The organism is Primorskyibacter sp. S87 (genome assembly GCF_049801055.1).
Taxonomy (GTDB): Bacteria; Pseudomonadota; Alphaproteobacteria; order Rhodobacterales; family Rhodobacteraceae; genus JBNAGF01.
In genome coordinates this window covers 225,801-283,053 of record NZ_JBNAGF010000005.1, presented here as the reverse complement: position 1 = coordinate 283,053, position 57,253 = coordinate 225,801, and the positions used below count along the sequence as shown (strand labels likewise).

At 58.3% G+C, this 57,253-nt stretch carries 51 protein-coding genes, 2 tRNA genes and 3 pseudogenes (2 of these 56 only partly in view); 15 read left to right on the top strand and 41 right to left on the bottom strand.

Features of this window, described 5'->3' with window-relative positions; genetic code table 11:
- The 26 genes and pseudogenes from pseG to ACP15U_RS11245 form a co-directional block, all read right to left on the bottom strand.
- Positions 1–1,034: the 5' portion of a UDP-2,4-diacetamido-2,4,6-trideoxy-beta-L-altropyranose hydrolase gene (pseG, locus tag ACP15U_RS11370; protein WP_425045264.1), read on the bottom strand. Its footprint begins 85 nt before the window's first position; the window shows 1,034 of its 1,119 coding nt (coding positions 1–1,034); it begins with the start codon at positions 1,032–1,034; its stop codon lies off the left edge, out of view.
- A gap of 30 nt (positions 1,035–1,064) precedes the next feature.
- Entirely contained in the window at positions 1,065–3,122 is a 2,058-nt protein-coding gene (locus ACP15U_RS11365; RefSeq protein WP_425045263.1) for an aminotransferase class III-fold pyridoxal phosphate-dependent enzyme, read from the bottom strand.
- Positions 3,119–4,441 carry a hypothetical protein gene (locus ACP15U_RS11360; RefSeq protein ID WP_425045262.1) on the bottom strand — a complete coding sequence of 441 codons (1,323 nt, stop codon included), beginning with the start codon at positions 4,439–4,441 and terminating at the stop codon, positions 3,119–3,121. The genes ACP15U_RS11365 and ACP15U_RS11360 overlap by 4 nt, the downstream gene beginning before the upstream one ends.
- Before the next feature lie 4 nt (positions 4,442–4,445).
- Positions 4,446–5,024, bottom strand: a complete 579-nt coding sequence (locus ACP15U_RS11355; protein WP_425045261.1) for a GNAT family N-acetyltransferase — start codon at positions 5,022–5,024, stop codon at positions 4,446–4,448.
- Entirely contained in the window at positions 5,021–5,878 is an 858-nt protein-coding gene (locus ACP15U_RS11350; protein ID WP_425045260.1) for an aldo/keto reductase, read from the bottom strand. The genes ACP15U_RS11355 and ACP15U_RS11350 overlap by 4 nt, the downstream gene beginning before the upstream one ends.
- 1 nt (position 5,879) lies before the next feature.
- Positions 5,880–7,058 (bottom strand): UDP-4-amino-4,6-dideoxy-N-acetyl-beta-L-altrosamine transaminase, encoded by a 1,179-nt coding sequence (pseC, locus tag ACP15U_RS11345; protein ID WP_425045259.1) that lies wholly within the window; start codon positions 7,056–7,058, stop codon positions 5,880–5,882.
- The gene (gene pseB, locus ACP15U_RS11340) at positions 7,058–8,056 is read right to left on the bottom strand and encodes a UDP-N-acetylglucosamine 4,6-dehydratase (inverting) (protein WP_425045258.1); all 999 of its coding nucleotides are present in this window, start codon (positions 8,054–8,056) and stop codon (positions 7,058–7,060) included. Before pseB ends, pseC begins: the two co-directional genes overlap by 1 nt.
- Before the next feature lie 58 nt (positions 8,057–8,114).
- Positions 8,115–8,321: pseudogene (locus tag ACP15U_RS11335) on the bottom strand (transposase); the annotation flags it as partial.
- 839 nt (positions 8,322–9,160) lie between these two features.
- Positions 9,161–10,204: a tyrosine-type recombinase/integrase gene (locus ACP15U_RS11330; protein ID WP_425045257.1), complete on the bottom strand. Its 1,044-nt coding sequence runs from the start codon at positions 10,202–10,204 to the stop codon at positions 9,161–9,163.
- Positions 10,201–11,883 (bottom strand): tyrosine-type recombinase/integrase, encoded by a 1,683-nt coding sequence (locus tag ACP15U_RS11325; protein WP_425045256.1) that lies wholly within the window; start codon positions 11,881–11,883, stop codon positions 10,201–10,203. Before ACP15U_RS11325 ends, ACP15U_RS11330 begins: the two co-directional genes overlap by 4 nt.
- Positions 11,884–12,044: 161 nt before the next feature.
- Positions 12,045–12,257, bottom strand: a complete 213-nt coding sequence (locus ACP15U_RS11320; RefSeq protein WP_425045255.1) for a helix-turn-helix domain-containing protein — start codon at positions 12,255–12,257, stop codon at positions 12,045–12,047.
- 6 nt (positions 12,258–12,263) lie between these two features.
- Entirely contained in the window at positions 12,264–12,482 is a 219-nt protein-coding gene (locus ACP15U_RS11315) for a helix-turn-helix transcriptional regulator (RefSeq protein WP_425045254.1), read from the bottom strand.
- Positions 12,483–12,585: 103 nt separating this feature from the next.
- Positions 12,586–13,197 carry a hypothetical protein gene (locus ACP15U_RS11310; protein WP_425045253.1) on the bottom strand — a complete coding sequence of 204 codons (612 nt, stop codon included), beginning with the start codon at positions 13,195–13,197 and terminating at the stop codon, positions 12,586–12,588.
- Positions 13,194–14,135, bottom strand: a complete 942-nt coding sequence (locus ACP15U_RS11305) for a tyrosine-type recombinase/integrase (protein WP_425045252.1) — start codon at positions 14,133–14,135, stop codon at positions 13,194–13,196. Before ACP15U_RS11305 ends, ACP15U_RS11310 begins: the two co-directional genes overlap by 4 nt.
- A 210-nt stretch (positions 14,136–14,345) precedes the next feature.
- A tRNA-Phe gene (locus ACP15U_RS11300) sits at positions 14,346–14,420 on the bottom strand.
- Positions 14,421–14,499: 79 nt separating this feature from the next.
- The gene (locus ACP15U_RS11295) at positions 14,500–14,682 is read right to left on the bottom strand and encodes a DNA gyrase inhibitor YacG (RefSeq protein WP_425045251.1); all 183 of its coding nucleotides are present in this window, start codon (positions 14,680–14,682) and stop codon (positions 14,500–14,502) included.
- On the bottom strand, positions 14,679–15,701 hold the full coding sequence (locus tag ACP15U_RS11290) for a ribonuclease E/G (protein ID WP_425045250.1): 1,023 nt from the start codon (positions 15,699–15,701) through the stop codon (positions 14,679–14,681). Before ACP15U_RS11290 ends, ACP15U_RS11295 begins: the two co-directional genes overlap by 4 nt.
- Complete coding sequence (locus ACP15U_RS11285; RefSeq protein ID WP_425045249.1) at positions 15,698–16,276, bottom strand: Maf family protein; 579 nt, start codon at positions 16,274–16,276, stop codon at positions 15,698–15,700. The genes ACP15U_RS11290 and ACP15U_RS11285 overlap by 4 nt, the downstream gene beginning before the upstream one ends.
- Before the next feature lie 10 nt (positions 16,277–16,286).
- Positions 16,287–16,505 (bottom strand): translation initiation factor IF-1, encoded by a 219-nt coding sequence (infA, locus tag ACP15U_RS11280; RefSeq protein ID WP_005620785.1) that lies wholly within the window; start codon positions 16,503–16,505, stop codon positions 16,287–16,289.
- Between the two features lie 84 nt (positions 16,506–16,589).
- Complete coding sequence (locus ACP15U_RS11275; RefSeq protein WP_425045248.1) at positions 16,590–17,468, bottom strand: carbon-nitrogen hydrolase family protein; 879 nt, start codon at positions 17,466–17,468, stop codon at positions 16,590–16,592.
- A 147-nt stretch (positions 17,469–17,615) separates the two neighbouring features.
- Complete coding sequence (locus tag ACP15U_RS11270; RefSeq protein WP_425045247.1) at positions 17,616–18,074, bottom strand: low molecular weight phosphatase family protein; 459 nt, start codon at positions 18,072–18,074, stop codon at positions 17,616–17,618.
- A 3-nt stretch (positions 18,075–18,077) separates the two neighbouring features.
- Positions 18,078–18,557: a UPF0262 family protein gene (locus ACP15U_RS11265; RefSeq protein WP_425045246.1), complete on the bottom strand. Its 480-nt coding sequence runs from the start codon at positions 18,555–18,557 to the stop codon at positions 18,078–18,080.
- Between the two features lie 155 nt (positions 18,558–18,712).
- Positions 18,713–20,014: a histidinol dehydrogenase gene (hisD, locus tag ACP15U_RS11260; RefSeq protein ID WP_425045245.1), complete on the bottom strand. Its 1,302-nt coding sequence runs from the start codon at positions 20,012–20,014 to the stop codon at positions 18,713–18,715.
- A gap of 127 nt (positions 20,015–20,141) precedes the next feature.
- Entirely contained in the window at positions 20,142–20,618 is a 477-nt protein-coding gene (locus ACP15U_RS11255) for a DUF2948 family protein (RefSeq protein ID WP_425045244.1), read from the bottom strand.
- Positions 20,615–21,883, bottom strand: coding sequence for a UDP-N-acetylglucosamine 1-carboxyvinyltransferase (gene murA, locus ACP15U_RS11250; protein WP_425045243.1), 1,269 nt, complete (start codon positions 21,881–21,883; stop codon positions 20,615–20,617). Before murA ends, ACP15U_RS11255 begins: the two co-directional genes overlap by 4 nt.
- 2 nt (positions 21,884–21,885) lie before the next feature.
- On the bottom strand, positions 21,886–22,056 hold the full coding sequence (locus ACP15U_RS11245; protein WP_425045242.1) for a hypothetical protein: 171 nt from the start codon (positions 22,054–22,056) through the stop codon (positions 21,886–21,888).
- An 84-nt stretch (positions 22,057–22,140) separates the two neighbouring features.
- Here ACP15U_RS11245 and ACP15U_RS11240 point away from each other — a divergent pair.
- The 5 genes and pseudogenes from ACP15U_RS11240 to ACP15U_RS11220 all read left to right on the top strand — a co-directional run bounded on the left by ACP15U_RS11240 (position 22,141) and on the right by ACP15U_RS11220 (position 26,519).
- Positions 22,141–22,215 (top strand) — tRNA-Thr (locus tag ACP15U_RS11240).
- Between the two features lie 331 nt (positions 22,216–22,546).
- Positions 22,547–22,825 (top strand): helix-turn-helix domain-containing protein, encoded by a 279-nt coding sequence (locus ACP15U_RS11235; RefSeq protein WP_425045241.1) that lies wholly within the window; start codon positions 22,547–22,549, stop codon positions 22,823–22,825.
- A gap of 171 nt (positions 22,826–22,996) precedes the next feature.
- Positions 22,997–23,494, top strand: a pseudogene (locus tag ACP15U_RS11230) (MT-A70 family methyltransferase); the annotation flags it as partial.
- Entirely contained in the window at positions 23,491–24,426 is a 936-nt protein-coding gene (locus ACP15U_RS11225) for a bifunctional DNA primase/polymerase (RefSeq protein ID WP_425045240.1), read from the top strand. The pseudogene ACP15U_RS11230 and the gene ACP15U_RS11225, both read left to right, overlap by 4 nt.
- Positions 24,420–26,519, top strand: a complete 2,100-nt coding sequence (locus ACP15U_RS11220; RefSeq protein ID WP_425045239.1) for a DNA primase family protein — start codon at positions 24,420–24,422, stop codon at positions 26,517–26,519. The genes ACP15U_RS11225 and ACP15U_RS11220 overlap by 7 nt, the downstream gene beginning before the upstream one ends.
- Positions 26,520–27,602: 1,083 nt before the next feature.
- Here the strand turns inward: ACP15U_RS11220 and ACP15U_RS11215 are convergent.
- Positions 27,603–28,514: a LysR family transcriptional regulator gene (locus ACP15U_RS11215; RefSeq protein ID WP_425045238.1), complete on the bottom strand. Its 912-nt coding sequence runs from the start codon at positions 28,512–28,514 to the stop codon at positions 27,603–27,605.
- On the opposite strand from ACP15U_RS11215, the gene ACP15U_RS11210 reads away from it, so the two are divergent.
- Positions 28,479–30,227 (top strand): DUF1254 domain-containing protein, encoded by a 1,749-nt coding sequence (locus ACP15U_RS11210; RefSeq protein ID WP_425045237.1) that lies wholly within the window; start codon positions 28,479–28,481, stop codon positions 30,225–30,227. The two genes, ACP15U_RS11215 and ACP15U_RS11210, sit on opposite strands and share 36 nt — an antisense overlap.
- Before the next feature lie 305 nt (positions 30,228–30,532).
- On the opposite strand, the gene ACP15U_RS11205 is transcribed toward ACP15U_RS11210, so the two are convergent.
- From ACP15U_RS11205 to ACP15U_RS11195, 3 genes are all read right to left on the bottom strand, one after another.
- A complete protein-coding gene (locus ACP15U_RS11205; RefSeq protein ID WP_425045236.1) occupies positions 30,533–31,165 on the bottom strand; it encodes a tyrosine-type recombinase/integrase in 633 nt (210 codons plus the stop codon).
- A 660-nt stretch (positions 31,166–31,825) separates the two neighbouring features.
- Positions 31,826–33,121 (bottom strand): guanitoxin biosynthesis MBL fold metallo-hydrolase GntH, encoded by a 1,296-nt coding sequence (gene gntH, locus ACP15U_RS11200; RefSeq protein ID WP_425045235.1) that lies wholly within the window; start codon positions 33,119–33,121, stop codon positions 31,826–31,828.
- Positions 33,122–33,227: 106 nt separating this feature from the next.
- Entirely contained in the window at positions 33,228–33,806 is a 579-nt protein-coding gene (locus tag ACP15U_RS11195; RefSeq protein WP_425045234.1) for a TetR/AcrR family transcriptional regulator, read from the bottom strand.
- Positions 33,807–34,069: 263 nt separating this feature from the next.
- Here ACP15U_RS11195 and ACP15U_RS11190 point away from each other — a divergent pair, with 263 nt between their 5' ends.
- On the top strand, positions 34,070–34,870 hold the full coding sequence (locus tag ACP15U_RS11190; protein ID WP_425045233.1) for an outer membrane protein: 801 nt from the start codon (positions 34,070–34,072) through the stop codon (positions 34,868–34,870).
- 650 nt (positions 34,871–35,520) lie between these two features.
- Here the strand turns inward: ACP15U_RS11190 and ACP15U_RS11185 are convergent.
- A complete protein-coding gene (locus ACP15U_RS11185) occupies positions 35,521–36,570 on the bottom strand; it encodes a helix-turn-helix domain-containing protein (RefSeq protein WP_425045232.1) in 1,050 nt (349 codons plus the stop codon).
- 159 nt (positions 36,571–36,729) lie between these two features.
- On the opposite strand from ACP15U_RS11185, the gene ACP15U_RS11180 reads away from it, so the two are divergent.
- The 4 genes from ACP15U_RS11180 (at position 36,730) to ACP15U_RS11165 (ending at position 41,845) form a co-directional block, all read left to right on the top strand.
- Positions 36,730–39,231 carry an arylsulfatase gene (locus tag ACP15U_RS11180; RefSeq protein ID WP_425045231.1) on the top strand — a complete coding sequence of 834 codons (2,502 nt, stop codon included), beginning with the start codon at positions 36,730–36,732 and terminating at the stop codon, positions 39,229–39,231.
- Positions 39,232–39,298: 67 nt separating this feature from the next.
- Positions 39,299–39,421 (top strand): hypothetical protein, encoded by a 123-nt coding sequence (locus ACP15U_RS11175; protein WP_425045230.1) that lies wholly within the window; start codon positions 39,299–39,301, stop codon positions 39,419–39,421.
- Positions 39,422–39,435: 14 nt separating this feature from the next.
- Positions 39,436–40,422 (top strand): mechanosensitive ion channel family protein, encoded by a 987-nt coding sequence (locus ACP15U_RS11170; protein WP_425045229.1) that lies wholly within the window; start codon positions 39,436–39,438, stop codon positions 40,420–40,422.
- 238 nt (positions 40,423–40,660) lie between these two features.
- A complete protein-coding gene (locus tag ACP15U_RS11165; protein ID WP_425045228.1) occupies positions 40,661–41,845 on the top strand; it encodes a hypothetical protein in 1,185 nt (394 codons plus the stop codon).
- Between the two features lie 704 nt (positions 41,846–42,549).
- On the opposite strand, the gene ACP15U_RS11160 is transcribed toward ACP15U_RS11165, so the two are convergent.
- Positions 42,550–43,110, bottom strand: coding sequence for a hypothetical protein (locus ACP15U_RS11160; RefSeq protein WP_425045227.1), 561 nt, complete (start codon positions 43,108–43,110; stop codon positions 42,550–42,552).
- A gap of 336 nt (positions 43,111–43,446) precedes the next feature.
- Here ACP15U_RS11160 and ACP15U_RS11155 point away from each other — a divergent pair, with 336 nt between their 5' ends.
- Positions 43,447–44,256 (top strand): class I SAM-dependent methyltransferase, encoded by an 810-nt coding sequence (locus ACP15U_RS11155; protein WP_425045226.1) that lies wholly within the window; start codon positions 43,447–43,449, stop codon positions 44,254–44,256.
- Between the two features lie 501 nt (positions 44,257–44,757).
- Here the strand turns inward: ACP15U_RS11155 and ACP15U_RS11150 are convergent.
- The 6 genes from ACP15U_RS11150 to ACP15U_RS11125 all read right to left on the bottom strand — a co-directional run bounded on the left by ACP15U_RS11150 (position 44,758) and on the right by ACP15U_RS11125 (position 51,156).
- The gene (locus ACP15U_RS11150; protein WP_425045225.1) at positions 44,758–45,381 is read right to left on the bottom strand and encodes a hypothetical protein; all 624 of its coding nucleotides are present in this window, start codon (positions 45,379–45,381) and stop codon (positions 44,758–44,760) included.
- Positions 45,378–46,595, bottom strand: a complete 1,218-nt coding sequence (locus ACP15U_RS11145) for a tyrosine-type recombinase/integrase (protein WP_425045224.1) — start codon at positions 46,593–46,595, stop codon at positions 45,378–45,380. Before ACP15U_RS11145 ends, ACP15U_RS11150 begins: the two co-directional genes overlap by 4 nt.
- 338 nt (positions 46,596–46,933) lie before the next feature.
- Positions 46,934–47,128, bottom strand: coding sequence for a hypothetical protein (locus ACP15U_RS11140; RefSeq protein WP_425045223.1), 195 nt, complete (start codon positions 47,126–47,128; stop codon positions 46,934–46,936).
- 531 nt (positions 47,129–47,659) lie between these two features.
- Entirely contained in the window at positions 47,660–48,853 is a 1,194-nt protein-coding gene (locus tag ACP15U_RS11135) for a carbohydrate porin (RefSeq protein WP_425045222.1), read from the bottom strand.
- Positions 48,854–48,855: 2 nt separating this feature from the next.
- Positions 48,856–49,779, bottom strand: a complete 924-nt coding sequence (locus ACP15U_RS11130) for a hypothetical protein (RefSeq protein ID WP_425045221.1) — start codon at positions 49,777–49,779, stop codon at positions 48,856–48,858.
- A gap of 132 nt (positions 49,780–49,911) precedes the next feature.
- Positions 49,912–51,156 carry a membrane dipeptidase gene (locus ACP15U_RS11125; RefSeq protein WP_425045220.1) on the bottom strand — a complete coding sequence of 415 codons (1,245 nt, stop codon included), beginning with the start codon at positions 51,154–51,156 and terminating at the stop codon, positions 49,912–49,914.
- 153 nt (positions 51,157–51,309) lie between these two features.
- Between ACP15U_RS11125 and ACP15U_RS11120 the strand changes: the two genes are divergently transcribed.
- Positions 51,310–52,323 carry a helix-turn-helix domain-containing protein gene (locus ACP15U_RS11120; RefSeq protein ID WP_425045219.1) on the top strand — a complete coding sequence of 338 codons (1,014 nt, stop codon included), beginning with the start codon at positions 51,310–51,312 and terminating at the stop codon, positions 52,321–52,323.
- 197 nt (positions 52,324–52,520) lie between these two features.
- Here ACP15U_RS11120 and ACP15U_RS11115 read toward each other — a convergent pair whose 3' ends face one another.
- On the bottom strand, positions 52,521–53,990 hold the full coding sequence (locus ACP15U_RS11115) for an amidohydrolase family protein (RefSeq protein WP_425045218.1): 1,470 nt from the start codon (positions 53,988–53,990) through the stop codon (positions 52,521–52,523).
- 162 nt (positions 53,991–54,152) lie between these two features.
- Here ACP15U_RS11115 and ACP15U_RS11110 point away from each other — a divergent pair, with 162 nt between their 5' ends.
- Together ACP15U_RS11110 and ACP15U_RS11105 are read left to right on the top strand one after the other, a co-directional pair.
- A complete protein-coding gene (locus ACP15U_RS11110) occupies positions 54,153–55,157 on the top strand; it encodes a helix-turn-helix domain-containing protein (protein WP_425045217.1) in 1,005 nt (334 codons plus the stop codon).
- A gap of 260 nt (positions 55,158–55,417) precedes the next feature.
- Positions 55,418–55,641, top strand: a pseudogene (locus tag ACP15U_RS11105) (integrase core domain-containing protein); the annotation flags it as partial.
- Positions 55,642–55,812: 171 nt separating this feature from the next.
- On the opposite strand, the gene ACP15U_RS11100 reads toward ACP15U_RS11105, so the two are convergent.
- Both ACP15U_RS11100 and ACP15U_RS11095 read right to left on the bottom strand, forming a co-directional pair.
- On the bottom strand, positions 55,813–56,577 hold the full coding sequence (locus ACP15U_RS11100) for a hypothetical protein (RefSeq protein WP_425045216.1): 765 nt from the start codon (positions 56,575–56,577) through the stop codon (positions 55,813–55,815).
- Positions 56,574–57,253, bottom strand: partial view of a hypothetical protein gene (locus ACP15U_RS11095; protein ID WP_425045215.1) — the 3' portion only. It continues 187 nt past the right edge of the window; the window shows 680 of its 867 coding nt (coding positions 188–867); its start codon lies beyond the right edge, outside the window; it ends in the stop codon at positions 56,574–56,576. The genes ACP15U_RS11100 and ACP15U_RS11095 overlap by 4 nt, the downstream gene beginning before the upstream one ends.

Genomic DNA, 57,253 nt, shown 5'->3' with positions numbered 1-57,253 from the left:
CTGCGGTAAGAATCAGAAACGGCCAAATGCTCCAGCCCAGCACTGAGTGCGGAAGCGAAATCCGGCGCATCGGGAAAGGGAAGGGCTCGCGCCATGTCTTGTTTGTCCATGTGGGACGCGGCTGCCATCTGGTTGTCGGCAAGCACCACCTGCAGAGTGGGCAGGCCGAGCGCGCAGCGTTCCCAGGCGGTGGACCCGGCCGCGCCGACACACAGATCCGCCTGCATCATGCGCACCCCCATATCCGAAACGCCTGCGGCCACCTCGGTGGGCATGGGCATCTGCCGGGCCTGTGTCTGCACCGCCACCAGATGCGGCGCGCTGGCGCCCATGATCACGCTGATGTGCATCTGCCGGGCGGCGGGGGCCTGTGCCAGAACCTCAAGCACCCGCCCGGTGGCGTTGTCCCTGTCGATCCCTCCCAGCGTGACCAGCAGCTTCCGGGGCGTTTCAAGCGTGTCCCGGCGGGCCAGCGCCTCGGGCCGCAGCCGGGCAAATTCCGGGCGCAGCAGGGCATGGGCCGGGCCGATCAGCCGGGTGCAGCCCGCGGGCACCCGCCCGTCATAATCCGCCGCCTGCCGTCCGGTGTTCTGATCCAGCAGCACATCCGCCAGATGGGACCGGTCGGCGAGATCGTCCACCACCAGGAGCCGGATGCCCGCGGGCCGCGCGGCCTGCTGCCACGCCCGGTCCAGCGCGTAGTGATCCACCACCAGCCAGTCCGCGCCTTCGGCTTCGAGCACCGCGCTGGTGGCGGCGGCATCTGCGCGCCAATCCGCCTCAAGCCAGTCCGCGTGACCGGGGGCTTCGGGATGCGCCCCGTAGGGCACCCCGGTGTTGCCGGGCAGAATGTCCACCCGGTGGCCCCGCCCGGTGATGGCGGGGATCACATGGCCGCGGTGGTCGCGGGTGACAAAAACGGCCTCCGCCCCCTGATCGCGCAGCGCGTCCGCCAGGGTCAGGCAGCGCATGACATGCCCGGTTCCGATATCCAGACCGGCATCGGCTCGAAAGATGATGCGCGTTGCGTTCATGATGTCCCCCGCCCCTGCATGGTCCCTGCCCTAATTCAGCCGGTTGAACCCGGTATGACACAGGGGGCCCTCCAGAAGCGCCTCCAGATCTGCCTGCCCGGACTGGCATTGCGCCACAAGCGCCATCACCTCGTCGAGGGCGGCAAACGTGAGGTCAAGCACGTCAGGCGTATGTGCGAGCGAGGCGTAGAAGGCAGGCGGTGCGAGGAAGCCGCGCCTGAGCATCTCCTGGGTGATCAGGGTCTTGTAGCCCACCGGGTTGTCTCCCGGCACCGACCATGTGGTCAGGGACGGCAGCCCGCCGATGGCAATCCCGACGCCATGCGACGCGGCCAGATCCGTCAGCCGGGCGCGATAGGTATGGCCGGTTTCGGTGATCCGGGCCCAACTCTGTTCGCGCTCCATGACCTCCAGCGTCTTCAGCGCCGCCGCAGAGCCGATACGTTCGGTCCAGAAGGTCGAGCTGATGAAGGTGGATTGCGCGGCTTCCATCACCTCTCGGCGCCCCACGGCGGCGGTCACGGCATAGCCATTGCCCAGCGTTTTGCCAAAGACGGCCATGTCCGGCTCGACGCCGTATTTCTTGTGCAGCCCACCAAAGGTTTCGCGGAAGCCCGAGGTGCATTCGTCAAAGATCAGGACAATGCCATTGGCATCGGCAAGGGCGCGCACCTTGTGCAGGAACCCGTCTTTGGGTTCGACATTGCGCACCACTTCCATCTTGATCACGCCGATTTTGCCGGTGGCGACCAGCTTTTCGAGCGCCTCAAGGTCGTTGTACATGAAGGGGAAGGTGCTTGCGGCGAGGCTGCGGGGCACGCCGCGCGGGCTGAGGCCGGGCAACAGGTGCCCGTCAAGATTGGCGTCATCGGCAAGGTTGGCGGACAGATACCAGTCGTGCCAGCCGTGATAGCCACAGATCGCCACGCCATCGCGCCCGGAGGCGGCTCGCGCGATGCGCACGGCAATGGCATTGGCTTCGCCACCGGAGCGGGCAAAGCGCACCATCTCGGCCCAGGGGGCGTTGATGTCCACCAGACGCTCCGCCAGCAGAACCTCTTCGGGGGCGTTCAGGGTACACAGGTTGCCTTTGGTAACCACATCGCGCACGGCGGCGTCCACCTCGGGATGGTTGTAGCCCAGCGTATTGGTGCCAATCGCCATGAATCCGGCGTCAATGAGTTCGCGCCCGTCCATGTCCCAGACGCGGCACCCTTCGGTACGCTCGAAATAGGCGGGCCATTGCTCGGGCAGGTGCATCTCGGCGCGTTTCGACAACAGCATGTTGCCGCCGGGAATGACCTGCTTGGCGCGCTTCCACAATTTCTGTCCCTTGCCCGTGGTCGCTCCCTCGTTGCGTTTGATGGCGCTGTTTGCCTCGAAAAGCGCCGGCTGGCTGTCGTACAGGGCCACCAGCCGGTCCAGTCCGAAATCAAGATCGGGTTGCCCGTCCTTGCCGGACATGGCCCCGAGCACCGCCCCGACCACTTCCAGATCGGCGGGTTCGTCCACCGTCAGCCGCAGCGCCGACAGGTCGCGCGCGGCGCGGATCACATCGCGGCGGATGCCGTCCTCGCGGCGCAGGAACGGCGTGACATGTTCACGGTCATAGGCGTCACGGGCCTCGCGCCCCGCCCGCATCAGGCTCTCGGCGGTGAAAATCTCAAGGTCGAGACCGTCGGGGAAGGTGGGCGGGTCGGTGTTCGACATATAGTCGATCTCTCCGGCGCGGGCCTGAAAGGCCAGCACGGCGGCATCCACCAGCTCGGGCATGACAAAGGGGCAATCGCCGGTGATGCGGAGCACGGTTGTCGCGCCGCTTTCCCCGATTGCCTTGATATAGCGCGACAGCACGTCGTCTTCGCTGCCCCGCACCACCCGCGCGCCCTGTGCGGCGACATGGGTGGCCAGCGGATCGTCCACCGGTTTTTCGGTGGTGGCGAGAATGATTTCATCCACATGGCGGGCCTTTGCAAGGCGGCGCAGCAACAGGTCGATGACCCGCTGACCCGCAATGGTCTTCATGACCTTGCCCGGCAGGCGGCTGGAGCCCATGCGGGCCTGAATGATGGCAACTGTTTTTGTCATGCCTCTGCTTTCTGTGGCGTGGCGGCCAGAACCTGCGCAATGGCATCCGTCACCTTGCCGATGTTCTCAGGCGACAGGCAATTTGGGTCATAGGTCGGTTCATTGATCGTGCCTTCGAAGCTGTCGGCCACCAGTTGCGCCAGAAGATCGCCCCCCCGCGCGGCACTGCCCCGGCCCGCGTCAGCATCGGCCAGCAGCCGCGCCACCGCGTCTTCGGGGGTTTCGGCGTGGAATTCCGGCAGGTGGTGTTCCAGCACGGGATGGCGCAGCGCCAGGCAGCGCCCACGGCCAAACACCGCCTCGAACCCCACCGTCCCGGAAACCGTCACCGCCCCGATACAGGCGGCCTGTGCGTCGTTCATCGGGCAATCAAGCGGCAACAGGACAACCCGGCGCTCGGAACGGGCCAGCTCCAGCATCTCGGCCGAGGCTTCGTATTTCGATTTCGGATTGGCCTTGACCGCCACCGCGCCATCCGCAGGCAGGGCGGCGAGCAGCCGCTGCACCAGCGCCACCTGATCACTGTGGGGGCGGCCCCAGACATCAATATTGGCCTCGGGCTGCATCTGGAGCGGATAGAGCACCACCGGCCCCGTCGCATCGGGCATCCGCGCCAGCGCGGCCCAGCTCTCAAGGTTCTGTTTCAACAGGCGCTGCAGGGTCAGCTTGCGCGCCGGTGACGGCGTGTTGAACCGCTCGCCACGCAACCAGCCCAGCGTGGTTTGGGCCTGACCGGCAACGCGGCGCAGCTGGCGCATCCGGGCCGCCATGGGGCTTGGTCTGGCCATGTAGCTGGGCAGGCTGCGGCCCTCGGAAATCGCCCCGGCCAGTTCGGCCAGCCGCTCCGGTGCCCATGTCTCGTTGCTGCCCGACACCGGGATCTGGGTGTCGCCATCAAGCACATTGAACCGCCCGCCGGGATAGCGCGTCATGGTGGGATGCAGATAGGGGATCGCCCGGCGGCGGCATTCCGCGATGCTCAGAAGCTCGTGCATGAGGGTGGGTTCGCCGATCACCACATCGGGGCGCAGAGCATCGAGCGCGGCGGTGATGCGCCGGGCATAGAAATCGTAATGCCGCGCCCCTGCCCCGAAATACTGCCGCCCCCGGTCGGTCGAGACCGCGTCCGGCACCGGCATGTCCACCATGTCGGCGGCTTTGGGAAAGCCCAGATCAAAGCGCGTGCCGTCCCCGGTGGGCGGCGCATAGGCCGGGTTCTGGATGATCCAGCCGATCTCGTGCCCCGCCGCCGCCAGCCGCTCTGCGACCCCGGCCCAGAAGGCCGTCTTGCCCCGGTTCTCGACGAACGTCACGCGCATGGGATCAGCTCTCCTGCGGGAAAAACTTGGGATTGAAACAGCTCACCACCACCCGGTCCTGGGGTTCGCCATTGATCAGGTGATGGCCCTTCATGGTGGCCTCGATCACCCAGTCAGCCCCGGTATAGGCCTTGATCGAGCCGATATTGCCGCTGGCGATGCCGCCGGAGACCTTGCGCATCCCATGCACGTCAAAGGCCACGCGATTGCCCAGCCGGATCGCTTCCTTGGCCAGCCCCTTGCCCCAGAATTCGCGCGCGCCGATGACACAGACAAGATCGGACACGAGGTGGTTCCACTGGATCGGACCCACCTTGATATTGCCGACATGGCGCCCGCTTTCCTTGTCGAAAATGCCGTACATGTAGTGTTGCTTCGCGGCGGCCCCGGCTTCGATATAGTCGATCACGGAGGCGCGGGTCAGACGGCGGGAATCGAGGAACTCGGTGACGGTCTCGTCCTGAAACCAGTCCAGATAATCCTGGCTGACATCATCCGGGGTAAGACGGCGCAGAAAGATGCGGCCCCCGTCTTCGTATTGTGTGGACAGGTCCTGATCGGGGTCGTTGGTCTGGGTGGTCATGGTGTGGGCCTCCATTGCCTCGGGTCTGTCAGTGCCTTTGTGACCCCTTCAAAGGGGCCGAATGCCGGGGCGGGCCGGTTCTCCAGCGCCTGCACCGCCTGCAGAATATCGTCCAGCTGTGCCGGTGTGTCGGCCCCCACCGCCACGCGGGCGATGGCGGGGCTGGCCAGCAATGGCGCCAGCGCGCCCTGAACCGGGGTGAGCCCCTGCGCCGCGGCCTCGGCGCGGAACTGTTCCAGCGTGGCGCGCCACGGGGCAAGATGCGGCGGCAGCGCCGTGGGATTCCCCAAAAGAAACCCCTGAAGGAAGGCCGAACGCACATGCACCTCGACCCCTTCGGGCAGGGCTGTGGCGTGGTCATACCAGGGGTCCAGCACATTGGCGGGCAACTGCACCAGCGTCAGCGGGAAGCGGACACAGAGATCGGCCACCGCTTCGGCCTCGTAGCCCGACACGCCGATGCGCCCGACCCGGCCCTCATCGCGCAGCGCGCAAAGCGTTTGCCAGATGCCATCGCGCGACAGGTCTTCGGCATTGTGCAGCAGGTAGCCATAAAGCCGCGACACCCCAAGCGCCGCGCAGGAGGCATCAAAGGCGGCCTTCAGCGCGGCCACCGGATCGGTTTCGGCGCGCAGGTCCGGGCATTTGCTGACGATCTCGAACCGCGTGGGCGCCCCGGCACGGGCCAGAACCGCCTCGGACGTGCCATAGGCGCGCGCGGTGTCAAGCATGGTGATCCCCGCGCCCGCCGCCCGGTCAAGCATGTCGGAAACCTGCGTCAGAGGCACCTGCCCCGTGGCGTTGAATGCGCCGTAGGAGATGCCGAACTGGACAGTGCCTAGCATCAGTTTCATGTCAGCCCGGCGTCTGTCCTGCGGTCTGGTCCGCGCGCAGGGCATCATGCAGACGGGCCACAACCTCGTCCTGCTGTGCCTCTGTCATGGTTGCATAAAGCGGAATGCTGATGGCGCGGCTGTAATAGGCTTCGGCCTCGGGGAAATCCCCGTCGGTGAAGCCCAGGTCGCGATAGTAGGGCTGTAGGTGAACCGGGATGTAATGCAGGTTCACGCCGATGCCCTGCGCGCGGAGTGCCTCGAAGACCGATCGACGGCGCGCCGCATCATGCAACCGGATGACATAGAGGTGGAACGCGGAGCGCGCACCAAACAACCGTCCGGGCAAGTCCAGCGGCAGGTCCATCAGCAGCCGGTCATATCGATCGGCGAGCACGTTGCGAGCGTCGATGTATTCCGCCAACCGTTCCTGCTGGCTCAGCCCGAGGGCCGCCTGCATCTCAGTCATGCGGTAGTTCCAACCTAGTTCTACCTGCTGGTAGTACCAGGGCCCGTCAGATTCATGGGTCATTCGTTCCGGGTCACGTGTGATGCCGTGACTGCGCAATAGCTGCATACGGGCGGCCAACTCCGGGTCATTGGTTAGCGCCATGCCTCCTTCCGCGGTGGTGATGATTTTCACCGGGTGAAAGCTGAAGATGGTAATGTCGGAGTACTGGCAGCAACCCACAGGCTGATCGAGATAACTGCCTCCCACTGCGTGACTGGCGTCTTCAACTATACGGATGCCGTATGGGCGTACAAGTTCTGCGATATTGCGCATGGCCGAGGACTGGCCGCACATGTGGACTGGAACGATGACTTTGGGCAAGCGACCCACTTTATTTGCCTGTTCCAGCTTGGCCGCCAGCGCCTTCGGGCACATGTTGAAGGTCTCGGGGTCGATATCGACAAAATCAACGTCAGCGCCCACGTAGCGCCCGCAGTTGGCTGAGGCCACGAACGTGATTGGTGTAGTCCACAAAAGATCGCCCTGACCCAGCCCCAACGCGGCCACGGCCACGTGCAGCGCCGAGGTAGCCGAATTCACCGCCACCGCGTGGGCTGCACCAGACTTTTCCGTCAGCGCCGCCTCGAACTGCGGCACCACCGGGCCTTGCGTGATGAAGTCAGACTTCAGGACCTGGATGACCGCATCGAGATCCTCCTGCCGGATGTCCTGGCGACCATAGGGTATCATCAGATCTTACCGATTTTGCCCTGGTTGGCGTCAATCCAACCCCGCAGTTCATCGTCGGTCATCCACTCGGAGTTGTTACCGCTGGAATAGACGAAATCCTCATCCACGCGCTTGCCGTCCTTGATCCGCCTCGGGTCCACGTCCCAGCCGTTGATCTGCGGAAGAATCTTATAGTGCTCAGCATACTCATACGTGAAATAGGAATCCTCCGCTCCGACCATCTGCTCGTGGATCTTTTCGCCCGGGCGAATACCCACGACTTTCTGATCCGCTTCGGGAGCCAGCACCCGTGCCACGTCGGTGACCTTCATCGAGGGGATCTTCTTCACATAAATCTCGCCGCCTTCCATGTCGTTGAAGGCGTGCCAAACAAGTTCCACACCCTGCTCGAGCGAAATCATAAAGCGTGTCATGCGGGTGTCGGTGATCGGCAGTTCACCTTGATCGCGGATTGACATAAAAAATGGGATCACCGACCCGCGCGATCCCATGACGTTGCCATAGCGCACCACGGCAAACTGAGTACCATGTTCACCCGAGTAAGCGTTGCCCGACACGAAGAGCTTGTCCGAGGCCAGCTTGGTCGCACCATAAAGGTTAATCGGGCTCGAAGCCTTGTCTGTGGACAGAGCCACTACTCGCTTCACACCCTTATCAATGCAAGCGTCGATAAGGTTCATCGCGCCGTTGACGTTTGTCTTGACGCATTCAAATGGATTGTACTCGGCGGTAGGAACAATCTTTGTAGCCGCAGCATGGACGACGTAGTCCACACCGTCCAATGCTCGGTATAAACGCTCTCGGTCACGGATGTCGCCAATAAAGAATCTTACGCGATGATCACCCTCGAACTTCTTGGCCATGTCCCACTGCTTCATCTCGTCCCGAGAGAAAACAATGATTTTCTTCGGATTGAATTTTTCCAAAGTCATCGGAATAAAAGTGTTTCCAAACGAGCCAGTGCCGCCCGTTACAAGAATAGTGCTGTTCTCTAGCATATTTTCGCCTTCTGAGACTCTTTTCATTTTGTTTTGACAGTTTTAGAAAACTGAATGGCTACCGGCTGGCGCCGTTAGGATCGGCGATGTGATTTTCCAGATACTGAGGTACGACGTCTTTGGTGATGGCGCCATTTGTGGTTTGAAGTACCCTCTGTCCCAAAACGACAGCACCAAAAGCGCCCGCGGATCGCGGAAACTCGCGCTGCACCTTGTAAGACGAACGGCCCTTTATCTTGTGCACCAGATCCGGAGATAGGAGTTGATATCGAGATCAGTCACGAAGGTGATGGCCACGTCCCGGCCCCTGAAAGTCTCAGCGAAGGCAGATGGACCAGGAGCATTTTCGACCAGGACAGCGACCAGGAGTTTCAGGATACGACGGCGTGACCAGCCCATTTAGATTTTCTCGTCGCCACCAAACAATTGGCCCAACGCCCAATGCGTAATAGGACATTAGAGTTACGACGCATAGTTCGCTTGATGAACATGACGATAATCAACTTAAAATTGATCTCTCTCGCTTGGGGATATTCGATGCCTTGGCGATGTCCCCCTACCCCTTTCCGGCAGCATTTGACCCCATTTTCGCTGTAGGTTGCCGATCCCAAAAGGGCCGTTCCCAACGCATCTCAGGTTGTGCAACTCACGCGTAGATCCGACTCGAATGTCCGATAACGTATAAATCACCAATCTCGAAACCAAAGACATGACCGCAGCGATCCCCGATTAGAGCGCAGAAAGCGGAACCAGGCCCGAAACGCCACGCGATCCACGACACCCAGCATAGCTACCGCACAAGCACTGCCTCGCGCGGCGCCTTGCATGAATGGAAATCCGAACTGAGACTGAATCAGCAGCATCTTCTGAGCTTGGTCGATACCGCAATGCTGCGGAGGCGAAAAGCCCTCGAGTGCAGAAATCAACCCAAGTGACATACAGGGCACTAACCGCACGGACATGGTTCAGGCGTCAACGTTTGTTGCGAATGGCGATGACGTCCTTGAAACTACGGGCAAATGCATCTCCATCCACGCTTGCCTGCCGTCATTGACAGCCAAGACCGCCAGTCCTTTGGAGTGCGCACTGCCCCGAAAGCTAGCTTCACTTGCGATAACCCGCGACCACCTTCTGCAACGCGTTGCAGCTGGAGATGCTGCCTGCACGGTTGTAGTATTTCTCTGCGGTTTTCATCGTGGCGTGTCCCAAAAGGTCACGGATAATACCGACATGCTCGGGATCGAACTCGGCGATGGAGGTTGCTGCAATGTGCCTGAATGCATGAGGGCGCAGTTCGACCCCGAGGTGGGTTGCCGTGACCTTGGGCAACTCGCGAGACAGGCCATCGGGAGTGATCGCCTCACCGTACTGATTGACCCATAGCGCCTTCAACCGCCCATCACCGACCAAAACCGGCCGATATATGTCAAGGTACAGCAGGAACGGCTGAACCAACTCTTCTGGGAGACCAAAGCTGCGGCTCAATCCGTCCTTCATATCCTCCTTTCTGAAATGTACGATAACACTTTCGGCGGAGCGCTCGACATGGGTGGTCACCGTCATGGCCAGCAGTGCCCGGCGTCGGACAGGACGGCAGATCAGGAACCCGATCATCAGTGCCTGCCGAAAGTAAATCGCCCGTTTGAGCGGCCGCAGGTCGGCGTCTTCGACTTCCGCCATACGTTGCAGGCTCCATTTGAAAATCTCGCCAGCGGACAGGTTCAGGATCGGCTTCAAACGATAGGCATTGGCTTCGTTCTGCAATCGACGGCAGAGCGTGTTCAACCACCCCCAATCCCCGGGGTAGGTGTTGGTGACAACGAGGGTCAGTCCGGTGACCAGATTTGCGACCGACCTGGGCTGCAACCTGCTCTGGGCATCCAAAACGAACCTCTGGACAGTTTCTCGCGTCACTCGCTGGTCGGGGGCCTGCGGGACCAGATCTTTGTGGTTACGGTGAAGATAGGAGAGCCATTGCCCATAGGCCTGTTTGTGCATTTTCTGGGTGCCGTCGGACCAGTGGGCGCCCTTCCCACCATCGTCGAACAGCCCCGCCGGTGTGACCAACGCGCACCACGCGCGTTGGTCTGCCTCGGGCCAGTTGTCGTACTTGAGGACAATCGGCACGGATTTCTCAAAGGCGGTCATCGCGTCCCCCGCAACTTGGACAGGACGGTCTTGTCGTACTGATCCAGCGCCATGGCATTGGTCAGACGGGCATAGAACGCCATGGTCGTTTCGAGGCGGCGGTGACCGAGGAGACGACGCACCGTCTCGTAATCCCCCGGATGCGCGTCCAGATAGAGTTTGGCCGCGAAGTGGCGAAACAGGTGCGTGTGCACTTTGAGGCCCGTTTCGCGGTAAATGAGGTCGGAGATACCCCCAGAGAGCTGGCCAGCACTGCGAGCGCCGCCGGACTTCTTGGGAAACAGTGCGCCGCCAGGGTGTTCGGACAGTTTCGACCTGAACTCCCGCTGGTAGGTCGTCAGCATCCGGGCGGTGCCCTCGTTGAGTACCACGTCGATCGGTGTATTGTTCTTCACGTCGGCGCCTTCGATGTGAATGACATACTTCAAATTCTTGCCACGGCCTTGCTCGTCGAAGTTCTTATCAAGGTCGAGACCCGCCAGGTTGCGTGCACGCATCGGAGCACACAGAAGCAGGGAAATTACCACCGCGTACATCGCATCCAGCGCCGACCGCGCTTTGTCGGGATTGGACTTGGCTCGGTCCATCAAGATGTCTGGCAGGGCGACGAGACGGGCGATGTTCTCCCAGTTGTCAAACTGAGCCAGCCGGGTCACGTTCTTCTCAGACATGGCATAGCTACCGGCACCGGTTTTCAGAACCAGTTTCCGCTTGTAGGCGGAAATGGTGTCCACCGTCTCCTGTGGGGCGCCTGAGTAGTGGCGGGCAATACCAAGAAGTGTCGCGGAGATGTTAACGAGACCGACCGGCGGCTCGCCACCGTTGCGCTCAACAATGCGCGTGAAACCCTGTTTGACAAGTTCGGGTTTCAGCACCTGCCCGAGGCTGCCCCATGAGGCGGCTTGGTGTCCGCAGTCGACCAGGGCATCGAGGTACTGCCGGATATGGGCTTTGGTGTTGCGCAGACTGACAGGCCGCAGAGCGCGAGCCGGACCACTCTCATCGAACATGTCCGCGTGCGACAGGCGCTCGAGATAGGTTCGGATATCGTCCTGCAAAGCCTTGGGGTACTGCTCCAGGGGTCGCGTTTGGTAGCGGTCCAAGGTCGGGACCTGCAGCGGCTGGAAATCAAGACTGTTGTCACGCAGAATGCGGTTCCAGGAGAGGATCATCTCCTTGACGATCACGTTCGGATCTTTCGACAGAATGGTCTGGGTCAGCTCCGCACGAAACTCGTCCATGACCTCGTCGGTCACATCAGCGGGTTCGGTCCCACCGCGCATACAGAAACTGACGAACCGGGAGAGAGACCAGGCATGCTGCTTGACTTTAGCCTTGCCGAGGAAGTCCAGCCAACCCGGGCTGCGGTCACTGGTCTCCGTTTCGGGAATGACATTGGCCAGCACCAGCGCCCGTCGCAGGTCCGACTTGATGTTGGACCACGACTTGGACGTCAGGCCCGCCTGCACCGGGTGAACGGTCATGAGCTTGCCGCGCAGGACCGGCACATCCGTGGGCAGCGCGTCCGGACTGACGTTGAGAATATCGGCCACGCGATTGATCGCCGAAACCAAGTCGCGGCGACAGGTGGGGTCAAGATAGGCACTCCGCTTCAGGAGGTCGATCACGCCCTGCAAGGTGCGGGGCGCAGTGTTCGGTGTGATTGTATCGATGTACATTTCGGTTTCCTATGTTCGTTCAGATTGATGGGACTTGAGCGGACAAGGCGACCCAAGGCGGGTCACGCGCGGACATTCGGGAAAACCCAGTCGTGAATTTAAATCCGAAGTTTGCCAGCGTATTTTCCCGACGATGGGAAAATACGTGACATTTGAGGACATTAGAGGATATTGGCCATTACGCCGTTTCCACGGGCCTTCAGGAAGGCTTTCAGGTCGGCGCGAGCAATGAGCCATCCGCGACCGGCCCGGGTTGCGGTGAGTTCACCAGCCAAGATCCAGCGGCGGATCGTCTTGGGATCTTTGCGGCACACCTCGGCCGCCTCCTTGACCTTCAAGAAGACGGCGTTGTGCGGGAACGGAAGGTCAGCCATGCCGACTTACTCCGCCACAGCCGCGTTCATCAGGGCATCGATCAGAGCATCGATGTCCTCGCGCTTCCAGACAGCGATGCGCGGTCCGAGCTTGACGGGCTTCGGGAACCGTCCCTTGCGGACGCCCTCCCACCAGGTGGATTTGCCAACAGGGATCGGGCCATCGGGTGCGATAATCTCCGGCAGGCGGAGAAACGGTTTGGGGTTATCGGATGTGTTTGCCATGGGCTTTTCCTTTCGGGTTGGGTCCGGAAAAGTCCTAAATTGTCCGTGATAGCCGTTGGGCGAATTCGCTGAGCGAACAGCGATTTGACTATTGCCGCAATGACTACTTGCTCAGGCCGAGGTAGTCCTCAACACGAGCCTGCTCATCGGCTGTTAGTACATCAAAGGCTTCTCTAAGCCTGTTGCGCACGGTTTCGTCGTCCAACTTGATGCCCATGTCTTCGGCGTCTTCCACTATCTGTTTGATGGCGGATTGTCGGGTGGCTTTTGGTTGATACTGGTACTGGGCAATCGCCATGGCGAGCGTCGCTTTCAAAAGTTTGTTGTAGCTGCGACGTAGTCCACCATCTCCGGCTACCGGTTTCTTCCCCAACACACCATTCGACGGGGGAGTGTGAACGCCCAATTTTGCGACCTCGTCTGCCAAGTGTTCGGGCACTGCAATCCCTAGCCTCTTTGCGATCTCTAGCGCCTTCACAGGATCAATTTGGCGCGGGCCATCCTGCCCGCGATACTCGAATTCCAACGCATCCCGCACCTGCCGCCGCTGCAGGTCCTTGAGGTCCAGAGGCAAATCAACCGGCAAGTTTTTGACCTTCCAGTGATCAAGTCCAACGAGCAAATACTCTGCTTCCTCCCAAGTCCAATAGGGGACCGAAGCCCATCGTTTCGCATCAACCTCGGTGTCGGCTTCCACCTTGGGACTTTCCGTCATGCTCTACCTCTCTCCGTTGCAGCCCGCTGCACTTCGTCCAACTGATCGGCCCACCATTGGGACATCCTCACGCGTTCATCCCAGTATGCACCCCTTGCATAGGCGCGTCGCACGTCATTGCCTTCAATATGCGCCAAAGCCCGCTCAATGGCGTCGGGGTTCCAAAGGCCACTCTCGTTTGCGAACGTCGAGAACGTTGCCCGGAAACCGTGGGCTGTCATTTCCTCCTTGCCAAACCCCATCTTGCGAAGGGCCTGGTTGAAGGTGTTCTGGCTCAGTGGCTTGATCTTCAGGCTTTGAGACGGAAGCACAAGCGCATCCGGATGAGAGTATGCCTTGAGCTCTTCGAGGATCGTGATTGCCTGCGTGGGAAGCGGTGAGATATGTTCAGTTCCCATTTTCATCCGCTCGGCGGGAATGCTCCACCTGGCGGCATCCAAGTCGAACTCCTTCCAGGCAGCAAGCCTCAGTTCACCAGGACGAACATGAAGAATGGAAAGAAGTCTCAGGCCGAGTGCAACCACCCGGTACCCGCCATATCCATCTATGGCGACAAGGAGTTCTCCGAGCCGATCCCTGTCAGTGATTGCCGCACGAGATTTCACCCACTTTCGAGCCAAAGCACCCTTGAGCGGTTGGGTCGGATCGTCGGTGGCGATGCCGACCGCGATGGCGTACCTGAAGACCTCGCCGATAATAGACCGCAGCCTGTTGGCGGTATCGAGGTTACCCTGCTTTTCCTGCTTCTTCAGAACCGCCAGAATTTCAGGCGCCGAGATTTCCGTGATCGGTCGTTCCCCTAGCGCCTCCTTGGCCATACCAAGAAGCCACGCCTTCTTCTTGATCGTCTGTTCGGCACGTCCCTCAAGGCGTTTTTTTTTGGAGAAGTTCGTCTGCAATTGTGGCAAACCGACCGTGAACCTCGATCGAGGCCGCACGTTTCCGCTCCCGCTTCACCTCGGACGGGTCGATGCCCTCAGTAAGCAGCTTAGGGGCATCCCGTTTGATCGCATGTTGCGACCCCGATATCCACCCCCAATTTTCTCGGCTTGGGGTGAACAAATACGGAACATGATGGACAACCGTGGAATGAAATCATAACAATAACAAACACATGGGACTCTACTGGACTACCGTGGAGGTTGTAGTGGTGCCCGGGGGCGGAATCGAACCACCGACACGAGGATTTTCAATCCACTGCTCTACCCCTGAGCTACCCGGGCACCGGAGCGGCGTCTGCCGCTGGGTGCTGGCCTTCTATGCCGTGCCAACCCTAGTGTCCAGAGGGATTTTCAAGAAATTTTAGTGTGGACGATTGCGCTGGAATTCTTCGGGCGAAGCGGGTGCTTCAACCTCTTCGTGATCCTCCGAAGGCAGCGCATATGATCCGTTCAGCCATTTGGCCAGATCTAAATCCGCACAGCGCCTGCAACAAAAGGGACGGTAATTCGCGACCGTTTTCTGACCACATGTCGGACAGCTCACTTCAGAACCTCCCGCAATGGCACCCGACCGCGTTTGCGTTGAAGTTCGAAATGTCCCAATGGCGTCCAACCTGCGAGGATCGTTTCCTCGCTATCGGCCCGGAAAGCAGCGCGGAGCGATGTTTCGAAACCCCGGCGGTCTTTCTTGGGCATCGGGGCGAGATCAAGCGTAATCTGCCCGCCCAATCCACGAATGCGCAAGGCGCGGGGCAACGCTTTGGCACATGCGAAATTGGCCTTTTGCCCAGCAGCCAGCGACGTGTCGCTTCCGGTGTTCACGTCCACGGCAACCAAGGCTCGCGTTTGTTCTATGTAGAGCCTGCCGCCGCCCGGCAAGGGCTCCGCCGTCCCCTGCGCGACGTCAAGTGCATCCAGAACCCCATGCGTTTCAAAGCAGCCGGTTTCAGTCACCACATCAGCCGGATCGACCCAATCACGCCATGCCAGTGTATGAGGACTGTCTCCCTCACTCAGGAGAGCCGCCTCATTGCTCGTCTCTTCCATGACTTGGGCAGCTAGATCAGCCATTGCAGCGATATCTTCGGCAATTTCTTCAGCGTCGGCGCCGGAGCATCCAGAGCGCAGGATCAGCCCAAAAGGGCTGTCTCCCATTTCCGTGTGCGCGATTTCGAGCAGACGGTCCCGCTCGTCTTCATCCCTGATTGACCGCGAGATGTTGAGCCCCGGCGCGCCGGGCGTGACAATCGCGTATCGGCTTTTGAAAAGCAGCTTAGTCGTCACCGGAATAGCTTTGCCGGGCTCCGCATAACCGGTGACCTGAACCAGCAGACGTTCTCCCGGGGCGAGCCCCTTGACTTGTCTTAGGAACGCCGGGCCATCGGGGGTGGTCAGGAACATGCCCCCCTGCCCTTTAACCGGCCGCTCGGCCCGGGCGCGATAGATGGTTCCGGGCGCCGGCGCATCCCCTGCGATGAGGAAATCCTCCAACCGTCCATCCACCATCAACGCAGCGGCCTGGCGATCGTTCAAGTGATCAAGCAGGATCGTGCGCCCTTTCATTTTCCGTCTCCATGCAAGGGGTGCCCGGCGGCTTGCAGCAGGGCCGCTGTCTCGGCAAGTGGCAGCCCGACGATACCGGTAAAAGAACCACTTATCCAAGGGATGAAGGCACCGGCTGGCCCCTGAATGGCATAGGCTCCGGCCTTTCCCTGCCAATCATTGGTGGCGAGATAGGCATTGAGCTCAGGATCTGAAAGCCGCTTGAATCTGACATGACTGACCACGTCGCGTTGCCAGATCTGATCTCCCCGGCGCACCGCGACAGCGGTTATCACCCGGTGGCGGCGGCCTGACAGTGCCAGCAGAAACGCCGCGGCTTCGCCTGCGTCAGCGGGTTTTCCCATGATACGACGCCCGAGCGCCACGGTGGTGTCTGCGCATAGCACCACGTCGTCATCGGCCGCTTCGACGGCCTGCACCTTTTCCGCAGCAATGCGGACACAGTAAGGGCGTGGCAGCTCTCCCTTCCTGGGATCTTCGTCAATATCCGGAGGGCGTACGGCATCGGGCACCAAGCCGAGCTGGCCCAAAAGGTCCAGCCTGCGGGGGCTGCCCGATCCGAGGACAAACGCCATTTGGCTGGCGTTACTTGAAACGATAGTTGATCCGACCCTTAGTCAGATCATATGGGGTCATCTCGACCTGAACACGGTCGCCTGCCAGAACACGGATGCGATTTTTGCGCATCTTGCCCGCCGTATGTGCGATGATCTCATGGCCGTTTTCCAGCTCGACCCGAAACGTCGCATTCGGCAGGAGTTCCTTCACGACACCGGGAAATTCGAGCGTATCTTCCTTGGCCATGTTGTCTCCATCTTAAGTTGCTCCCGCTCGGTTGCGGGACGTGCGCCTAAATGGGGCTATTTCCCCTGTTTTTCAAGGGCTCAATCACAAAAGGCGCGATTTTGTGACTGATTGGACCCGCGGCCCCTGCTCTGCCCAATGGGTTCGATTCAAAACCCTGCCTTCGGCGCGAACATGGGCTATTGCAGACAGATCAACCTCTGCAAAGGTCCAGCCTGGTTGATTCAAATTGCCTTCGGCCATCATGCCGGTTTCCGGAAAGCCCACATCAGGTGGGCCGAATATCCCGCCCATTCCGGTATTGGCGTCCACCGAGGCTGACCAGTCATTGCCACCGACAATCGACGACATGACCGAAACGCACTGGTTTTCCAGCGCCCGCGCCATGGCACCGATTCGCACTCTCCAGTAACCCGACAGCGCCTCGGTGCAGGAGGGAACCAAGATCAGATCCGCCTCGCAAAGTGCCCGACCCAAAAGTGGAAACTCGCTATCGTAGCAGATCAATACCCCGATCTTTCCCAGCGCCGTATCAAAGAGCTTCAATGGACCGCCCGGCGCAATGTTCCAAGGATCCCGTTCGAAACGCGTCATGACCTGTTTGTCCTGATGATCCCGCTGGCCACCCGGTGTGTATAGCTCGGCCCGGTTTACCGGGCGGCCGCCACCCGCTACCACCGGAGCCGATGCGCCGAGGATATGCACGCCGTGTGCCGCCGCCAGCTTCAAATGAAGTTCTGCGACATCTTCCATCCGCTCAGAAACCGCATGGATCGATCGCTCCAGATCGCCTGCAACCTCTGCCCCGGCCAGCGACGACAATTCCATCGCACCATATTCCGGGAACACCAGCAGTTCGGCGCCCTGCTCCGCAGCTTCGGCGACCCAGGTCGAGACCTTGTCTTGGTACTGAGACCAAGTTTCGAGCCAATCAAGCGGATAGGCGGCAGTGGCAATCTTCATAGGGCTCTCCGATGATTTTGGGTCATTCTGACCGGCACTGCGGCGTCAGGCAAGCCGGGCCCGCATCCGAGGCACGGATCAAGAATACTGGTTCCGCCTGACCCGGGCCGGGAAATGCCTTATGGTTATTCAGATCCTTGAAAATCCTTACCGCGTTTCGACCGGCTCTCCCCAGCGGTCTTTCAGATGCCGGATTATCTGATCGCGGGTCTGTCGGTAATGCCCCAGCTTGTCCTCTCGTGATTCACCCAATCCGGTCGGATCCATGATCGGCCAGTATTCTACATCGAGATGAAAATACCGGGTAAGCTCCAGCGCCCGCCGCTGACTGGCCGGGGACAGGGCCACCACCAGATCAAATGAGCTGAGATCATCGCCCCACGCTTCCATCTCCCGAAAGGAACGGGAACGATGGCGGCTCAGTTCCACGTCGATCTCTTGGCAGACCGCGATACAAAACCCGTCGATCTCCATGTCGTTGCGCACTCCGACGGACTGGACGTAAGTATCGGACCCATAAAACTTTTTCATGATACCTTCGGCCATCGGTGACCGGACCGCGTTGTGATCGCAGCAGAACAAAACCGACTGCGGCAGCGGCAACACCTATCAGCCTCCGAAATGCAATACGCAAATCAGCGTAAACAGCCGTCGCGCCGTGTCAGTATCAATCTCGGCTTTACCTTCCAGCCGTTCCTGCAAGACCCGGCTGCCTTCGTCATGGATCCCGCGCCGGGCCATGTCGATGGTTTCAATCTGACTGGGCGGCAGGTTTTTCACCGCGTTGAAATAGCTTTCGCAGATCTGAAAATAATCCTTTACCACCTGACGGAACGGTCCAAGAGACAGGTGAAACTCTGCGGCCTGCTCCTCGGCCTCTGTGTGAATGTCAAAGACCAGCCGTTTGTCGCGGATCGCGAGGTTCAGGTGATAGGGGCCTTTGGGCAATGGCCGATCATCCCGTTCGGGCAGAGTAAAGGAATTGGCCTCGAGCAGATCGTACATGGCGACCTTGCGTTCCTGTTCGATTTCAGGGGTCGGCGGCGCAAGGTTGCTGTCGTCCAGTTCGATGTGACTGATATGGCTCATGGTCATGCCTGCTCGGGTCGGAATACGTTGAGTGACACCTACACCAGCTTCTCAACCTCGGCAACGCGACCGAAACACCGGGAATTGTTTTCCAGTGCTGAGGCACCTCGGGCTCAGCGCCAATGGAGACGCGAGCCCGCAATACCTTCTGCCCGTTACTCGTTCAGCCGGTTCAGACGTGCCGTGACCGACAAACCGTGCGCTTCGAGACTCTCCGACTTTGCGAGGCATTCGGCGGCAGGCCCGACTGCTCGCAACGCTTCTGGCGTCATCTTGCTGAGCGTAGTGCGCTTGAGGAAATCCATCACGCTGAGGCCAGACGAAAACCGCGCCGAACGGGCTGTAGGCAGCACATGGTTCGGGCCACCGACATAATCGCCAATGGCCTCCGGGGTATACTGACCAAGGAAGATGGCACCGGCATGGATGGTTTTCTGGCTCAGGGCCTCGGGATCGGCGACACATAGCTCCAGATGTTCAGGGGCAATCCTGTTCGACAGCAATGCAGCCTCATCCAGATCACGAACCGTGATAATAGCCCCGTAATCGCGCCACGACACCCCGGCGATAACCCGGCGTTCCAGTGTTTCGAGGCGCTTGTTGACAGCGTCGGCAACCCGGCGACCAAAACCGGCATCGTCGGTGATCAGAATGGACTGGGCGCTTTCGTCATGCTCGGCCTGACTCAGCAGGTCGAGCGCAATCCAGTCGGGATCGTTGTCCCGATCCGCGATCACGAGAATTTCCGAAGGACCGGCGATCATGTCGATTCCAACCTTGCCGAATACCCGTCGCTTTGCTGCGGCGACAAAGGCATTGCCCGGCCCCGTAATCTTGTCGACCGGCCGGATCGTTTCGGTGCCATAGGCAAGGGCGGCGATCGCCTGCGCACCACCAATGCGATAGATCTCATCGACCCCAGACAACCGCGCCGCCAAAAGAACCAGCGGGTTCGCCTGCCCGTCCGGGGTCGGCACAGCAATGGCAAGCCGCTCAACACCTGCCACCTTTGCCGGGATCGCGTTCATCAACACCGAAGACGGATACGAGGCCAGACCGCCCGGAACATAAAGCCCCGCCGCCGAAACCGCAGACCATCGCCATCCGAGTGTAGCACCGGCCGTGTCGGTCCACTGTGCATCTTCGGGCATCTGACGTTCGTGATAGGCGCGAATTCGGTCGGCGGCGAGCTCCAGTGCAGCGCTTTCCTCCGACGGAACGTCGACGGTAGCCGCATCAATTTCTGCTTTTGAAAAGGCCAGCCGGTCAGCGGTAAGATCGAGCCGGTCAAATCGCGAGGTCAGCTCGATAACCGCCGAGTCCCCCCGGCTCCGAACGTCCGCGATGATCTCCGCCACGACGGCATCCACATCTGGGCTGTCTTCGCGCTTGGCGCTCAGAAGCGCAGCGAATTCGTCTTCGAAACCGGGTGTCGTGCTGTCCAGAAATTGAGGCATTGGACCCTCCTTTTCCGGGGGTTTAGCCGCAGCAACAGCCGGCCTCAAGACATTGACCGCAAAGCGCGGCGAAGAGCCCGGCCAAGCCCTGTTGATCGAAGTCGTCGCCGGGGCGGGGCAGGCCGACTTATTCGGGGTGATGTGGCGCTTGTCTGGATGGCGCCACATAAGGGCGTGTGACATCCTTGAGCACAGCCTCGATTGCCTCGACTTGCAAGCGGATCGCACCATCGCCGGCCAGTGTGAGCAGGATCTGCCCGGCACCGTCTTCCGCTGGTTCGAAATCAACAGCCAGCAGAGACAAGATCACATCGTTGTCCGAACGTTCGATTCCCTGGCTCGCGACGCCCAGCACGTTATCAAACACCAACAGGGACTGTACCCGCTCATAGTCCCGCCCCCGCCGTTCTGCAGCGGTCTGGTCCTCCCAACGGAACCGGTTCAACAGCAGCGCAAACCGGTGTTCTCCGGGTCTCCACGCGAGTTCGGTCACGGGAAACACAGCGTCCTGGGTCAGGGTCGAAATCACCTTTAGATCCTCGGCATCCTGTGCGCCGAGATTCAGAGGGGTCTCCCGCCCGTCTTGGAAAGTTGCGTCTGTCATTGGCCCTTGATCCGTTCAATTTTTGCGCCCACGCCCGAGAGCTTGCTCACCACATGCTCATATCCGCGGTCAAGATGATACACGCGGCTGACAACTGTCTCTCCTCCAGCTGCCAACCCGGCAAGGATCAGCGAAACTGAGGCTCGCAGGTCCGTCGCCATGACCGGTGCGCCCTTGAGGCGCTCGACACCGGTTACCGTCGCGGTGCCACCATGCACATCAATCTGCGCCCCCATTCGTATCAGCTCGGGCGCATGCATGAACCTGTTTTCAAAGATCTTTTCCTCCAGTACGGAAACACCGTTGGCCGTACACATCAGCGCCATCATCTGCGCCTGAAGGTCTGTCGGGAAGCCGGGAAACGGCTCTGTTACCACGTCCACCGCATTCACTCGCCCATTGCGCTGCGCCACTTTCAGGCCGCGCGGGGTTTCCTGGACATGTACCCCCGCAGCATCAAGTTTTTCGATGAAGGCCTGCAACAGATCAATCCGCCCGCCAAGCAACTCCACTTCGCCGCCGCAAATCGCAGGTGCCAGCATATAGGTGCCCAATTCGATGCGATCGGTCACCACAGGATGCGTCGCGCCATGCAGACGGTCTACACCCTGTATGGTGATCTCCGAGGTGCCATCACCTTCGATCTGCGCGCCCATGGCGCGCAAACAATCCGCGAGATCGACAATTTCCGGTTCGCGCGCTGCTGTTCGGATCACGGTTGTGCCTTTGGCCAGCGTTGCCGCCATCAGCGCATTTTCCGTGGCTCCGACCGAAACAAATGGAAACTCGATTATGCCCCCCTTCAATCCACCGGGGGCCTTTGCGTGAACATAGCCGTCCTTCAGCTCCATCTCGGCGCCCAGCGCCTCCAGTGCCGTCAGATGAAGATCCACTGGCCGCGCACCGATTGCGCATCCTCCCGGAAGAGAAACAACCGCCTGCCCGTCTCGGGCAAGCATCGGACCCAGAACCAAAATCGATGCCCGCATCTTTCGAACGATATCGTAGTCGGCCTTGTGACTGGTCAGGTCATGGCTCGACATGGCCAGAACTTTTCCATCCTGCAGGCTTGAAACTTCCGCCCCGAGCGATTGCAGAAGCGTTGTCATCGTTCGGATGTCAGACAAACGTGGGGCATTTGTAAGGGTCAGCGGCTCTTCACTGAGCAGCGTTGCCGGCATCAGCGTCAGGCAGGCATTCTTGGCGCCCGCAATCGGGATTTCCCCATTTAGCGGGCCGTTGCCCGTCACTAAAATCGAATCCATGCTCAACCCTCGCTTTTATCCGGTGTTTCACCGAGCTTTTCATCGTCCGAAGCGGATCTTGCCCGCGCCTGAGCCTTGCGTCTGCCGAGATTGGCCTTGAGCGCGGCTTTCAGCCGTTCTTCGCGTTTGGACGGCGGTTTTGCCCCGCTTCCGGTCGTTTTCTTATCTGCCATGACCCCTCTCTATAGGAGAGTAAAAAAACCGTCCAGATTGCCCTTGCACACTGTCCCGTTTGAGTCTAATCACCCGCCCACGGCGCTGCTGTAGCTCAGAGGTAGAGCACTCCCTTGGTAAGGGAGAGGTCGAGAGTTCAATTCTCTCCAGCAGCACCATGAAATCAGTGTCTTAGGAAATCTGCATGATGCCCAAGTATTCTTCGGGCACCCACCAGGCACCCACATTTTCGTAGAATGCTCTGCATTGTGCCTGCCGTGTCGCCCATGCGGTGTTGGTTGCTTTTAATGCCGGAACAATGAGGCGAGTTCCGCGAAAGTGGTCGCGGCGTGCCACCCGCCTGGGCCTCACGCTCAAATCCCGAAAATCATGCTTCCCGCAGCGATTTCTTTCGCTGATGGGCTAATTTCCGTGCAAACCCTCCTGTTAACACGGACGGTCTGTTTGATCTTTGAAATTTCATCTGGAACCCAAACGGGAGAACGCAAGATGACCGAAAAGATCACGCTGCCTTTGAAGTCCGATCCGAACGCATCGCTTGCTGAAAGACTGGCCCATCCCCTCGCTTGCAGCGGCGGACGCATCGAACCCGACAAGCTCTATTCCCCAACCCAGGTCTCTGCAATCCTGGGTGTTGGCCTTTCGACGCTGCGGCGCTGGCGCGCGCAGGGCACAGGTCCGATGATCACGCGCTTGGTGCCCGGAGGGCCACCCCGTTACCGCGGGCAGCACGTCCTAGAAGCACTTGAAGAAGCGGCGGAGGGGTGAACTATGAAGACCGCGCTGCTCCGAAATTTCACTCCGCACGGATACGCACAGAAGGTCTTCGAGGAGAATGCTGGTCGTCCGGCCAACGCGATGGAGGCAACGGAATGACCGTTTCCTTCCCAACGACTCCCGGCGGGTGGGAGATCATTCTGGCCGACCCCCCCGTGGAGGTTTAAGACCCGCAGCGCAAAAGGGCGCGGGCGCTGCCCAGATGGAGCCGTCGGCAAGTTCCACTATGAGACGATGACGCTGCCCGAAATCATGGTGATGCCAGTCAACCAGATTGCCGCCAGGAACTCGGCGCTCTTCCTTTGGGTAACATCACCATTCCTTGAGCATGGCCATCAGGTCATGAAGCAGTGGGGTTACCGGTACAAGTCGTCGATTGCCTGGGCAAAGGAGCGGCAAGGTATCGGATACTGGGTGCGCAATCAGCATGAACTGGTTCTAATCGGGAGCCGCGGCGGCTTTCGTGTCGCTCCGCCGAAGCAGAGGTCCTCCAGCCTCATTGTGGGTGATCAACGCACCCACAGCCGCAAGCCGGATGCACTCCACGAGATCATTGAACGCGGGTGGCCCGATGCGCGCAAGCTGGAACTCTTCGCTCGCCAGTCACGTCGCGGGTGGGCCGTCTGGGGCGACGAGGCTCCGCAGGAGTGTGCGACATGAGCCAACGCTGGAACTCGGATTCGATCGGGTTGAAGGACGCTGTCACTTTTCCGGTGAAGGTTTTTCGGTCCGACGAACGGTGGCAAAAGATCCCCTTGGTCGGTGAATGGCAGAAACTGACTGCTTCGGTCCCGGACGGCGATCCGGCTTGGGCGCGCGCCAATGGCGTTGGTATCCTCATGGGGCGTGGCCTCTACGCTCTCGATCTTGACAGCTACAAATCCGGATCTGCGCCTGAGCAGTGGTTGAAAAGGCACGAATTGACCGGAGACACACGCGTTCACAGGACAGTCTCGGGTGGCTTGCACGCCATCTACCGTGTGCCTGCGAAGTTCGGTGACCTTCCCACCCGCTCCGGGATTGTTGCAGGTCTCGATGGGCGGGGAACAGTTGGGTTCATCGCCTTTGGCGAAGGTTACAGCGTTGTTCGGGCCAAGGCCCCGGCAACGATGACCGACAGCGCCTGCAGGGAGATCCTTGACCGGTACTCGGGTGGCTCCAGACGCAGGCGTCTCGACCTGCCTGAGCCAAATGAACTGACACCTGAGCATAAGGCTGATGTCATGGAGCGGCTTGAGGTCAAGATCCTGGTAGGCGCGAGGATCGCCTGTCGCTGGAAGGGAATGACCGGTAGTCTGAAAGAGCCGGCCAGAAGTCGCTCCGCTATGGACTATTCGATGGCACACATGCTCGCAAGGGCAGGATTCTCTTTCGACGAGATTGTCTTCCTGCTGATCGAGAAATTCGAGCATGGGCAGGCGGCGAATCGCCCGCATGTTCGGCAACCCAGGGCGGCGCGCCGATGTGCCGCCGATGCGATCCGGGCATTGGAGCCCGGGTACACCGAGCCGAAATTCGTCGAACCCAGAGATCTGTCCGATGAAGAAGAGGCTAAGCTGCTTTCTGTCATTCGGAGACACAAAGGATGCTGAGCGACGACGACAAACGCCGGATTGAAGAAGTGCTCGACCAGGCTGCCGAACTGGATACTGAGGCAGAACGAGTTACCCTGCTGGGAGCGTTGATCGTGGAACTGAACGAACCGCCAGGTTTGACGGTGGCAAGGCTGGAGAAGGACCTCCAACGGCGCTTTCGAACCCGAGCGCTGGGTGCTCTGCAAAGAGACATAGAGTTCAACCGCATTGCAAGAACGGACCGCGACGAGTGGCCTGACGAGATCGCAGCCCTGAGGCCTCTCCTTGGCCCTGGCTGGACGATTGCAAAGATCGAGGCACAGGTGCAGAAACGCGTTCCTCCCATGTCGATGGACGAGGTCGATGAGGTCTGCGTCACGATTGCCAAGTCCGATGAGGCCGAAAGGTCGGGCATGATCGCCGCCCTGAAACGGCAGGCAAAGGCCCGGAACCTCGAACTGGAAACCAAAGTTCTGCGAACCAAAGTGGAGCGAGCCGTCTCACACCTCATCGGGGAGTCGTTTGACGGCAATGGCGTCATGATTGTTCCTGGAGATCACCGCGCGAACGCCAGCACATTTCTTGACGAAGCGTTCACTCACGAAGATGGGACGACAATCCGGTATACTTTCGGTTGCTGGTACATATGGATAGGGCCGAAGTGGCAGGTCGTTGGCGAGGAAGTCGTCAGTCGCCGACTCCGCCAATGGGCCGAACAGAAGGCGACACTCGATGAAAACCAGGTGCCGGTTCCCTTCAAGCCCAATCTTCGCTTTGTCGCTGAAACTCTCGACGCGATCAGGGCGGCGGTGGCCTGGGACATCGAGGAGATCGACGGGGTAGTCTGGGAAGGAAAGTCACCTTTCGCCGGTCCGATGATTTCCGTCAGGAACGGCATCCTGAACATACGCACGGGCAAGCTCTACGATCACACACCGCGACTGTTCAATGTCACCGCGGTGAACGCGGAATGGCATGGCACAGGGAACGTCGGCGCATCGGCCTGGGGAAAATTCATCAAGTCCATCACGCCTGCGGATCCGTCGCAGATCGAACTGGTGCAGGAGTTCTTAGGCTACAGCCTTACGCAGGACACCCATATGCAGAAGGGGTTGATGCTCATCGGTCCGAAACGCTCGGGTAAGGGAACGATCCTCCGGACCGCGGGCAAGCTGCTCGGTGCCGGGAGTGTTCATTCGATACCAACTGAGCAGTTCGGGAAGAGTTTCCCGCTGATGGGTGCGGAAAAGGCAGCAATCATTTCCCTGCCGGATATCCGGACCGACAAGGAGACCCGTTTCGGTCCTGTTGCAGAAACGATCCTGACCGCCATCGGCGAGGACACAGCTACGATCCAACGCAAGCATCTCCCACCTTGGATCGGACGCCTGACCGCCAAATGGTGGGGGATGGCAAACAGCGTACCCCGCTTGCGCGACAATGACGGGGTCCTCGCAACACGCTTCCTGTTCTGCCAGCTGGAGACATCCTTTTTCGGTAAGGAAGACACCGATCTGATGGAGCGCATCGAAGGCGATCTCGACAGTGTTCTCGTCTGGGCCGTGCAGGGTCTCCGCCGCCTTCACAAGAACGGCCACTTCACCGAGACCTCACGTGGCAGCAAGATGGCTGAGAAAGCACGAGTTCGGCAGGACCCGATCGGCGCGTTTGTCGAAGAATACCTGACATTCTCACCCAGTCATCATGAAGCCAAGGACGCCCTGTTCGCAGCGTTCTTTCTTTGGGCCGAACGGCAAGGCATGACGGGATGGTCAAAGGCCGGATTCTTCAAAGAGCTGATGGAAAAGGAGTTCGATGGCGTTCTTCCCGGTTCCTCCGGAAAGTACCCAAACAGGTTGCTGGTTCTAAAGGGCGTACGCTTTCAGGACGGCATGCAACCGGGCTGGCGGGACATTGCCGAGGTCAGAGACCGCATCCGCGACGATCAGGCCATGACAGAGGAGGCCGTCAATCGGCTCATTAAGTTATACCGGTCAAAAGCCGAGCGTGAAGACGACGAGAAAGTCGTAGAGATGCCGGAACGGGGCGCACCGGACCCCTGTTCCCTCGGCCCGAAAACACCGATGAACGAGGACGAGGAGAGCGGTTGATGCAGGCCCGCGCGTCTGTACACGGCCTGTCTTTATGGCAGAGAGGCCCAGCACATGGCACATCTTGTTGTCCTTGGGTCGCCTAAATCAGCACGAAACGGGGGAGGAACAGGGGTGGAACAGCCCGCTTTCATCGACCCCTGTTCCTTAAACCCAGTTATCTTCAACGGATTACTTTCTGGGAACAGGAGTAACAAGGGTAGGAACGAGTTCATTCTTTTTGGGAGCAAAGGAAAGGGAAACAAGGTGAGACACAGGGTGGAAAAATCAGAAAATGATTCCCCTTCGTTTGAAGTAGAGGCTGCAGTTGGAAACACCCCTGTTACCCCTGTTCCCAAAGTCACCGCATGTCGCAACGTTCTTCGCAAGCCTCGGACTGAGGCTCTTGGCTGGTCAGTGGTCTGAGCGCCACATGCCGTCGCCAGGCGGGTCCAAACGTGGCAATCGGAAGACCAGGGGAACAACACGGGTCTTTGAGGTTTCGACGACTTCACGGCATTCCAGGACCGAACCCAGACCCCGTGTCCGGTTGGTCGTAATAATGTCAGTTTAGCTGCCCCTATTGCTGCGCCGATTATCGCGCAAATGGCGAGCCCCAATGGGTGCAGTGAAAGAACTGGGAAAATGCGAACCGATTTAACGGTTCTCCGACTGGTGGACCCTGCTTCGTTGCTGAAGTCCGCCGATCCCGTCGATAGGGTCGACCCGGGCCAACAACAACCGAAGGAAATGCTCAGCAGAACTCTCCGGCCCAAAGCCGAGGCAGGCCGAAGCGGACCTTCACTGTGATTGGGGCGACCGACCGGTGCGCGGGACAAAGCCGAATTTCGCTGCACTTGCATGCTCTTCTGAGTTTTCGCGAGACCTGATCGAGGATTGCAACGGCAACTACCCGCAGTCAGGCCTGGAACGGCGCTCGCCACGCGAGTTCATTAGCGCCAAAACGAATACCACATATGTTTCCGGTGAAGCCGGGGCAGGATCATTTCACCGGATTTGCGATCTGACGACTGTGAACACTTTTCTCTAAACAATTTCCCAACAATGGGGGAACTGGGGGGCACCCATGCGTTCATCCAGAAGCTACTTTTCAGGAATGTGAATTTTGCTCGCGATCCGAACAATCCGCTTTCGTAGCCAAACGTGGGATGGATCACTGTTGCTGCGGCGATGCCAACACATGTACATTTGTACGGGGTCGGTCCTTTTTGGCAATGGAGCCATGTCGAGATCCCGTAAAGTGCAGAGTTTCATCAGATCGATCTCAGTGGCAAGAGTTCGTGTGCCCCGCACAAAAGGAGGTATTCCTGCGAAGTTCTGTACAGATAATCGGGCACTTCGAATACCAGACTTGTCGACACCAGTCAGAGCTCTCTGCGAGGTCCCGCCATCGGCAAACCGTACAGTGATGTGATCTGACTGGCAGTATTCTTCCCAGGTTTTTGGGGCTTCCCTCATGGAGCCGTCGTAGAAGCACATCATTTTGGCTTCGAACAAATGTCTCTGCAAGATGTCGGTCCCGTCTGGCGGAAACGGGGTCAAGGCAAGATGGCAGCGGGCATCCCGCATCAAGGCGGGAAACGGGTGTCCCGAAGAAATGAACTCCAGGGCAATCGGAATACCCTCGCTGTTCAGTTCCCGGACCAAGGCCGGAAAAATCAGGTCACGTTGTGTGTCATTGGCTGCGACAATGAAAAAAAGTTCCTCTTCCCGTGGGTCAAAGGAGCGATCATGGGTCAGTCCTTCGATGCCATCAATGACCGCCTGAACCGGCTCCTTGAGTGACATCGCGCGTTCCGTGGGCAGAAACTGCTGACCGGATCGAACAAAGAGCGGGTCATTGAAGAACTCACGCAACCGACCCAGCGAATGACTGACCGAGGACTGCGTAACTCCAAGCTGTTCAGCCGCCTTCGTTACAGAGCCTTCCCCCAGAACCACCAGAAATGTACGCAAGAGTTGGCCGTCAATCGACCGGTAATCGATGTTCTTCATGACCACTATCGATGTTCTTCAGTTGTGTTGATAGGACCATGCCTCGAAAGTTACGGCAACCCACTATTTAATAATGAAATACCGATGATCCCAGGTGACGAAGCCGTGTTGGGAACGACGTCCTCTTGGCAATTGTTTTTGCGCACTATCGAAGGAAGAACTGCTATGAAAAACCTGAAACTGTTAGCTGCGACGGTGGCCCTGCAGTACGCCGCCTTGGCTCCTGCCGGTTTGGCCGAGGAAACGACCCCGGGTTTCAACACCAAGATTCCCGACTGGGTCCTGACACCCGATACCGTTGATACCAAGCTGGGTACGCTTGAGTTCTTCGACGGTATTCCCAATGAAATCGCCGCCAAGGCTCTTTTTGCCAATCTGGACCTGAATCGCGGCCTTCAGGTCGTGCTGAACGGTATGCCGGCCTCCAATTTTGAAGCCGGCCGGGCCGGGCATATTGCTCTTGGACAGGAGCAAGCCCACCAGGCCATCATCTTCGACGGACTGATGGACAGCAATTCCTTGTTCCTCACGGGCAATGCCGGGACTGTCTATTTTACGTCGTTCCTTGATCTGCAAAGAGATGGGCCAACTGTGGTGGAAATCCCGGGCGGTACGGGACCCGGGATCATGATTGACTCGTTCTCGCGCAACATTGTCGACATGGGACCACCGGGTCCGCATCACGGCAGTGGTGGTAAGTTTTTGATCCTGCCTCCCGGATACGAGAAGTCGGATTTCGAAGGGATTGTGCCGGCAGGCGAATATACAATCGCCGAGTCGCGCAGCTATGCGGTCTGGGTGTTGCTGCGGGGCTTCCTGAAGGACGGAAAGCCGGATTACTCCAGTGATCTGTTCAGAAACAACATCAGGATCTATCCGCTAAGTGCTGCGGCAAACCCGCCTGCGATGGAGTTCATCAACGGAACAGGTGCCGACTTCAACACAGTTCATGCGGCCCGGTACGAGTTCTTTGAAGAACTTCATACGGTTATCGATCGTGAGCCGATCGAGTTTCTGGACCCGGAGCTTCGCGGGCTTTTTGCATCCATAGGTATCCAGAAGGGCAAGCCCTTTGCACCCGATGAGCGGATGAGAAAGATCCTGGAGCAGGCAGCGAAACTGGGGAATGCAACCGCACGTGCCCTGTTCTGGTACGAACGCAATCAGGACGAATTCCTCTACGAGGGCAGCTACTGGAAACGTGGCATGATCGGCAATTCGTATGAGTATCTGAAGGACAAGGGGCTGGGCGGACGTGATATTGATGCCCGCGCGCAGTACTTCTACATGGCGACATTCAATTCGCCTGCGATGGTCTGGAAACTCATCGGAAAGGGCTCGCAATATGCTTGGGGCTATCTGGATGCGAAGGGCGACTATCTTGACGGTGGCAAATCGTACAAGCTGAATCTTCCAGGTGATGCGCCCGCTGAAAAATTCATGTCCATTGTGGTCTACGACTCACAAACCCGGTCTATGCTGCAGACGGACCAGCCCTACCCGAACAAGAACAACAAGCGCGACAAGCTTCTGACCAACGATGACGGGTCTATCGATATCTATTTTGGTCCCGATGCGCCAGACGGGAAGGAAGCAAACTGGATCCAGACCGTTCCGGGCAAGGGATGGTTCTGTCTGCTGCGCCTGTACAGCCCGACAGAAGCCTGGTTCGATAAAACCTGGCGTCCGGGCGAGATCGAACTTCTTGATTGACACCAACGCAAAGCCGGGAGCCGTCCATTCGGCTTCCGGTGTTACTCGCAGGGCAACTTGTGAACCCTGTAAACCTCATCCTCCTTGATCTGCCTCCCTGCGCAATGTGAGGCAGCATGTTTCCAATCCTCCCGTATTGACAAGGGGCACTCGGAAACACTGCTTCGCTGCGACCTGGCTCTGCTGATCTACTTAAGTATGAGCGCCAAGATTGACCGCTCCGGGCTCGATCCGACCCACCGCTGCGCCGCGAACGCAGGTCCGCTCAGGATTGGCGAACGGCAAGAGCCGCCCGCCAACGTGGATCAAATGTCGATTTGCTCGGCAATACTCAGCGCATCTTCGAGTTCGACACCAAGGTACCGTACTGTGCTGTCTACCTTGGTGTGACCGAGCAGAAGTTGAACCGCTCTTAGATTTCCGGTTTTGCGGTAAATCTCAGCTGCTTTGGTCCGGCGCAGCGAATGGGTGCCGTATCCACTGGGTTCTAGCCCAATCGCGGCCACCCAACCCCTCACAAGCCGGCCATATTGGCGCGTTGAGATATGCGGGCGGTCATGAAACCTGCTGGGAAACATGAAACGGCAGCCGAGCATCTCCGGTGACTTGATCCATGCGGCAATGGTATCCCGCGTGTTTTCAGATAGTTCGAACTGAACGGGCCGCTTGGTTTTGCTCTGGATCACGGACACCCTTTCGCGAACGCGATCGTCCCTCACAAGGTCAGCGACGGCCAGTTTGACCAAATCGCATCCGCGAAGCTTGCTATCTATTGCCACATTGAACAGTGCTAGATCGCGCAGGTTGCCCGCCAGTTCGAGCCGCGCGCGGATCGCCCAGACCTGTTTCGGCAACAGTGGTCGTTTCTGGCCGATGATCCGGCCCTTGTTCCAGGCTCTTCGTTTCGGGGTAACAGCGGGAAGTTGGACTCTTGTCACAGTTTGCTCTCCAATCCTCCCGCCAATCCCAGACATCAGCACAGCGCTGACGCCTCAGTTTACTGGTGGCTTGAATGGCCGTTGTCAGGTTGCGTGTTCTTTGGGAAACGCCGCGGATGCATTGGGCTGGTCTGAGCCCATACAGGAAGCGCTTCGACTCGGTTGCTCGCAGATGCAGCAACACAATTAATCTGGCTGTCAGCCACGCTGCAGCAAGAAAAGCGGCCGTTCATTCATAGTGCAGCGATTTTTCGGGCATCGATGTCCGCGTTGCGGACAGACCCGCCTAATGCTGATGCACAAATATCCACACCGATTGCCCAACCGTTTCCTTGAATGCCCCGCTGCTTTGCAGCGCGATTTCTCCAAACCGGACATTCAAAGCGATCAAGTGAGCGGAAACTCAAACCGGCCATTCGCTGCGGCTGCGTTCGATGTCTCACATGCGGACGAAGCCGTCGTTCGCTGCACCCGCAACCTGGTCAGTTCCGAATTTCAGGATTGCGCGGAAAGCCGACTCTGATTAGTCCGAATGCTGCCCAAACTGGCCGTTCGCATAGTCGCAGGACGATGACTGGTGACTGAGTTACATCGGAGATACGGCCACGCCTAGCTTGACCTCGTTATCGACCCAATCCGAGCCGCCAAACCAACAGACCCTCACTCGATCGGAACGTACCATGGCTTCGACGGGCGCCAATCGGCATCAGCCAAGCCATTTTCATCCCGAAATTCGTCGAGCATCTCATTTTGCGCGTTGAAACCCGGTCCCCATTCACCGCTGATGATAAAGTCGCTGAAGGGTTCGGGCCAATCCGGCTCCGGTCCGGGCTGTTGCGTTGGCCCGGGCACGGCGCTAGCACGGTCAGGTGATACCGCCATGCGCTCGGTCACACCGTCGGCGGTGATGTTCCATGTCATCATGTCCATCGCAATCGACAGCGGGCCGTCGTAGGTCGAACGGATTTCCAGCAGTAGCTTCGGATGGGCTTCTTCCATCGTGTGATAGCCCACGGCATGTCCGGGGGCGATCTCGCTCATGATCTTGCCAAAAGCCGGACCGGAGGTATGAAACTCGCAACAGGCACGCCAAGCCAGTTGTGCAGGTTGGCCGTATTCATCCTTGAAGTAGTCCGGGTTGGCGAAGGCCTCGTGAATGACAAAGTCGGCGTCCTTGGCATGTTCGACAAACCACTTGTTGGGCGAGCTGTCGCCACCGAAGACGAGCTTCAGCCCGGCATATTCGATGATGTAGCTGACCGGCCCATCGCCAGTATGGATGGCCGGGATCGAACGAACCACGATGCCGCCTTCATCGTAAACGATTTGGTTTTCCTGCCGGTAATCGAACTCGTGCACCGTGATCTTGCCTGGGATGGGCGAGATCTTGAACGCGCGGGTCTGAAAATCCCAGTTGAAGGCGCGCAGGAAACCGTCGATAGCGTAGGCAGTTCCCATCTCCGGGGTTTGACCGCTGGGCCCCCAGATTTCGAGGGGGTTCGGGCGTCCGGCAGTCCAGCCACCGGCCCAAAGCCCATCGAGGTCGCCCCAGTGATCGGTGTGCAGGTGGCTGATGAAGACCTTGGTCAGGAATTCCGGCGGGATCATCAGCGAATTGATGTTCCGCATCGACCCGGTCCCGATGTCGAAGATGAATTTCTCCCCGTTCCCGAACTCGAACAGGAAGCAGGCCGACGCCTGACCGCGTCGCTGATCCGGCATGCCTGTACCGCAGGCGATAACACGCACTTCCCCATCCGCAAGAGCTTCAGTGCCTGGGTAGTATACATAACGGTCTGGCGCTGTGCCTGTCGGGTCAGAGACCACGCCGCCAGCGGCATGAGCCCCACCAGGCAAGCCCGTATCAATGTCCGAGTTCAAAGAGAAGTAGAAGACGGTGGCGACGGCGCCAATCGTCAGCGCGCTCAATAGTCCATTGGTAAATCGAAAAAGCATTCTTTCCCCCAAAACGAACAGAAATCTCGGTCAGAGGTTAGGATTTTATGGACGGATATGTCTAGAATTTAATTGCCATGCCAGCAGGCCTGCGACGGCCAAGTCCTCAATTTGGACTGGTGAGCAGATCAATTCTCAATTCGCGCAGCTTTGAACGCTCCTTATGGGAGAGATCACCAAAGATGTCTCTGTCACTGACCTGATAGGCGACATATGTGCGGGTGCGAACTTCGAGGTCATCGCCCTCGAACCCAAGTTCAGCAAACAATCCCCTGATGTGGGCCAGGCGTTTCAGCATCTCGGCCTTCCAGATGCGCCTGACCTTTGGGTCCCGTCTGGACCATTGACGGATCGCCGTGTCGTAGCGGCTAAGGCCGACCCTGTCGACCACTTCGCTGATAGTACGAAGACGTTCGACGGGAGAGGCTTCTTCGCGCATCCGTTCTTTGAAGAACGGTGTGCCGTCGAGCGTGAGCCAGTGATCTAGGAGTTTGTCGCACAGATCTTCACGGTCTCGAAAATGGTAATAAAAGCCGCTCTTGGCCACATTCAGCCGGCTTGCAAGGTGCTCGACGCGAACCGCGTTAATGCCGCCTTCCTCAAGGACATCCAGTGCCATTTTGAGCCAGTCAGATTTGCTGACCCGTGGCTTGCGCGTGCCGCCGCTTTGTTTGATCTGTGTCATTTTCACAGGTTTACAGCACGGAGATATTTCTCTCAACTAGACGAATGCGTTTATAAAATGGATTGATTCGAGGGGATGTGCCAGTGCCAACCGATAGGCGTTCAAGCGATGACTTGGCCGACGCCATGAGCGGCACCTGGGAAGAATCGCCAACAACAACAGAGATTCCGATCTTCGAGGGCATTTCGGCACGATCTACCGAGCGGCCGCTGGCGTGCAGTGACCGAAAATCGATTGAAAGATGATGAACTGAGGAGACAGTAATGATCACAAAAACTAGGGCACTGCTAGCCGCCGTTGCGCTTGGCGCATTTTCCACCACCGCTGATGCCGAGGCGATCCCTCTTGCCGGGCAAAGTGAAACCGAATGGCGGCACTCGCTGGCACTTTATGCCTTTCTGCCGGCCCGAACGAGCGGGACCTCGACCATTGCCGGTACAAGTGTTCCGCTGGACCTCGACCTCAGCGATGCTCTGAACCTTCTCGATTTCGCCTTGGCCGGGCGGTACGAAGCATGGCGCGGCAACTGGGGCTTCATACTAGATGCCAACTATGTCGGGCTTGAGGCCGACGGAGCCCTTCCAACGCCAGGCGGAGCCACGTTCAAAGCGGATATACGGCAGAAATGGTTGGGCCTGCTGGCATCTTACAAAGTTTTGGATGCGATTGGTAACAACGGCCAGCGGTATGCCTTCGACTTACAGTTTGGCGCTCGCTACAATAAGCTCAGGCAAGAGGTGACGATTTCGGCCCCAGCGCCTTTGCCCGTTCTCGGTGGCGATGTCGGCTGGTGGGAACCTGTGATTGGCGCTCGCGGAACGTGGGTTCTAAACGACCAGTGGACGGCTATTGCCTCGCTTGACCTTGGTGGCTTCGGCGCGGGTGGCAACGACCTGCAAGTGGGGGCCAATATCGGCGTTGACTGGCGCCCTTGGAAGAAAACCTCGTTGTTCTTCGGCTGGCGCTACTACAGCATCGACTACAGCACCACGCTGTCAACCGGGCCGTTTGCATATGATGTGTCCCAGCACGGCCCGGTCTTGGGGGTGAAGTTCAGGTTTTAAAGAATGCCACGGTCCTGGAACCTGCTTTGCCTGGGCATAGCGCTCCCCGCCTCCTATTTTGCGATGATCGCCTCAGGGGTGGTAAATGCACAAGAGGCCGCAGCACAGTGAGCCTGCTAGAACAGCCTCCACCTGATGCTCCTCTGACCAGCACACCCTTTGTGGCATTCAACAAGATCTTTAGCCGCTCTCATGGACAAAGCTCCGGGTCTGCTTTGGGCTGCGAACGGCCGGATGCAGTTGCAGCAACAGGGTTGCGGTATGACGTCTGCAAAGGGCTCGGTGCCGTCGTTCGGGCCCATGCTGTCGAGGGGCTGCTTCCAACCGCTGAATGTCCGAGAACCAGGACACGCCTTAGAAATGGGTGGAATATCTGCGTTTCGCGAATGGCTGATTTTGAAGCGTGGTCCAGGCTTGCCCCGCGGCGCAGCCGCAAGGCCGCTCCGAGCCCAAAGTGTCGGTTGCTGCGTCACGAACAGCAGGCGTCAAGCGCCGCGAGCAAACTGCCAGCGCAGAATAGGTATCTGCCTGAAATTTGTCATCAATGGCGACCTTCCGCCTTCTGGGGCAAGTCAAGTTCTCCCTTTGAGAATGCAAGTCTTTTCCCCGACGAATTCTCCGAACCATCAATGATAGTGATGCGATTTCGATCACGGCAAGCCAATTGGATTGCCGGTATGATCGTCAACCCGATGAGTTTTTTTAAACTCGCTCGGAGTGTGACCCGTCCATCGTTTGACCATCCTCGTCAACGTTGATTGATCGGAGTACCCCAATTCGGCAGCGATATCCCCCAGTGGGGTCCCGGGTTCGCTCTGCATCCGGTCCACCGCAATCTGCGATCTTGTGCGTTCGACGATATCCGAGAAACTCGTGCCTTCCTCCTGGAGGTGCCGCCTGAGCGTTCTGCTGCTGACGCCTGCGGAAGCGGCCACCTTCTCCAGGAGTGGGGTGGTCCGGGGCAACATGCTGGAAACAAGCGTGGCCACATCCTCGGACAGGCAGTTTACCTCCCGAAGGCGGTTTCCATCTGGCTCAGATTGTAAGAGCGCTTCTCTTTGCACGGCATCCGTGAACTGTTTTGCTGCGACTTCATTGCTTACGACCACGTCGAGCGCGCGGTCCTTGGCGGCCAGCACCCTGTCACCCAACCAAGGTCGCAAATGTGCGAGGCCTGCCGTCGGGTGTGGCACGATCTCGACGCGATCTGCACTGGGCGATGCTCCGGACGCGACACTGCAAATCATGTCGACCAAGGCGGCAACGTATTGCTGAACGAAGTGCAGAACCTCAGTGTCTCCCATATCCATCGCCCACCCATCGCGAATATGTAGTCCGTCTCCTTCGTCCAGTACGACAAACATTTCATGGGTGCAGTGACGTGGCATCGAACGGGCAAGACGCTGGAAGCCTTCGCGTACCGTTGGACCGCAGAGCGCCGCTGCTCCGATCAGTCCGATTTCGTATCCACCCCGTCCTTTGACCATTCTGCAGGGCGCATCGGGGCCGATCCTCCGAGAGATTTCGACAAGGAGCGCCACAACCCCACGAAGAGGGATTGGGAGGTAGGGATCGTCTTCAGGGACCCAGGACAAGCCCGCTGTCGCAAGAAACGGCTCGGGACTGTGGCCGATCTCCCTCAGCCAGCGCCGCATCGGCGCAATAGAGGCCGCGCGGATCAAGGGAATGGATTGTGGCATTCGGGGGCCTCCAACGGACTCACAATTTGGCCTGTGAAGTCAAATCCTGCGGGAAACATTGATCAGTATCAAGTCCTGCAAAGCGCTTTCGCGGAATTTTCGGGCGCACCTTTCACACGCTCCGGCCGCAGGACCGGAGGAAGCCATAGGAGAAACGCGATGGGTTATAGATCCTCCATCCTGACCGCCGTTTTTTCCGGGGGCGTATTGCTGATGCAATCGGCAACACCCGGATTATCAGACGTGCCGCTCGGGTCGCCGGGTGCGACCACCACAATTGATGGCCGGCAATTGCCTCCGCCGGAAGCGAAATTCGGCGGCAAGATCGAACCACAAGTGCTCAAGTCGACAGAGTTCTGGCCGCCCAGTGTGGTGCCGCCCGAAGACGCACCGAACGTGTTGCTGATCATCCTTGATGACGCCGGTTTCGGGATACCCAGCACCTTTGGCGGCGTGATCCCGACCGATACGATGGATGAACTGGCGGCCGAGGGGCTGAGCTATACCAACATCCACTCCACTGCGCTTTGCTCGCCTACGCGGGCAGCTTTGATCACCGGGCGCAACCACCATTCGGTGGGTTTTGGCGTGATTTCCGAGCAGTCGACGGGTTTTCCCGGCTACAACAGCATCATCCCAGACAACAAGGCCACGATCGGGCGCATCTTGCTGGAAAACGGCTATGCCACCTCGTGGTTCGGCAAGGACCACAACACGCCGTCCTTTACCGCCAGTCAAGCCGGCCCGTTTGACCAGTGGCCCACCGGTCTGGGGTTTGAGTATTTCTATGGGTTCGTTGGGGGCGATGCCAACCAATGGCAACCCAACCTGTTCCGCAACACGACGCAGATCTATCCCTTCAAAGGCGATCCGGAATGGAACCTGATCACCGGCATGGCGGATGATGCGATTGCGCATATCACGCGCTTGCACCAGATCGATCCGGACAAGCCGTTCTTCGTGAAATACGCGCCGGGCGCCACCCATGCGCCGCACCATCCTACCAAGGAGTGGGTGAAAAAGATCGAGGCGATGAACCTGTTCGACGATGGTTATGAGGCCCTGCGCCAGACCATCTTTGACAACCAGAAGAAACTTGGTCTTGTCCCGCAGGACGCGACCATGACACCGTGGCCGGCCGACAAGATCAAACCCTGGGCCCAGTTGACGGATAACGAAAAGAAGTTGTTCATCCGCCAGGTCGAGGTGTTCGCCGCCTATGCCGCCTATACCGATCACGAGATTGGCCGTGTGGTCGATGCCGTTGCGGATCTGGGCAAGCTGGACGACACGCTCGTGATCTACATCAACGGTGACAACGGCACTTCGGCCGAAGGCGGCCCGATGGGCACCCCGAATGAGGTGGCGTGGTTCAACGGGATTTCGGCGATGCCTGCAGAAACCCAACTGCAGTGGTATGACGACTGGGGCACCGAGGCGACCTATAACCACATGTCCGCCGGTTGGTCCTGGGCCTTTGACACGCCGTTCGATTACTTCAAGCAGAATGCCAATCGTCTTGGCGGTGTGCGTCAGAACATGGTTGTCGCGTGGCCCAATGGCATCACCGACAAAGGCGGGATGCGCGACCAGTTCATGCATGTAATCGACGTCGTGCCGACCATCCTTGAAGTGGCCGGTATCGGTGAGCCGCAGATCGTCGACGGGATCATCCAGTCCCCGATCGAAGGCACCAGCTTTGCCTATACCTTCGACAAGGAGAACGCGAAGGCCCCGAGCCGTCACCGCACCCAGTATTTCGAGATGATGGGCCAGTGGGGGCTTTATCACGAAGGTTGGTGGCTGAGCACCAAGGTCAACCGGATGCCTTGGGAAACCCCCAAGACACCCAACCCCGACCCGCTCAACAACCAGGTGTTCCAGTTGTATGACTTGAGAACGGACATGAACCAGCAAAAGGACGTGGCCAAGGACCACCCTGAGAAGGTAGAGGAGCTGAAGGCGATCTTCATCGAGGAAGCCAAGAAGTACCAGGTGTTCCCGCTGGACGCCTCGGTGACCACGCGCCTTGCCAAGCCGCGCCCCTCAATAACCGCAGGCCGCAGCGAGTTCGTCTATACCCAGCCGATGATTGGCGTTCCACAGGGCGACTCGCCCAGCATCCTGAACAGCTCTTACACCTTCACCGCCGAAATCGAGGTGCCCGAAGGGAGTGCCAAAGGCATGATCGTGACTTCGGGTGGCCGGTTCGCGGGCTACGGGTTCTACCTCAAGGACGGCAAGCCGACCTTCACCTGGAACATGCTGAACCTGGAGCGCATCCAGTGGCAGGGTGATGAGGTACTGAGCCCCGGCAAACACACCGTCGTGTTCGACTTCAAGTACGACGGCCTCGGTGACGGCACGCTGGCATATGGCGATTCCAGCGGTATCGGACAGGGCGGCACTGGCACGCTCAGCGTCGATGGCAAGGTTGTTGCGGCAAAGAAGATGAAGCACACCATCCCCGTCATCCTGCAATGGGACGAGTCCTTCGACATCGGACAGGACACGTTGACCGGTGTCTACGACGCGGATTACCTCCCGCCGTTCAAGCTGACCGCCAAGCTCGACAAGCTGACACTCAAGATCGACCGTCCCGAACTGAGCGACGCCGACAAGAAACGACTCGAAGACGCGATGCAGCGCGCCAGCGACTAAAGAAAGAGGGCCTTCTGTCCTGCGAGGCAGGGGGCCTTCGATCCGGGTTATTGCGCGGAGAAAAAGTATGCAGATCAACTACTACAGGCGCGATAAAGACGTCATGAGACGCCAATTCTGGACCTGCGGCTCGGCGCTGGTCGCTACGGCGTCAGGCGCTGCTACACCTTATCGCCCGGCTGCAAAGTAAAGGCGTCGAATGACATGATCATTCCCAAGAACCTGTACTGGTGGGTCGTCGGATTGGGTTCGATCGCCCTGCTCATCGCTGAAGTTACATTGGGAGGTGTTCTTTTGCACAGCGAAACCAAGCAGATCACCCCCACCACCAGAGTGCTCCTGCTTCTTCTGAGCGGCAGTGTACTGTCGCTCGGATTGCTGGCCGTTCTCCGGCGCTATCTGCTGTCTCACTTCGACATCCAGTCCGATTTTTACGGCGAACAAGTGCAATCGCCGCGTGCACTAAGCGTGATACCGCTGGTGCGGGCCATTCTGATTACCTTCACCATCGTTATCGCCGGATTGGCGGCACTTGCCGAACTTGGCGTCAAGATTGCGCCAATGCTGGCCGGGGCCGGAATTGTCGGCATCGTTTTGGGTATGGGGGCGCAAAGCCTGCTCAAGGATATTCTGGCTGGCATCTTCTTCGTGTTCGACGATGCTTTCCGCATCGGAGAGTATGTCGAGATCGGGGAAAGGCGGGGAACGGTCGAACACATTTCGCTCCGGTCCATGCAAATCAGACACCATCGAGGCGCCCTGCAAACGCTTCCCTATGGCGCGATTGACGCGGTGTCGAACTTGAGCCGGGACTGGGTCATCATCAAACTGATCTTTCATTTGCCGCACGACACCGATGTGATGAAGGTCAAGAAAATCGTCAAAAAAGTTTCTGCTGACCTGATGCAGGACCCGGAATTCGGTCCCGGCTTCATTGAACCGTTAAAGTTCCAGGGCATTTACGATATCGACCTGTTTGGCCTGACGGTGCGGGTCAAGTTCACGTCAGTCCCGGGCGAGCAATTTCTCGCCCGGCGCGAAATCTACAAAAGGTTGCAGGAAGCGTTTGCCTCAAACGGCATCGACTTCGCGCGGCGCTCGGTCTCAGTAGAGGCTCAGGATGATGCAGCTGCCCAGGACAAATTGGTAGTGGCAGCCGAAGTGGAAGCGGACGATAGTGTCGCAAGTTAGATTGTCAGGCATAGCGTCTGTTGCAGGATCTCTCGGTAATCCAAACCGGTATCGCACACCGCCGCACGAATTGCGGCAGGAGGACGCCCGTACACTGCAATGCAGGGATTATCAGCCATCAGTTACCCCGACCTTGGACATTCGCAATAGGAATATTGAGGAGCATCTGGTTTTCCTGGAGCAGGTTTGCAGAAAGCAATGGCACAGGGAACTTTCGCGTGTTTTGCTGGTCGGTTTGTTGGCTGCAGCGCTGTCGCTCAATCCGTTTGTAGTTTTGGCCCAGTCACAAGATGTACATGAGGTCCTTCAGGACGCAAATGACTGGGCGCAAAACTGGTCGGAAAGCTGGCGCGATCGGATCAAGAAACGTCACAGCCGATTTGAGAACTTCTTTAACTGGCAGTTGGCCAAGAACACACTTCTATCGTTCTACGGTCAGCTCAATCCGATGTATCTGAACTATGATGATGGGTTTGAAACCATCACTTCGGTCCGGGACAACGCGAATTCCCCTGGGCGCCTGGGTTTGCGGCTAGAGTCAGATTTGAACAACGGGATTGGGATTTTCGCCAACATCGAGACCGGACTGCGTCGCACGGACTATGATAGCTTGTTCGGCATTGGGCCACCTGAGGAGACCACGGATTGGAACCGAACACTGCTCCGCAAGGCCGAAGTACGCCTGTCGGTGCCAGGTGTCGGGTTTTTCTCCTTGGGCCAGGGAAACATGGCGGCTGACGGCATCACCGGCTTCGATTTTTCAAACACCACGGTTACGGCGACCAACAGCGTTGGCGACACCGCATCGGGTGAACTGGCCGTTTTTTCCGATGGCATGACCAGTTCTCAGGGATTGGAAACCTTCTTTCCGACCTTTGAGGCGTCCCGGCGGTTCCGAGTGCGCTATGACAGTCAGGCCGAGAACGGTTTATCCTGGTCGGTCTCGTTGGGCACAGAGGTGCTTCAGGACAACAACGACAACACCTATGCAGACGCTGCCCTTCGCTATGAAACAAAATGGCGTCAGTTCCGTGTCAAAACCGGGATCGGGTATGCGTTCAACGACAAGTCACCCGATTTTCTGTCGGGCTCATTGGCAATGATCGACGATCACACCGGGTTGAACCTGACATTCGCCGCAGGCACCAACAGCGACGACGGCAGTTATGCGTACGGCAAACTCGGCTTGATTCAGAATTTTATTAAGTGGGGAGGTACCGCACTTTCCATCGACTTCTACACCAGCTCCAATCCAGCCTCGGGAGCAAGTGGTTCGAACTCACAGGGAATTGCGTTGGTCCAGGACATCAACGCCAATCAAGCCCAGATCTACGCAACCTATCGCACGTACCAGATTGACGGAACCGTGAGGCAGTACCAGGATGTTCAGGTCTTAGCCGGCGGTATCCGTTTTACATGGTAAAGTTTTGTCATCTGCAATTCCAGCGGCGTCATGGAAACCTCCATGTGGGATCGTAACCGGTGTAGATTTGCCTCGGTCAACCGCTTCTTTTGACTTGGTCCATCGGTACTTAAGCAGCTACAGCTTGAGATTTTCGATGATCTCGTTTTCTCCTAATTCAGACTTGGGTTCTTCGCGACGGGTCCTGACAACAAAATCTCGAACCGCATAACAGCCTTACAAGCACTAAAACTGAGTGGCAGCTATGTCCGCAACTCGGACCTTGGCACCTCAAATTTCGCTGCACGTTGCATGAACGGCCGCTTTTACTTCTGCGATGCAGCTGAGTGCCTCGGTCGGTCGTGTTTCTGCACCCGCGAACATTTCGCCCGGCTCACTTCAGTTATGGGCTCGGAGCCGACTTTGCCACCAAGTTCACCCGACTGCCGGTTCCAACCACCAAAGGTCCGCTGGGCAGGCCAACTGACTGAAAATCTGGAACAACCTGAACTGGGGCAATGTCTGCTTTCAGACTAAGCGCGGTCGGCAACAGAGCTTCAGCGATGCGGCGATCCAAGTGTGCCTTACCTGGACAGGTGGCGAAGGGTATTTTCGACCTCGTAACCGGCAAAGATCGCGTGTTGTCGTGCCGCTGTTTCAATTTCATACTTGCCGGATGGCATCTCGCTTCTCACTCGAGGCATGCCTGCTACGACGGTTCGAACTTAGGATTCATCCGAGGCTAGCTTCGAAATACCCTGTCCCCAACGCACTCTGCTTTCAGGCGGAATGTGGCTCTGATCAAGGACACGAACCGATTTGGTCTCCGAACACTTCAGCTCCTCGACCATCGCCCGCAACCGCTCCAATTCGAGGTACCCCTGCATGCCGCCCAGTCGCTCGATGAGCGCCACGTAGGCCTTAGCTTCGCTCATCGACACTTCTCCCCGCCCGGCCGCCAGAATTGCCTCTCTGGCGGCATCCACGGTCTCTTGCGGCGTTTCGAGATCGTTGGGTGCGGACAGGTGCAGGAAGTCGGCGGATTTGGGCGGTCGAACCCGGTCGATGATCCAGGTAGCGACGTGCGTATCGCCTTCGTCGAGGGCAGCGTCGATCACGTCAGCAGCCTTGCCGAGCATGGCTTCCAGGCGTTCATTCGCGAAATGCGCGGCGCGAGCATTGACACCCTTGGATCCGGGAGGCCGGCCCGTGGACCTCGGAGGCCGGTTGCCTGGGAGGAAGCGCCCGTCGGGCCCGCGCAGGTTGTTGATCGTGACGTCGGTCATGGGATCGCCTATGTCGTCGTTGCCATCCTAGAAAGTGGGACAGGCATGCTGACATAGTAGTTGATGGTGATGCGGTTGTCACCAGTTGGTAGCAGCGGCGGAGTAGCGGGAAGCTTTTCTATCGGCTGTCAGTCCTGAGCGAATCTCGGATCAGGATCAACTCCTTTTTTTGGGCGCTTGGGAGCAAGGCTTTGCAAGTCTTGACGGTCCCAACAGCGGCCGCTCGTGGAAGCCGCAGAGAACGGCGGCGGTGAGCCCAAAATTCAGAATGCTGCACTTAGCGCGAATGTCCGCTATGCTAACCCCTAGACAAAAGCAATTCTTGGGGGATTTATTGTGGACTGGGATGAAATGGCGCGACCCTGGCTGGAAGCCGCACCGGATTTAGAAACTTCTTTCAGCGAAGTGTTCGAAGCGCTTTTTGAGACAGCACAAATTAAATCCGGTGAAACCGTGTTGGACGTGGGCTGTGGGACTGGCCCCACACTTTTTCACGCCGCCAAGGCGGTGGGCGCGGAGGGTCGCGTCGTTGGCATTGATATCGCACCCCCTTTGATCGCCGCGGCTAAGAAACGCGCACCAGGAAACGTTGACCTGATCATTGGTGACGCTGGATCGCATGCGTATGAACCAGGCGCCTTTGATGCCATCGTCGCGAACTTTGGCATTATGTTCTTCGATGACAATGAGGCTGCATTTGCGAACCTTCGATCAGCTGCCAAGCCCGATGGACGACTAACGGCAACATTTTGGGCGACACCGCCCGAAAACCCTTGGTTCTCTATGCCTCGCCGCATAGTCGATGACATTGTGGAAGATGTACCCAAACCCGATCCTGCTGGTCCCGGCCCGATGCGGTTTGGTGATCCGACCTCGCTCATAGCGATCATGAAGAGAACCGGCTGGAAAACCAATGTCGAAACGCTTGACCTGATGTTGCGCCCACCTGGCCCGATCGAACGCGTTGCAGAACTTCATATGAAGGTAACTGTCGGCATGATGCTCAAGGGCGTTGAAGTCGCCGAACATAAGCTGAATGATATTAAGTTGGCCGTCATGGATGCCTGCAAGCAGTATGAGAGCGAACATGGCATCGCGGTCCCAGCACGAATTCACGTAATCGAAGCCGTTGCTACCCAGGCTTGAGAGCAGATATTCGACTTGATGTTGTTAACGGCAACTCCGTCCGCATTTGTGGTATTTATTCTCGGTGCAGCGAATGACAGGTTTTGAAGAGTGACCGTGGAGTCAGTATGAACGACTGCTAACAGGAAACCTGCTGCGTCGCAGCGCGCTTACTCGCATGTTGTCTGTCGCCTGCGACACGCTTTCGGCACGAGGTACTCCCATGGCCGGCAACCGGCCCGAACGGGGTGGATACTTGCACCCGACTACGTGATCAGTCACAGCCGCATCTATACCTTTCCGGAATGGTGCGAGCACTACCCAACTGCAGCGGGACATCTCCATGAACTGGAACAGAAACTTGGCAAGGTGCTTCAAGGCTTTCCCGATGAGCAACAGAGGAAACGGATAAACTAGGCAACGACGCCAAAAAAGCTTCAAGCGTGACGAGATCGGATCGCCCGCTTGAGAGAGACGGAATGACATTCGGTGCCAAACGCATTGGCCCCGTCGGAAAGATGTTCAAGGCATAACCCGACCCGCTGCGCTAAATACAACCCCACCTCGCTCCAGCAGGCGGAAGACCCTACAGCGCATGTGGATTGCCGGTCGGATGTAGTCCTCGATTGGTTCACCTCGGGCATGGGCCTCAAGCAGTCGGTGCTTCGCAGCCAGACGCAAATCTTTGAGGTCTACCGGGTGTGTGTCGGGCATATTCATGCGGGATTCCTCGAAATAGCTTTTGCGGCTTCTTGAGACGCCCCCAGCGTTCATCATACTGATAACTATACGCTGGGCCTCGACCTTGCTCCCGTGCCCGCCCAGCGCCGTTGCGAGAGCGTCTGCAGCCGCAAGCGCGTAGGTCCGCAACTCCCACCCGGCCGCATCGACGGGCCTCCCGCCCTTTCCCTTCGATCCTTCCTGATCGGGCTGTTCGCCCGCCCGCTTCATCGCTTGCCCGATGAGGTCGAAAACGAGGGCAAACTGAGCGTCGAGCAGGCCCCTCTCAATCAACTCCGGTTCACGTCTTGCGGCGTCATCCAGCAAAACCCTGAGCGATCTTATCTGCCAAATTAGAAGATCCTCGCAGAATACGGCCCTCATATCTTCATGCAGGCGCTGGTCACCCCCTAGCAGGCGACTCATGCCACCACCTCGGCCACGTATGCTTCCCATCGAGCTTGGGCATCGACTCGTTCGGTCCAGAGATCGGCGCTATCATATCGCCCGTGAAGATCGGCCCGCTTGTGAGCGATCATCATTTCCGCCACGTCGTAATCAACGCCCATCCTGGTAAGCCCGGTACGGTACGACCGGCGCAGGGCATGGAACGCGAAGCCCTCGCCCAGTTGGTCCTTGAGAGGCTGGAGCCGCTGCGTCCAACCAGACATGGGCCTGAGACGCCGACCCGGGAAAACGAGATCTGTAGCGGCATAGCGCTCCTGCGCTTCGATTATGGCGCAGCTCATTGGCCCGAGTGGCACCCTATGTTCCCGGCCCATCTTGGTCGCCACCGCCGGGCAGGCCCATGCGCCACCTTCGATCTGGCCCCATGTCATTTGTGCAGCCTCAGTGCGCCTGGCACCGGTAAGCAGCAGGAAGCGGCAAAAGTCACGGAACACGGATTCCAAGCCCTCCGTTGCTGCCCAAAACGCACGGATCTCGTGATCTCCGATGAAGGTGACCTTGGGCCGGGAAAGGGCCTCGGCGCGCGTCTGCCGTTCCCTTCGGTACCCTGCCAGCACGTTTGCCTTGAGATGATCGGCATTCACGCACCAATTCAGGAAAGCCGACGCACACTTGCGAAGATAGGTTGCCGCTCCGGGCTTTCCGCTCACTTCCAATTTGTTCATCTGGCTGACGATCTGCTTGCGGCTCAGGTCAGACCCAGGGCGCTTCAAGTACGGCCTCAGCCCGCGTCTCATCGCCGAAATCTCATCCTTCGCCCTGACCACTTGGCGAGCCGCTAGGCGCTTCTCGTAGGCATCCAGAAGCTCGGACAGGCTGGCTTGAGCCTCAGGTCGGGCGTTTACGTCCACGCCCTCCCGCATCTCTGCAAGGCGCTTGCGTGCGAGGTCTCTGGCCTCAGCAAGTCGTAAGCTGCCTGTATCGCCCAAGGTGACGCCGATCTTTCGGGCCGTCCGACCTTTGCCCACCCGAGAGGTTAGGTAGTAGGATTTCGATCCGCTGGGGAACACGCGGACCGCCAGCCCGATCACCACATTGTCAAAAACCAGATACCGCTTCGTTTTCGGCTTGAGTGCCCTAACCATGGGCGCGGTCAGCCGAACCGTCTTTGACTTGGGCTTCGGTTTCGGCTGCTCAGGAGGCAGCACGACCACATTGCTCTTCGTTTCCATGGAACCCTCCGATGCCATGCTGACTGCCAGCGGCGGCGGGCACCCACCAGGCACCCACAATACTTATCTAGCGGTGAGCGCCCATGAGCACAAGTGAAGCCTAAAACTATTGCTTTATTGAGTTTATGAGCAATTACGAGCACCGAGGAGGATATTAAGCTTTCTTTTGGTAAGGGAGAGGTCGAGAGTTCAATTCTCTCCAGCAGCACCATCAAATCAATAACTTGGAAAAGTTCAAGCCTGCGGTTTCGCTGATTTAGGTTCAAGATTTAGGGACATTTGCACACACGCCCCGAAGAATTTGGCCTAAATAGTTCAAGGCAGTCCTTGAGGATCCGCTATCCGCAGCGAAACCCATCGCGGTTCCCTTTGCGGATCGCAGCCATCATCTGATCAGTTTCACCCGGTTCAAGCCGCCGGCCGAATACATCGAAGAGCAACCGCTTTAGCTGATCTTCCTCCCGATCGGGCCAAGGTCGATCATCAAAGGCCATTGCAGAAACTCCGGCAAGACAACCGCGCTTCAGGGCCATTCGGCCGGCCCATAATCACAGGTTCAATACTCGGTGCGTTGATCGGAGCGACAACATTCGCCATCCCTCGTTTCTTGGGAGCAAGTATCCATGCTCACTTATCGGCTTACCTTGCTTTGGCGTAGGCTTGCAATGAGTGACAGCTTGAGGTGGCGTAGGGGTCATCCGACAAAAACCTCAGTTGACCGAGTAGAGCCCAATCTTCCTATTGGTGAATGTAGCAGCATCCCTACCGAAGGGCGGGAAGCAGAAGTTCGCTGCGTACGGGGCAAAAAATTGCTGCGTGTCGGGCAGACGCCAAAGCAGTCTTGGAAGAAACGATCCTGCTACAGCCTTTGGCGGATCGATTGGAGCAAGTTAGAATGTGTGCCCCACGCCAGTTAGAATGCCTGGGAATGCGGCAGTTGGCGTTTTCCAAGAGGAAATTTTGGGGGCGACCCACTCACGCGCCGCCCCCAACCGCACCGGCAGAAAAATTGCCGGTTTGGGCGTACCATGCTCACTCACTAAAAAACCGTATAGGATACGGGCTCAGAAGACGACCCGCGCCCTGATCCCAAGTAGTGCGAAACCGTCTTGCGTCGAGGTGAGCGGGTTGTGGATGTATTGCAGTGACGGTGTGATCTGAAGCCCGGGTGAGATCGAGAAACGATAGAAGAGCTCGGTCGTGAACTGGGTTCCGGGGACTCCACGCGATTGGGCCCAGTTCAGTCCCAATCCGGCCAGATCAGTGTTGCGGCCATAGTACCCGATCCCGGTGGAGAATGAGCGGTCATACAGGGCCGCTGTGCCCTTGGACCAACCGGCCCGGACAAAGGGCATCCATTGGTTGTCGATAAACCAGGCCGCCGAGAAGGCGGCTCCGTAATCCTCGGCTCGGCTGCCATCGTCGGCGGCATCTGCATGCCACAAGGTCAGGTGAACATTGTCGAAATAGATCCGGTCGAAGCCCGACGTGTAACCAATTTCCAGGCTTTTGAACAGATTGCCGTGGTCGAATACCTTGAAATCCGGTTGTGTCGGATCTGCGTTTGCATCGGCAACACTTGCGACCGCGTAGAAATTTGAACCGAGTTTCACCCCTCCCGCGATGCCGAGGCCCGGATTGGGCGCATTGATCGTCGGGTTGGTGTTAAAGGCGAGGTTCTGAAACCCGGTGTAGGGGCTGACCAAGCCGTAGACATCGACAAAATCGGTCACATCGATCTGGCCGACCTGCAGCGTCCAATTGCCGTTTGCGCCTCGCTGGGTCCAGAAAAGGTTGGTCAGCATGGTGCCATTGTCGTTGAAAGCCGTGCCCGTGATCGCCAGAGCTCCCCCGTCCAGCCCGAGAAACTGCGGGGCAACCGCTCCATAGGCATGCCGATGCTCGATCTTGAAGGTCAGCGACCCCAGTTCTGTCGCCTGCCACCCGCCATAGAAACGCGCAATTCCGCCACCCGCCTTGCCCTCGCCAATGTCCGAGCCCGAGGACTGGCCCAGTGCCAGGTAGTCGATGTTGAATTTGAACTCCTTCTCGGCCAGCCCCTCCTTCCACGCAAACCACCCCGGCGCGATGTTGCGGGGGAAGGTGCTGCGGAATTGCGGATCGGTCAGCCCGTCGCCCGGCGTTAGATCGGCCTCGACGGAAGAGGGGCCGGACAGGCCGCCGGTCTGGGCCAGGGCGGGCAGCGACGGGGCAAACGAGCCGGTCAGGGAAAGGGTCAGGGCAATGAGAAGTCGCATGTCTAGTAACCTGTTGGTTTGCGGATCGGAGACAGAACTGCGGCGCGTGTTACGGTATCGACAGGGGGCGCCGGCGCGTGCTGAAACGGGTTTTTTGTGACCGGGCTGACGGTGAAGGTGAATGTCCAGTCCTCGGCGAAGGTGTCGGGCCTGACCACGTTCTTTTCCGCGGACAGGTTGAGTTTGACGATCCGATCACCGATCGCCGTTGTCTTTGCCAGGGCCAACTGGATCGGCACCGTCCATTCCTGCCCCGACGGGGAGTTCCAGTCATAGGACACGGTCGGGCCGGTTCCGATTTGCCAGCCGTCGCCAAGTCCGTAGAACAGGAAGTACTGAAGCGAGGTGATCGACGTGTCTGCACCGCTGCCGCCTACCTTTTCATTGTGGAACGGGAAGGCCCCCGTCACGCCCCAGTCGAAGGTTTTCACGGCCAGAAAGCTGGGACCCAGTAGCCAATTGTCCGACGAGGCGTCCGAGCCTACCGGGATGCTGCCCACGACCCCTGCGCCGATGGTCCAGTCGCCCGCCTGCCAGGAATAGAGCAGGTCATAAGGAATGTCGTTCCACGAATTCAGCCCGCTGAACGATCCGGTTGCCGGGTCCCGGCGCGGGGTGCCCCAGCCAAATCCAAAGGCGGGCCGGAAGATCAGGTTGTTGCCGTTGGGCAGCACGAACGGCAGGACCGGCTGAAATGTCAGCGTGGTGCTGTCCTGCCCATCTGCGCCGGGCAGAGCACCGTCAAACCCCCGAAACTCCAGCTTGAAGTTCATCGTGGCGTTGGCCGCACCCGGATTGGCCAGTTCCCGCGCCAACTCGTCGATGTTCGGACCAACCTGCGCACGCGCCGTCGATGCCAGCACCGAGGCCAGCACCGATGCCAGGGCCGTGGCGGCCAGCACGGTCAGCAAACTTGTCTCTCTCATGCCTGCGGCTCCATTTTTGCCCCTCGGTCACACCGCCGCCAGATCGGCCAGCGCAACGGACCTGCCACACTGCGCGGCCCCTGCTGCATTGCGGCAGATCAGGTGAAGCGCGGGGCCGCCGGGCGCGTCCCGTCATCTGGCATGAAAGCCCTTACTCAACTCGCCGCGCAGGCGCAGGCGCTCCGGATACTCGCTCAGGAATTGCTCCGGCGGCTTGCCTTCCCAGACCTGCGCAAAAACCCGCATCTTGTTGCCGCCATAGATCTTTGCGAGATCCTCGTTCGTGTACCCACGAGCCCACAAATCGTCAGTGATCGCCGCAAGGATCTTGGCCAGCTCGCCGTTGCCGGATGCGCCGCGGTTGAACGCGTCAATCATGTAGCCACCGTCGTCGTAGAGTGCTGCATTCGCGGTTGCGAAATCTACAACGAGTTCAGTTGAGAACATGTCATCTGACGCGATGCCCACGTGATCCACGCCGACAACCTTGACCCAATAGTCGATCATGTCAGCGGCCTGCTTCGGCGAAATGTCCTCGGGCCAAACCCCGTCCATCATCCATTCTGTGAAGGTGGGTGAGATGTACCCGCCTGAGTTGGCGGCACGGATTGCTTCGTCATCGGGAATATTCCGGTAACATCCCTTGGGGGTCGCCTCAGGCGCGTTTTTGTAGAGTCCTGACGGAATCGAATGAGTGTAGACGAACGGCACGCCGGGATAGTTTTCCTCCATGTAGTCCATGGCGTCATTGGCGGTTTTCGACCCTGTGTGGCTTAGGTCCAAAATGATGCCGAAGCGGACCATCTCATCAATCACCGACTTGCCCCACGGCGTCAGACCTATGTCGTTGCCGTTGTACGCGGCAAGCTGGCCCGAACCGGTTCGGAAGATGTCGTTGTAGGCGAGGATCATGCTCTTTATGCCCATGTCTTTTAGAAGCGCCATCTTTTTCAGGTCACCGTTCAGGATCGTCGCGGTCTGGCTGTTCCAGATCACCGCCGTTTTACCATGCAGATGCGCAGCCTCGATATCCCGCGTCTCGTTCACAACCAGATACTTGTCTGGCTGCTCCGCCATCGCCGCCCTGAAGTGATAATGCTGCTCGAGCAGGGTCTCGAATGACATGTCGGCGGCGGCGAGCGTCATCTCGTGGCCGGTGATGCCATTGTCCCGGGCCCGGCCAAAGTACTCGTGCAGTTGCTCATACTCCGTCCAGCCGGTTCCATAGGGGCTGGCCAGCATGCCAAGCACGATGGTTTCCTTGACGAACGCCTTGGCTTCGTCCGAGGCGTCCCAGGTTTTGCTTTCCTCGCTGGCTCGTGCGATGCCGCCGACAAGTGCGACGGCAACTGCAGCGCTCAGGAACATGCGTTTCATTTGGCTCTCCTAAGGGATTTCAGGGAATGTAGGGGGTAGGGTAGTGGCAGGTCATAATCTGTGCATTTCATTAGGTGACGGCCGTATTGTTTTTTGACGCCTAATGAATGATCATCGTTGCCTCTGATGGCTTGTTCAATGCGAGATATCCAGATGGACCGTTCTTCACCTCCTTCAATGAGCATCGTGTTGTTGCACCCGGTCTTGGAAGAAATGGAGGCTCACGGATGTGATCAGGCGACTCTCGCCCGCCAACTGAAAATCCCGGTCGACGCCCTGAAAAACCCTTCGACGATTCTGCCTGCGGGAAGAGTGTATGGTTTCCTGGAATGGGCGACAGAGCGCACCGGTGATCTGTGGCTGTGCGCGAGACTGGGGCAACTCATGGCCAAAGAAGGGTGGGCGCCGATCAACCAGTTGTTCCGAGACTGCGGCACGGTCTGGGAGTTTTTTCTGCAGTTCGGAATGGTTGCCGAAGACCAAGGTGGCGCGGTTTCGTACCGCCTGGAACTTGAGGGCCGTGTTGCTCTGTGGAAGCTCGTTAGACGAAAGGGATCGCCCGACACCGCGCGATTTGCGGATGCAGTCGCCATCGGCCTTTTTGTGGAGATTTTGCGGCTTGCAGGCAGAGATCGTTTCGACCCAACGATTTGCCTGTCGATTTCTTCGAGTAGCAAACTTATCCCGCCCGATGTTCTGCCGCACCAAAGCGTAATCACCGGTACGAAAGGCATGACCCTGCGCTTTCCATCCGAGTGGCTGAACTGGGAATTGGCAGATCACCGGCGACGGCCTGACTTGCCAGAGCTGGGTTTGCCTGTCGTCGGCGCCCGTGATCTGAAGTCCACGGTCTGTCATCTTCTCGAACAACAAATTTCCGACCCCGGCTTTTGCATTGATCGCATTGCTGATGCAGTAGGTATGCCAAAGTGGAAGCTGCAAAGGGAGTTACGTGGAATGAACACAAGTGTTGCTGAACTCCGAAGTGAAGTTCGTCTGGAGCTGGCTTCCAGACTCCTGACAATTGGAGACACGAACATCTCCGAAATTGCCTTTTCGCTGGGATACAGCAGCCCTTCGAATTTTTCGCGGGCCTTTCGCGCCAAGTCCGGACAATCCCCGGCCGAATTCCGTAAGTCCAACACCACAGGTTGCCTCCACGATTAACCGAGGTACGACCACGCTGCGCTCCGGTCATGACGCTTGTGTCCTGGGCTCAAGGCCCTTCGGTTGCTTCAGCGTGTTCTGGCAGCTACGTCGCCCTTCACAATGATCCGGATTGCCGGTGTCTGTTCGGGACAGGTTGCGGGGCGGCCGAGGTAACAAAACCGCCCTGCTGCTGCCTCGTCGGATGACGGGGAAACTTACGGATACACCTTGGGCTCGGAAACCGCGGGCCGGTACATGATGCTGTCGGAGGTGACCATCGTGTTCTTGTAGGCGCGGCCGTCCTTCATCACCAGTTGCAGTTTGCTTTCGTCCAGGATCAGTTCGATATCTTCCAGCGGATTGCCGTCCCAGATCAGGATGTCGGCATAGCTGTCAGGGGCGATCTGGCCCAGGTTGTAGGTCTGATACGGGTTCTTGGGGCCCGACCATGTCAGAACGATACCTGCATTGCCGGTCCAGTGTTTCAGCGCCTGCGCGGGCGAGAACCCTGCTGCAACGTTACAGGTCAGGTCTTCCTTGATCCGCTCGACCAACCCCGGGCTGAACATGTCGGACCCGCCGACGACGAACATCCCGTGTTCGTTCATCCACTTGGCCACGTTGCGGGCACCCTCGCCAACCCGGACGCCCTTCAGTTTCTGCTCATGTGAGAAAAACGCTGGCATCGTGTCGTAGCTGCCGAACGAGTTGATGCTCATATAGCACTGGAAACTCCAGACGATGTCTTCGGTCTCTTCGTATTTCTTGACCATCCGTTTGACCATGTCTTCGGAAATGAGGAATCCATGCTCGAAAGAACGGGTGCCGAGACGAAGATGCCGGTCATAGCTGTCGTCATGGTAGGCGTGAACAGCAACGTAAGTGCCATTGTCGGCCGCAATCTCGACAGCTCGAGCGACTTCATCTTCGGCAAGACCAAGGATTTCCAGCGGATCGAACTCACTTGCGACACCGCCGCCGCCCATGACTTTCAGGAATGCCGCTCCACGGCGCAGGTTCATACGCGCTGCCCGGGTGACTTCATCAACGCCATCTACAACCCAGGTGTTCTGAGAGGCTTGCGATACATCCTGATCGTTGCGCAGACGATCAACGGGTATGTTCCGTTCCGCGAAATCGCTATGCCCGCCGGTCTGCCCGATGGCACCGCCTGCCGAGTAAACCCGTGGACCGGGAACAAGCCCCATGTCGATGGCCTTGGCGATGTCCAGCGGGTCGCCAGCAATGTCGCGGACTGTCGTTATGCCCTTCATCAGCATGTTCTGGTTCATGTGATGAATGGCGATGGCCCCGCCCGACGCTTCATCCCAGCGGGTCTGATAGGTCGCTGTTCCCTCGGGCGGGTTCAGCATGACATGCTGGTGCATGTCGATCAGCCCCGGCGTCATGGTCTTGCCGCTGGCGTCGATGACGAACGCCCCTTCAGCCTCGATCGTCTCGGTCGAGACCTGCGTGATGACATTGCCTTCGACCAAAACGTTCGCACCCTCGATGAGTTCGGGCCCGAAGCCGTCAAAGACATTGACATTGGTAAACAGGATGGGCGGTGGCGCTTCTGTTTCAGCGGCCGCTGCCGGGGCGTTGCCGCTTCCGGCGGCAAGCGCCGCATGGGACGAAATCGACAATGCAACAACTGCTGCGAAACTGGTGATTTTCCGAATCATGTTTGCCTCCCGACATTGGAATCCGATCTGAGGCTACAAAACTACGCGCCGGAATGTCGGCCAGTTTTTAGAGATGTTCTCACAAGTTTCGAAAAAAAGGGCCGACACTTGCGGGGAATTTGTGAAATAGTGGCCTGAGACGAGATTCCGAGAGGAAGAGCGATGACGCAAGGGGCTGACGGTTTCATCCGCGTGATGCTCGTGCTGCCATTTATCCGCTACGTGGAGCAGCAAGGCAAAAGTACAAAACTCGTTCTGAAGGCCATGGGTCTGGACGTCCGGATGTTGCAGGATCCCGAGGCAACTGTCCATGCGGAAATTGTCTACGGGCTGTGCAACGCCCTGGCCGATCTGGCCGGGGAACCTCACCTTGGATGCAGGATCGGGGAACAGCTGGATCTGTCACGCTGGTCGCCCGTAGCTGAAGCCGCTCGTCAATCCCGGACAGTGGGTGAGTTTCTGTGCAGTTACCTCATGAGGATACCGCAGGAATCAAGCGCCGTGCGGCACGCCCTGACGATCGAGGCGAACCGGACCACATACACCGTCAGAAGGCTGATCGACACCCGCAACCCACCGATCCAGGTTGACGGGTTTGGAATGTCCTTACACCTGCGATTGCTGCGCATGGCGGTCGGTGACGGCTGGACGCCCGAGCATGCCATGGTAGAAACCGCCTTTCCGGAGGCCGTGCCGAGACGCTACATGGATGTCCGCATCGCGAGAACGGAGAACCGGGAACTGGCGCTGAGCTTTCCCACCGGCTGGCTTCATGCCCCTTTGGAACTGGATGTGGCGCTAGATACCCTGCCCAAAAAGGATAGCGAACCCGATCTCTCCATCGTCGCCGCCCTGCGCAGCGCGGCCTTGCCCTTACTGGACAACAGATCTGTCGGTCTTCACGACCTCTCGGAAGCGCTCGGATTGCAGCCCAAGAGCCTCGAGGCGGCTCTGCGTTTTCACAAGACAACGGTCGCCCGGGAAGTCAAGGGCTTGCGCATAGAACTGGCGAAGGAAGCCTTGGTGAATACATCGCAAACCGTTGCCGAGATCGGCCGTTCTCTGGGATATGAAGACCAGTCCCACTTTGCACGCTTCTTTCGGTCGCAAACTGGTTTTTCTCCCCAACAATTTCGCCAAAGTTCCAGCAAGGATATTGGGAAGTAGTTCATACGTATCAAGGGATCGTTTCCAAAACTGGTGGGTCCGCCACTCGCAAGAAAGCCGCCGCAGTGTGGGCGACGGGGCAAGGGCGGCTTCGGGCAGCTCAAGCGCTTTGAAGCCGATCAACCGAAGGTCGGGAAAGTCCCGCAACTCGGTCTCACGCAGCAGCTTCAGAATGTCTTCGTCCGAGTATCGCTCCCGACCCATTTCATAGTCCCCTTTCTCAGCCAAAATAGTGGCCCAGCTACAGGGGGCAAAGACAGTGGGAGAACGGCTACTGCGAAAGCTTCAACGGGCGCATGCGGGACGAGCTGCTCAACGGCGAAATCTTCTACAGCCTGCGCGAGGCACAAATCCTGATCGAACAATGGAACCTCTCGGCAGAATGCTCTGCATTCGCCTGCCGGTCAGCGGGAAACACTACAACACAAAACGCCCCCACACTGCTCTGGGCTACCGCCCACCAGCGCCTGAAACCACCATCCCGATGGATCACAGGCCAATGATGCACCAACAATCAATTTGGACCAGTCAGATCGGGCTGCTCACTCGCAACATCATGTACTTGCATTCGCGATACGGACGAGGTGTTTATGTGTACAACCTCGGCCACTTAACTGACGTTGACCCCATCTGAACTACAGGCCACTTTCGGTATTCAATTCGGCGGAGGCGGGAGAACTTCTTTTTTCTGAAGCACTTGGAGAATGTCGACAATTGCTTCTGTGCTTGCATCGACCGAACCTTCAAAGAATAACCCAATTCCACCTTCGCCCAGTTCCCGCGTTCCGCCGGCATCGTAAGTAGGTGAAAGAGAGGAGAGCTCTGCTGGGAGGACCGGGCAAACCGGGTTGTTTTCGAGAACTGCATCCGTGGCCTTGAAAAAAATGTCCCTGACCTCCTCCACAGCCTCTTTCACCTCACTCATCTCGGTCAATCGATCTGGCGTAAGTCTCAAATCAATCAGGCGAAAGTAAAGACAGTCATCCTTGAACTCGGCCGAGGCAGAGGCCCCAACTGTCAGGCCACCGGCGAAGACCTCTTCAACGCGATTACGTCCGTCGCCAACTTGGCCTTCGCAACGGTAAAGCCTGGCATCAATCTTTCCGCCCAATGTCAGAGCAATATCGTCTGTGCGTGCAATTGCCTGGCTCACGGTTATTCGAGCATTGCAGATATCGACATATGGATCAGCGGTAAGCGCGTTCACAAGGGTATCCTGCGCACGTCGCAGGTCAACAACACTTTCTATGTATATTCTCGTGGCACTCACGTCTTTCAGGCTTAGCGCCAATTCCACAGGAACTTCGTGTTCGCCGATTGTCACAATTGGGCTAGTCCGAAAGGTGACCTCCTCAGCCGAGAGTGCGGTCCCAAGAAAGCCAGCAGCCATGAGCGTAATGCGAGATATCAGTCCCGTCATTCTTCCACCCCCACGATACCGCGCGATTGCATGAGGGCGAGGAGATCCATCATCGTTTCTGCACTGGTGTCAATGGAGCCACTCAGTGCAACCCCGATACCACCGTCGCCGATTTCTCGGGTCCCTCCACCTTGGAGGATCGGTTCCAGCGAGGACAGCTCCGGCGGCATCTTTGGGCAAATCACGTTCGCCTCAGAAAACTCCTCGGCCTTGTTCAGCACGATCTCTTCGACCCGTTCCGTCAAACCGAAAAGGTTGGCCACGCCACCAAGAAAGCCTGTGGGTTGAAGCACTACATCGGCAAGATCGAAATGGACGCATTGCCCTCGGACATTGGCTCGAGCCGCTGCCGCAATCCCAATGGTGGTCGAGATCAACCTCGCACCGCGCCCGCTGGCTCCATCGGCTTCCTCACGACGGCAGCGATAGAGTTCCACGTCTACCGTACCAACGAGCGCAATGAGATCGCCCGTAGCATTTGTTTCGTCGAGATTTGCGATGACGTTTAATGAACACCCTTCCTCGATGGGTCCCGACAGCAAGTCAGGTGCCCGAGTCTGAAATTCCCGCAAATCCAGAAGCCCCCGAAAGCCGAGCCGTGTTGGTGTCACACTGCTGAATCCTGCATTCAATGTGTAGGGTAAAGACTTGCCTCGGGCTTCGATCTTATCAGTGA

Excerpts from the sequence above, each read along its gene's own strand:
- ACP15U_RS11365 (WP_425045263.1), bottom strand. The coding sequence starts at position 3,122 with ATGACAAAAACAGTTGCCATCATTCAGGCCCGCATGGGCTCCAGCCGC.
- ACP15U_RS11360 (WP_425045262.1), bottom strand. The coding sequence starts at position 4,441 with ATGCGCGTGACGTTCGTCGAGAACCGGGGCAAGACGGCCTTCTGGGCC.
- ACP15U_RS11355 (WP_425045261.1), bottom strand. The coding sequence starts at position 5,024 with ATGACCACCCAGACCAACGACCCCGATCAGGACCTGTCCACACAATAC.
- ACP15U_RS11350 (WP_425045260.1), bottom strand. The coding sequence starts at position 5,878 with ATGAAACTGATGCTAGGCACTGTCCAGTTCGGCATCTCCTACGGCGCA.
- pseC (WP_425045259.1), bottom strand. The coding sequence starts at position 7,058 with ATGATACCCTATGGTCGCCAGGACATCCGGCAGGAGGATCTCGATGCG.
- pseB (WP_425045258.1), bottom strand. The coding sequence starts at position 8,056 with ATGCTAGAGAACAGCACTATTCTTGTAACGGGCGGCACTGGCTCGTTT.
- ACP15U_RS11330 (WP_425045257.1), bottom strand. The coding sequence starts at position 10,204 with ATGACCGCCTTTGAGAAATCCGTGCCGATTGTCCTCAAGTACGACAAC.
- ACP15U_RS11325 (WP_425045256.1), bottom strand. The coding sequence starts at position 11,883 with ATGTACATCGATACAATCACACCGAACACTGCGCCCCGCACCTTGCAG.
- ACP15U_RS11320 (WP_425045255.1), bottom strand. The coding sequence starts at position 12,257 with ATGGCTGACCTTCCGTTCCCGCACAACGCCGTCTTCTTGAAGGTCAAG.
- ACP15U_RS11315 (WP_425045254.1), bottom strand. The coding sequence starts at position 12,482 with ATGGCAAACACATCCGATAACCCCAAACCGTTTCTCCGCCTGCCGGAG.
- ACP15U_RS11310 (WP_425045253.1), bottom strand. The coding sequence starts at position 13,197 with ATGACGGAAAGTCCCAAGGTGGAAGCCGACACCGAGGTTGATGCGAAA.
- ACP15U_RS11290 (WP_425045250.1), bottom strand. The coding sequence starts at position 15,701 with ATGAAAGGGCGCACGATCCTGCTTGATCACTTGAACGATCGCCAGGCC.
- ACP15U_RS11285 (WP_425045249.1), bottom strand. The coding sequence starts at position 16,276 with ATGGCGTTTGTCCTCGGATCGGGCAGCCCCCGCAGGCTGGACCTTTTG.
- infA (WP_005620785.1), bottom strand. The coding sequence starts at position 16,505 with ATGGCCAAGGAAGATACGCTCGAATTTCCCGGTGTCGTGAAGGAACTC.
- ACP15U_RS11275 (WP_425045248.1), bottom strand. The coding sequence starts at position 17,468 with ATGAAGATTGCCACTGCCGCCTATCCGCTTGATTGGCTCGAAACTTGG.
- ACP15U_RS11265 (WP_425045246.1), bottom strand. The coding sequence starts at position 18,557 with ATGAGCCATATCAGTCACATCGAACTGGACGACAGCAACCTTGCGCCG.
- hisD (WP_425045245.1), bottom strand. The coding sequence starts at position 20,014 with ATGCCTCAATTTCTGGACAGCACGACACCCGGTTTCGAAGACGAATTC.
- ACP15U_RS11255 (WP_425045244.1), bottom strand. The coding sequence starts at position 20,618 with ATGACAGACGCAACTTTCCAAGACGGGCGGGAGACCCCTCTGAATCTC.
- murA (WP_425045243.1), bottom strand. The coding sequence starts at position 21,883 with ATGGATTCGATTTTAGTGACGGGCAACGGCCCGCTAAATGGGGAAATC.
- ACP15U_RS11245 (WP_425045242.1), bottom strand. The coding sequence starts at position 22,056 with ATGGCAGATAAGAAAACGACCGGAAGCGGGGCAAAACCGCCGTCCAAA.
- ACP15U_RS11235 (WP_425045241.1), top strand. The coding sequence starts at position 22,547 with ATGACCGAAAAGATCACGCTGCCTTTGAAGTCCGATCCGAACGCATCG.
- ACP15U_RS11225 (WP_425045240.1), top strand. The coding sequence starts at position 23,491 with ATGAGCCAACGCTGGAACTCGGATTCGATCGGGTTGAAGGACGCTGTC.
- ACP15U_RS11220 (WP_425045239.1), top strand. The coding sequence starts at position 24,420 with ATGCTGAGCGACGACGACAAACGCCGGATTGAAGAAGTGCTCGACCAG.
- ACP15U_RS11215 (WP_425045238.1), bottom strand. The coding sequence starts at position 28,514 with ATGAAGAACATCGATTACCGGTCGATTGACGGCCAACTCTTGCGTACA.
- gntH (WP_425045235.1), bottom strand. The coding sequence starts at position 33,121 with ATGCTTTTTCGATTTACCAATGGACTATTGAGCGCGCTGACGATTGGC.
- ACP15U_RS11195 (WP_425045234.1), bottom strand. The coding sequence starts at position 33,806 with ATGACACAGATCAAACAAAGCGGCGGCACGCGCAAGCCACGGGTCAGC.
- ACP15U_RS11190 (WP_425045233.1), top strand. The coding sequence starts at position 34,070 with ATGATCACAAAAACTAGGGCACTGCTAGCCGCCGTTGCGCTTGGCGCA.
- ACP15U_RS11185 (WP_425045232.1), bottom strand. The coding sequence starts at position 36,570 with ATGCCACAATCCATTCCCTTGATCCGCGCGGCCTCTATTGCGCCGATG.
- ACP15U_RS11180 (WP_425045231.1), top strand. The coding sequence starts at position 36,730 with ATGGGTTATAGATCCTCCATCCTGACCGCCGTTTTTTCCGGGGGCGTA.
- ACP15U_RS11175 (WP_425045230.1), top strand. The coding sequence starts at position 39,299 with ATGCAGATCAACTACTACAGGCGCGATAAAGACGTCATGAGACGCCAA.
- ACP15U_RS11170 (WP_425045229.1), top strand. The coding sequence starts at position 39,436 with ATGATCATTCCCAAGAACCTGTACTGGTGGGTCGTCGGATTGGGTTCG.
- ACP15U_RS11160 (WP_425045227.1), bottom strand. The coding sequence starts at position 43,110 with ATGACCGACGTCACGATCAACAACCTGCGCGGGCCCGACGGGCGCTTC.
- ACP15U_RS11150 (WP_425045225.1), bottom strand. The coding sequence starts at position 45,381 with ATGAGTCGCCTGCTAGGGGGTGACCAGCGCCTGCATGAAGATATGAGG.
- ACP15U_RS11145 (WP_425045224.1), bottom strand. The coding sequence starts at position 46,595 with ATGGAAACGAAGAGCAATGTGGTCGTGCTGCCTCCTGAGCAGCCGAAA.
- ACP15U_RS11140 (WP_425045223.1), bottom strand. The coding sequence starts at position 47,128 with ATGGCCCTGAAGCGCGGTTGTCTTGCCGGAGTTTCTGCAATGGCCTTT.
- ACP15U_RS11135 (WP_425045222.1), bottom strand. The coding sequence starts at position 48,853 with ATGCGACTTCTCATTGCCCTGACCCTTTCCCTGACCGGCTCGTTTGCC.
- ACP15U_RS11130 (WP_425045221.1), bottom strand. The coding sequence starts at position 49,779 with ATGAGAGAGACAAGTTTGCTGACCGTGCTGGCCGCCACGGCCCTGGCA.
- ACP15U_RS11125 (WP_425045220.1), bottom strand. The coding sequence starts at position 51,156 with ATGAAACGCATGTTCCTGAGCGCTGCAGTTGCCGTCGCACTTGTCGGC.
- ACP15U_RS11120 (WP_425045219.1), top strand. The coding sequence starts at position 51,310 with ATGGACCGTTCTTCACCTCCTTCAATGAGCATCGTGTTGTTGCACCCG.
- ACP15U_RS11115 (WP_425045218.1), bottom strand. The coding sequence starts at position 53,990 with ATGATTCGGAAAATCACCAGTTTCGCAGCAGTTGTTGCATTGTCGATT.
- ACP15U_RS11110 (WP_425045217.1), top strand. The coding sequence starts at position 54,153 with ATGACGCAAGGGGCTGACGGTTTCATCCGCGTGATGCTCGTGCTGCCA.
- ACP15U_RS11100 (WP_425045216.1), bottom strand. The coding sequence starts at position 56,577 with ATGACGGGACTGATATCTCGCATTACGCTCATGGCTGCTGGCTTTCTT.